This window comes from Acidithiobacillus sp., assembly GCF_023256195.1.
In the GTDB taxonomy this organism is placed as follows: Bacteria; Pseudomonadota; Gammaproteobacteria; order Acidithiobacillales; family Acidithiobacillaceae; genus Acidithiobacillus_A.
In genome coordinates this window covers 1-54764 of the sequence record NZ_JAGDWX010000012.1, presented here as the reverse complement: position 1 = coordinate 54764, position 54764 = coordinate 1, and the positions used below count along the sequence as shown (strand labels likewise).

The following is a 54764-nucleotide window of genomic DNA, read 5'->3' as shown; positions in this document are numbered from 1 at the left end:
GATAGGGCCTCGCGCTGCGCGGCCCCAGCCGGACCCAGCAGCCGCTCCAGTTCCGCCGCCACGACCTCGGGACGAAAGTCGTCCTGTAGATACTCCGGGTAGATTCTCCGCTCCAGAAGGATGTTGGGCATGGCCACGAAGGGTACCCGGACCAGCCGCCGCGCCAGCCAATAGGTGATAGGCTGCATGGCATAGACCACCACCGCCGGTCGGCGCATGAGCGCCGTTTCCAGAGTCGCCGTCCCCGATGCCACCAACACGAGGTCGGCAGCGGCCAGCAGCGTCAGGCTCTGGGCCAGCACCAGACGGATGCCGCTCTCATCGCCCAAGGCCGCCTGCCACAGTGGTAGGAGATCCTCACGCGCCAAGGCAACGGCCACCTCCACCTGCGGCCGCTGCTGGCGCAGGCGTCTCGCCGTCTCCACCATGGCCGGTGCCAGGCGTCGCAATTCCGTGCGCCGGCTGCCGGGAAGCAGGGCCAGCAACGGTACATCGGCGGCGATACCCAGGGCGGCCCGCGCTGCTTCCCGACTGGGAGCCGCCGCACATTGCGCGAGCAGCGGGTGAGGCAAAACCTGCACGGGGATACCTGCCTCGGCGTAGAGCGGGCGCTCGAAGGGAAAGAGCACCAGCATGCGATCGATGCGTTCGCGCATCTTGGCGATGCGGCCCGCCCGCCACGCCCAGATCTGCGGCCCTACCACGTAGAGCACCGCAATACCCAGGGATTTGGCCAGGCGCGCTACGCGCAGATTGAAGGCCGGATGGTCGATGAGCACCACCGCCTGTGGCCGTTCCTCGCGCAGCACCGTCTCGATGCGCGCATACAGCCGACGCAGGGCACCGTAGTGGCGCAACACCTCGACGATCCCCATGATCGCCAGCACCTCACCATCGGCTACGGGACGCACACCCGCCTCGCGCAGCCGCGGTCCGACTACCCCGGACCAGTCCAGCTGGAGCCCCGCCGCCTCGGCACGGCGCAGGATATCGAGCCCCAAGGTTTCCCCCGAGCGCTCCACCGCCACCAGGAAAACCGGGGTCCCCATCCTCAGGCCTGCAGGTGGGCGCGGATCACCGTGGCGATACGTTCCACCTGCTCGGGCTGCAGCTCCGGGAACATGGGCAAGGAGAGCACCGTCGTGCTGAGGCGTTCCGCCACCGGGCAGGAGGCGGGGGCGAGATCGGCAAAGGCCTGCTGGCGGTGACCCGGGATGGGATAGTAGATGGCGCTGGCGATACCGGCGGCCTGTAGAGCCGCGCGCAGGGCATCACGGTCCCGCACCTGGATGGTGTACTGATGATAGACGTGGTTCTGACCGGCGGGCACCTCCGGCAGCCGCAGATCCAGATCGGCTAGAGCCTCACCGTAGTAGCCCGCAGCCCGCTGGCGGCCACGGGTGTAGTCGTCGATGTGGGCAAAGAGCTCTCGCAGGATCAGGGCCTGGATCTCATCGAGGCGGCTGTTGTAACCCAGCACCTCGTGCTGGTAGGTCTGCCAGGATCCGTGATTGCGCAGACCCCGCAGGCGGCGGGCCAGTTCGGCATCGTCCGTGACCACCATCCCGCCATCGCCGGCGCCGCCCAGATTCTTGCTGGGGAAAAAGGAAAAGCAGGCCAGGCGACCGAAGCTCCCCAGCTTGCGCTCGCCCAAGGTGGCGCCCAGGGACTGGGCGCAATCCTCGATGACCTCCAGACCGTGGGCCGCGGCCAGCTCCAGGAGCACCGGCATATCGGCGCCGAGGCCATAGAGGTGGACGGGAATGATGGCCCGCGTGCGCGGCGTGATGGCGGCTGCCACCGCCTCGGGCTGGATGCGATAGTAGCGGTCGTCGACATCGACGAAGACAGGGGTAGCGCCGACGTAGCGCACGGCCTCGGCGGTGGCGATGAAGGTGAAGGTGGGAACGATGACCTCATCCCCCGGACCGATGTCCAGGGCGCGCAACGCCAACATCAGGGCATCGGTGCCCGAGGCACAGCCGACCCCATGCCGGACACCGATGAAGGCGGCGATCTCCGCCTCCAGCGCTCGCCCGTGCTCCCCCAGAATGAAGCTCGCCCCCTCCAGGATCGCGCCAATACCCGCCAGCATGGCTTCCTTCAGCGGCGCATAATGTTGGCGCAGATCCACCATGGGAATGGGCGCCGGATCGGCCGGCGATACCATTTTCTTCACTGCTCCGGACACTATCCTGCCTCCTCACCCTGCAAAAAGGTCTCTACGGCGGCCCGCACGCCCAAAGCCGCGGCAAGGGCGAGTCGGCCCTCGCGGGCACTGCACAGAGCCATCTCACGCCCCAATACCGCCCCCAGAAAGTTCCGTACCTCGAACTCCAGAGCATCCTCCGCTGGCAACTCCAGTACCTGCTCCGCTACCCCGGGGATACCAGGGACGGAGCCACCGCCGCGTTCCACCAGGCGCAGTTGCCGCGCCATGAAGTCGACGGAAGCGTAACGATCCTCCCAGAAAATCCGCATCCTGCGCACCGGCTCCCGTACCACCCGTGAGGCCGCGAGATTGGCCACGGCACCGCTGTCCAGAGTCACCCAGGCATTGGCCATGTCGGCCTTATCCGTCACCGCTGCCACGCCCACGGCGCGGATGTCCTGGAGGGCCTCGCCGCTGAGCCAGAGCGTGAGATCCAGGTCGTGAATCATGAGATCCATGATGACATCGATGTCCAGAGAACGGGGCTTGAAGGGAGCAAGGCGCTCCGCTTCCAGATAACGAGGGGCGCCAAAACCGCGCTCGCGTAGGGTGCGGATGGCCGGATGCGCCCGTTCGATGTGGCCTACCGCCAGCACTTTTCCCACTCGGGCGGCAAGTTCCTCCAGGTACTCAGCTTCGGCCAGGTCCAAGGTGAAGGGTTTCTCTACCAGACAATGCACGCCGGCATTCAAGGCCGCCGTGGCTACCTGGCAATGGGTCGAGGTAGGCGTCGCGATGGAGATGGCGTCCACCTGCGCCAGCAGTGCCTCGAGACTGGGGAAGGCAATACAGCCCAGTTCCGCCGCTACCGCCGCCGCGCGCTCGGGGTCCTGATCGAAAACCCCTTGCAGGTCGGAGCAGGCCGCGTACTTCTGGGCGTGAAAGCGACCGAGGTGACCCACTCCCACCACCGCCGTGCGCAGCGCCTTCATGGCCGCGTGATACCCCGCTGCGTGGCCCGCAGAAAGGCTAGGAGGTGGGCGATTTCCGGGGCATCGAGGCCGCGCCTCTCCAGCTCCTCCATGGCCTCCTCCAGACGCTGCCCGGAGCGGAACAGCACCCGATAGGCGCGTTTGATCTGCAGGATGGTCTCGCGCGGAATGCCGCGTCGCGCCAGCCCGCGGACGTTGATACCGTGCAGGCTGGCGTGATTGCCCGCCGCCATCATGTAAGGCGGCACGTCCAGCGGCGCCATGGTCCCACCCCCGAGGATGGCATGCGCCCCTACTCGGGCAAATTGGTGGACGGCCGACAGTCCGCCGAGAATGGCATAATCCTCGACGCGGACATGCCCCGCCAAGGTCGCCGCATTGGCCATGACCACGTGATTGCCGATCTGACAGTCGTGGGCCACGTGACAGTAGGCCATGAAGAGATTATGGTCGCCGATGCGGGTCACCCCGCCGCCCTTGACCGTGCCACGGTTGATGGTCACGAATTCGCGAAAGGTATTGTGTTCGCCGACGACGAGCTCCGTCCGCTCGCCGCGATAGCCGAGATCCTGAGGAGCGCTGCCGATGGAGGCAAAAGGGTGGATGCGATTGTGGGCACCGATACGGCAAGGTCCCTCGATCACGGCATGCGCACCGATCCAACAGTGCGCGCCGAGTTCCACATCGGCGCCGATCACCGCAAAGGGACCCACCTCACAGTCGGCACCGAGACGGGCAGAGGGGTCGATGGCCGCCTGGGGGTGGACGGCCGCGGTCATGCGTCGCGCTCGCGCAGGGTGGCCATGAGCATCGCCGATGCGACCAGGGTATCGCCCACCCGCGCCATGGTCTGCATCTGCCACATGCCACCACGACGGCGACTGACCTCCGCAAGCAGGATCAGCTGATCCCCCGGAACCACGGGTTTGCGAAAACGCGCCTTGTCGATACCGGCAAAGTATACCGCTTCGTTTTCGCCGTATTTCCCCTCAGAGACGAAGGCGAGGAGAGCCGCGGCCTGCGCCAGAGCCTCGATAATCAGTACTCCGGGCATGACCGGGAAATCCGGGAAGTGGCCCTGGAAGTAGGGCTCGTTGATCGTGACGTTTTTCAGCCCCCGCAGATAGCGATTCGGCTCCAGTTCCTCCACACGATCCACCAGCAGGAAAGGGTAGCGGTGAGGCAGGCGTTTCAGAATCTCACGAACATCCAGTTGCACCATCAGTCGTCACTCTCCTCCCGGTGGGCCGAAGCGCGGGCAGCCGCCGTCTTCTCCCATTGCTTGAAGCGTTGCGCAAACTCCTCCAGGGCGTCGAAGCGCGCCACCAAGCGCCGCCAGCGCCGGACTGGGCGGGCGGGCAGCACCCCCGAATACACCCCCGGCGTGCGCAGATCGTGGGTGATGGCACTCTGGCCCGCGATGATGCAGCCATCGGCGATGCGGATATGGCCCGCGAAGCCTACCTGACCGCCGATGCGGCAGTGGGCACCGATAGTGGTACTGCCCGACACTCCCGTCTGTCCGGCAATGACCGTATGCTCGCCGACGGTGACATTATGACCAATCTGCACCAGATTATCGATCTTGACGCCGTCGCCGATGACGGTATCGGCCATCACCCCACGGTCGATGCAACTGTTGGCACCGATCTCCACGCCACGCCCAATGCGCACCCCGCCGATATGCGGAATCTTGACGTAGGCATCCCCGTCCGGGGCAAAGCCAAAGCCATCGGCGCCGATGACGGCATTGGCGTGAATGGTGCAATCCGGCCCGATCTCACAACCTGCGTAGACCTTCACGCCCGGAAAAAGGTGACAACCTGCGCCCAGTCGTACCCCCGCACCAAGAACCACGCCCGTTTCCAGCCAGCAACCGTCCTCAACGATGGCCCCCGCCGCCACCCGCACTCCCGCTTCGATGCAGGCACCAGGGTGCACGCGGGCGTCGCTGGCAACCCAGGCTCCCGCCTCCACCCCGGGCACCGGCCGGGTCACCGGGTAGAGGTGCTGCAACACGCGCGCGAAGCTTGCATAGGGATTGCTGCTGATCAGCGCATGACCGCCGTAGAGCCCAACCTCCTGCTCCCTCAGAATGAGCGCGCCGGCACGGGTCTCGCGCAGAATCTGGGGTGAGCGGGGAGGCTGATAAAAACTCAGGTCTTGGGGTCCGGCCTCTTCCAGGGGTGCCACCCCCTTTACCAGGAACCGACCGTCGCCTCGCAGTTGCGCCTTGGCCACCTGCGCCAATTCACCCAGACTGAGGGACGGAGCAGCTGGCCTACTCATATCACTTCCGGTCACCCTTGCCCGCGGGTTGCTTCTCCATGGCCGCCACCACCTGCTGGGTCAGATCGATGGCGCCATTGACGTAGAGCACGGACTTGTCGTTGAGAATGAGGGTGTAGTGGCCGGCCTGACCGATCTGGCTGACCACTCGCACCAGGCGGTTCTGAATCTTCTCCAGGATCTCGTTGCGCTGTACGCTGATCTCATCCTGAGCCTTGCGCTGATACTTCTGCAGGTTCATGACCATGGCCTGCAGCTGCGCCTCCTTCTCTTGGCGCTGCGCATTGCTCAGCTTGGGGAAATCTTTTTCCAGGTTGCGCTGAAAAATGTCGATCTCCTGTCGCTTGGCCTCGATCTCCTTTTGTCGCGCCTCGATCTGACGATTGAGGTTGGCCGCACCCGCCTGGGCCTCGGGCAGCTCGCGCAGCGCCTTGTCGAGGTCCACGAAGCCTATCTTGATGCCCTCCGCCACCCCGTTGGGCGCCCAGACGCACAGCAGCAACGCCGGGACGAGCAGCCAGAGCCGGTTTCCACGCATCCTCACCCGCATGATCAGAAGGCGTTTCCTACGGTGAACTGGAGCGGCTGGGTCAGATCACCCGGCTTCTTGTCGAGAGGAATGGCCAGGGACAGACGCAAGGGACCCAGAGGGCTGATCCACAGAAAACCTACACCCGCCGTGGTGCGGAGGTTGCCGAGGCTCGGGAAGTAATTGTTGGTGTATTGGAAGTTACCCGCGGAATTGGCACTCACGCCATAGACCCAACCGCTGGCCACGAAGAGATTCATGCGAAAATTCTTGTTGTCCTGCAGGCCCGGCAGCGGGAAGTACAGGTTGGCATCCAGCAGCAGTTCGCGCGTACCACCTACGGGGTAGCCATCGATCTGCGGACCCAGGGCGTAGGTTTGATAGCCCGGCAGGGTCGTCGGCCCACCCAGATAGAAGTTGTCGAAGAAAGGCACCGGCTTGCCCGAATAGCTGTTGATGAAGCCGTACCGCGCACCCAGTCCTCCCGACAGCCAGGAGGTGAAGGGGTGATAGTAATTGGCTTTGATCTCAGCCTTGTAGAAGCGCAATTTGCCCGGCGGCACCGCTGCCTTCAAGGACAGGCTACCGTACACGCCTTTGGTGGGGAAGATGGGCGAATTGGTGCTGTTGTAGACGAGATCGTTGCCCAGGGTAATGGAATTGGCAGAATTCCCATATAGGTCGATGTAGTTCTGATACAGCGGATAATTGGCGCCGTTCTGCAGGTTGATGTTGGTGTGGTCAAAACCCAGGGTCATGTAGTCGTAGACGTATTCCAGCACCGGAATACCCAGGGTTACGGAAGCACCGTAGTCGATCTCCCGATAAGGCGCAATGGCCAGGGTCGACAGATTAGTGTCGTTCCGATACAGGTTGAAGCCCAGGCTGATACCATCGGGCGTGAAATAGGGGTTGGTAAAGGACAGGTTGTAGGCCGTGCCCAGACCGCCGACATTGGCAGAGAAGGACAGCGCATTGCCGGTGCCCATGAAGTTATTCTGACTGATGGAGCCGTTGAAAAGGAAACCCTCGGCATTGGAGTAACCCACGCCCACACTGAAACTGCCCGTCGGCCGTTCGCTGACATGGACGTCCAGGTCCAGCTCGTCCGGGTGGCCCGGCACCGGCACGGTCTTGGTCTCCACCTTGTCAAAGAAACCGGTCTGCTGCAGGCGCAGCTTGGAGCGATCGATGAGCTCCCGGTTGTAGAGCGCGCCTTCCATCTGGCGGAATTGACGACGGATCACATAATCCCGGCTCTTGTCGTTGCCGCTGATCTCGATGCGCCGGATGTAGACGCGATTGCCGGGATCCACCTGAAAATCGATGGCCACCTCGTGTTTTTTCTCATCCACCTCGGGCACTGGAGTCGTATTGGCGAAGGCATAGCCGTAATCGCCCAGCTTTTCCGCAATGGCCTGGTTGGTGTCATTGATGCGTGCCCGCGAGAAACGCTCACCAGGCTTGATTTCCACCAGCTTCTCCAGCTCCTTGCGCGGGAGCACGAGATTGCCGGTCAGACTCACCTTGCTGATGCGGTAGACCGGGCCTTCATGGATATTGACGGTGATATAGACGTAGCGACGGTTGGGCGTAACCTGAACCTGGGACGACTCGATGGCAAAATTGAGATATCCGCGGTCGAGGTAAAAGTCGTGTAATTTCTCCAGACTTTTTTCCAGTTTCTCTCGCGAGTAGCGATCGTTCTTGGTAAAAAAGGAAAAAGCATCGGGCGCACCGATGGAGAAGAGCCCACGCAGACGACTCTCACTGAAGGCATGATTCCCGACAATGGTCACCTGTTTTATGCTGGCCTGTTCGCCCTGGTGCACATCGATATCGATAGCTACACGGTTACGTGGCAGTTTTTCTACGTGGGTCGTGATCTTGGCGTTGTAGTAGCCCATGCCCTCGTATTGCTGCTGCAAACCCTGCACCACCTGGTCGAGGACTGCGCGGTTGAAAATGTGCCGCTCCTCCAGACCGATACCCTTGAAGGTACTCTGCAGTTCGTCCTTGGAGAACGCCTTGATACCCTTCGTGCGAATGCTTGCGATGATCGGCCGCTCCTTGACCACCACCAGAAGGTCGTCGCCAGCGCGGGCGATGGTGACATTCTGGAAAAAACCGGTGGAGTAGAGTTCCTTGATGGCCTGTTGCGCCTTCTGGTCGTCCACGGTCTCACCGATGTGGATCGGTAAATAGTTGTAGACTGTACCCGGCGCGATATGCTCCAAGCCACGGATCTCGATATTCTTGACGGTAAAGGGCGAGAAGGCCAGGGCGGGTACCGCCCAGACACTGCCGACTACCGCCACAGTTGCGACAAGGGCGCTGGAGGCTTGAGGTACGAGGCTGATTTTTTTCACGGTTTCAACAGTCTCAGAATATCGTTGTAGAAGGCGAAGGACATGAGCATCAGAAGCAGCACTATACCGATCATCTGCGCTTTTTGCACCACCGCCGCCGACAAGGGCCTGCCCATCACCATCTCCACCGTGCAAAAAAGCAGATGCCCGCCATCCAGGACGGGAATGGGCAGCAGATTGAGCACACCCAGGCTGATGCTGATGAGTGCCAGAAAGCCGAGATAGGGTGCCAGACCAGCGGCGAAGCTCGCACCCGCCGCTTCGGCTATACCGATGGGACCGCTGATGTTGCTGGGTGACACCCGACCCGAGATCATCTGCCCGAGCATCTCCACCGTCAGAACCGACATGGTCCAGGTCTGACGCGCGCCGTAGACCACAGCGGCCAGCGGACCCCGCTCCTTGCGCACGATGAGATCCGCCGGCAGCGGCGCCATGACGATACCGATCCGTCCCTGGGGGTGTCCTTCGGCATCGAGCACGTACTCGGTGGTCAAGGAACGCTCCTGCGTCACCCCCCGCTGCTGAAATCGCAGCAGAATCCGCTGATGCGGATGCGCCTCGATGCGCCGGGCCAGGTCTTGCCAACTGAATACCGGCCGACCGTCTACCGCCAGGATACGATCGCCGGGCTGGAGTCCGGCCTTGGCTGCCGGACTATCGGTCTGCACTGCGCCCACCAACGGCGGTAGATAGGGACCCAGCCCCATGGTCTTTTCCACGAAGCCGGGGCCGACACTGTCTGGGGGCAGTTTCCGCAGCGACAGCGTACGCAGCTCCGTCCTGCCCCCGGGGCTGCGCACGCGCAGTTGCAGGCGCTCACCGGACACTGCCGCGGCCAGGAGATCCATACGCAAATCCTCCCAAGTATCGACAGCATGTCCGTCGACGGCCAGAATCCGGTCACCGGCCACCAGACCGGCGCGCTGTGCGAGACCACCTGGGCTCACCGTGCCGACGATGGGCGCAAGACCCGGGATACCGATGAGCGCCACCCCCGTATAGGCCACCACAGCCAGCACGAAGTTGGCCGCGGGCCCAGCCAGAGCAATGAGAAATCGCCTTGCTGGTGGCAACTGATCGTAGGCTCGGGCCCGCTGCTCCGGTGGCAGCTCGGACCCGTCCTGCTCCCCCAGCATCTTCACGTAGCCCCCTAGAGGGAAGGCGGCGATGACGTACTCGGTGTCCTCGGGACTGCGTTGCCAGCGCAGCAGCGGTTTGCCAAAGCCGACACTGAAACGCAGGACCTTGACCCCCATGGCCCGCGCCACCCAGAAGTGGCCGGATTCGTGCACCAGAATCAGCAGACCGATGGCGATGACGAAGGCCAGCAGGGTCAGCAACAGGCCCATGAACGTCGATCGCTCAGGCCGCGGCCAGCCCGAGGCGCGCCGTAGCGACCCGTCGGGCTTCGGCATCGATGTCGAGCACAGCCTCCAGATCCTGAGGCTGCTCCGGCTGGAAATCGGTGAGGGTCTGCTCCACGAGTCGGGCAATGGCGGCAAAGGGCAGGCGACCATCCAGAAAGGAAGCCACTGCCACCTCGTTGGCGGCATTCAGCACGGTCGCCGCCGCCCCGCCCGCCCGCAAGGCCGCAAAGGCAAGGCCCAGACAAGGGAATCGGGCGAGATCCGGCTCCTCGAACTCCAGGGCAGGCCCGCGCGCCAGATCGAGGGAAGACACGCCGCTGTGCATGCGTTCCGGGTACGCCAGGGCGTGGGCAATGGGGGTGCGCATGTCCGGGTTGCCCAATTGCGCCAGCACCGAGCCATCCAGATACTCCACCATGGAATGGATGATGCTCTGCGGGTGGATCAGCACGTCGATGCGCTCCGCTGGCAGGGAGAACAGCCAGTGCGCCTCGATGACCTCCAACCCCTTGTTCATCATGGTCGCCGAATCCACCGAGATCTTCCGCCCCATGACCCAGTTGGGGTGCGCGCAGGCCTGATCCGGGGTGACGTCTTGCAGGCGCTCCAAAGGCCAGGTACGGAAGGGCCCACCAGAGGCCGTCAACAGGATGCGGCGCACCCCTTTGGGATCTCCGAAGCACTGGAAAACCGCATTGTGTTCGCTATCGATGGGCAGCAAGGTGGCTCCGTGGCGATGCACCTCCTCCATGAAGTAGGCGCCGGCCATAACCAGACATTCCTTGTTGGCCAGATAGACCCGGTGCCCAGCGCGCACTGCCGCGAGGGTCGGCATCAGCCCGGCGGCACCGACGATAGCCGCCATCACCTCGGAAACGCCCGGCCACTGGACCGCCTCCAGCAGCGCCTCGCTGCCACTGCCGACGCGGATCTGTCCCTGACCGGCGGCCACCAGGGCCGTTCGCAGCGTCTCTGCCGCCGCGGGATCGACCATGGCCACGAACTCGGGATGGTGCCGAAGTGCTATCTCCAGCATTTCCTGGACCCGGTGGTGCCCTGTGAGGGCGAAGACCTGGAACTCCTCCGGATGCCTGGCAATGACGTCCAAGGTGCTTTTACCGATGGAGCCCGTGGCTCCCAGAATGCAGATTCCGCGTTTCATTTCCACCAACCCAGAGCTATCAGACCCAGAACAAACACCGGAATTCCCGCCAGCATCGCATCGATCCGGTCCAGCACGCCCCCGTGACCCGGCAGGAGTCTGCCACTGTCCTTGCGACCGCTGCGCCTTTTGAGCAGACTTTCCAAAAGGTCGCCAACGACGCCGAAGGCCGCCACCAGCACGCCCAATGTGGCGCCGGCAGCCAGTGTCCAGAGCCCGCTACCGATCAAGACCAGTGTTCCCAGTGTGCCCATCATCAGCCCGGCAAGCAAGCCGCCGAACAGACCTTCCCAGGTCTTCGCCGGACTCAGCCAGGGCGCCAAGGGCGAGCGTCCCCAGGTCTTGCCCACGGCAAGCGCCAGGATGTCCGTAGCGCTGACCAGCAGAACAATCCACAACAGGAAAGACGGGCGCTGGCCCTGCAAGGCGGCCGCCAGTAGGAAGGCCGGAAAGAGGACCGGCAGCGCCAGCGCTGCCATCCAGTGCGGCGTGGCAGGGCCTTGCGCCCTGCGCGTGCGGGCGCGCCACAGGACGATGGGGACGAGCAGCCAGAAGACGCCGGCGGCCACCGCCCAGAGCCACGCACTCTGTCCCTGTGAAAAGGCGAGGGCCGCGAACACCAGACTCCCCGAGACTGCCCAGCCGCGATGCCAAGCGATCTGTGCCAGCTGCAGCCATTCGTCCAAGGCAAAAAAGAAAATGACCGCGAGAAAGAGACGGAAGACGGATGAGGGTGCCCAATAGACGAGGGGAAGGAAGACTAGGAACAGCAGCAGCGCGGTGACTATTCGCTGCCGCAAGCGTCTTCCAGAAGCTGATCGCCGGTGCGCCCGAAACGCCGCTGCCGTTGCGCGAAAGAACGCAGCGCCTGCTCCAGGGCGTCGCGGTCAAAATCTGGCCAGAGCACCTCGGTAAAGTAAAACTCGGTGTAGGCCATCTGCCAGATCAGAAAATTGCTGATACGTTCCTCACCGCCGGTGCGAATGAGGAGATCCGGCTCGGGGCTGTCTGCCAGAGCCAGATGCGGCGCAATGCTCGCCTCGTCCAACTCCGCCAGATCCCGGCCCTGACGCTGCAGTTGCAGGGCGGCGGCGCGCGCCGCCTGCGCCACATCCCAGCGCCCCCCGTAGTTGACGGCAAGGTTGAGGGTCAGACGATCATTGTCAGCGGTCAGGGTCTCCGCTTCTTCGATAAGCGTGACGATATCCCCATCCAGGGCTCGACGGTCGCCGATGATCCGCAGACGCACGCCGTTTTCGTGGAGGCGACGGGCTTCGCGCCGCAACATGAGGCGGAACAGGTTCATCAGCAGACGAACCTCCAGGGGCGGACGACGCCAGTTTTCGGTGCTGAAGGCAAAGAGCGTGAGGTGCCCCACCCCCAGTTCGACACAGGATTGCACCATCTCCCGCACTACCTCGGCGCCCCGCCGATGTCCCGCCACTCGTGGCAGGTGCCGCCGATAGGCCCAGCGCCCATTGCCATCCATGATGATGGCCAGGTGCCGTGGCCGCGTTGCCGCAGATTCCAGCCCCGTCATCAGACCTCCATGAGGTCCGATTCCTTGGCCTCCACCACGCCATCCACCTCGTCGACGAAGCGATCCGTGAGCTTCTGGAACTCTTCCTCGGCGCGCCGCTCCTCGTCCTCGGAGATACTTTTCTGTTTGAGCAGATCCTTGACCTGGGCAATGGCATCCCGGCGAATGTTGCGGATGGCCACGCGGGCGCCCTCGCCCTCCTGGCGCACGATCTTGACCATCTCCTTGCGCCGCTCCTCCGACAGCGCCGGCAGCGGAACGCGAACGTTGTCCGACCCAGCCACCGGATTCAGACCCAGACCGGCATCGCGAATGGCCTTGTCGATCTTGGGAATGAGCGGCTTTTCCCAGGGCGTCACCAGGAGGGAACGGGCATCGGCGACGGAGATGGAAGCCACCTGCGACAGGGGGGTCGGCGACCCGTAATATTCCACTTCGACGTGGTCCAGCAGACCGGCGCTGGCACGCCCGGTACGCAGGCGTGTCAACTCCGACTTCAGCGCCTCGATGCTCTTCTTCATGCGCTGCTCTGCGTCTTTCTTGATCTCTGCAATACTCATGACACCTCTCTTTGCACCAGAGTCCCCTCTTCCTCACCCTGCAGTACCCGCATGAGGGCACCGGGCTTGTTCATGGAAAAGACGACGATGGGCATGTCGTTGTCCCGACACAAGGTAATGGCCGTGGCATCCATCACTTGCAGGCCCTGCTCCAGCACCTGGTTGAAACTCAGTTCCCGGTACCGCATGGCCTCGGGGTGGGTAACGGGATCGTCGGTATAGACGCCATCCACCTTGGTACCCTTGAGCACCAGTTCGGCATTGATCTCCACCGCGCGCAGGCTCGCTGCAGTATCGGTGGTGAAGAAGGGGTTGCCGGTGCCGGCGCCGAAGATGACCACGCGCCCCTTCTCCAGGTGACGGATGGCACGCCGCCGGATGTAGGGTTCGGCCACCTGTTCGATGTGCAGGGCCGACTGCACCCGGGTGGGCAGGCCCAGATGCTCCAAGGCATCCTGCACCGCCAGAGCGTTCATGACCGTGGCCAGCATCCCCATGTAGTCCGCCGTCGCCCGGTCCATGCCCTCGGCGGCCTTGGCCATACCCCGAAAGATATTGCCGCCACCAATGACCAGCGCCACCTGCACCCCGGCATCGGCCACGGCCTTGATCTCGGCCGCCATCCGTTGCACGACCGCGCGATCCACACCGTACTGACCCTCGCCCATGAGGGCCTCACCGCTGAGCTTGAGGAGAATGCGGGAGTAACGGATGGCGGGTTCCATTCAGGCACCCCGGACCTGGGACATGACCTCCGTAGCGAAATCCGGACCTTGGTTCTTTTCGATGCCCTCGCCCACCTCGAAACGGACGAAACCGGCAATCCGCAGCCCCGGTTGTGCCTTGAGCAGATCGCCCACGCTGCGATCCGGATCCTTGACGAAGGCCTGACCCACCAGGGCGATCTCGTTGACGAACTTGCTCATCCGACCGCTGATCATCTTCTCGACGATCTCGGCGGGCTTACCGCTTTCCGCTGCCTGGGCACGGTAGATTTCCTTCTCCCGCTCCAAGCGCTCGGCCGATACCTGTTCGGGATATGCCACTTCGGGGCGAGACGCCGCCACGTGCATGGCCAGATCGCGGCCCAGCTCCTCCGAAGCGCCCGACCCCTCCAGGGCCACCAGCACGCCGATGCGGTTACCGTGCAGATAGCTGCCCACCCGACCCTCCGACACTTCCAGGCGCTGCAGACGGCGCAAGGCGATATTCTCACCCAACTGGCTGACCAGGGTCTTGCGCCGCTCTTCCAGCTCGGCATCGGCCAGCAGCTGCGCCACCTCTACCATGCCCCGCTCCAGCGCGGCGGCGGCGCAATCCTGGGCAAAGGCGACGAAAGCGTCGTTCTTGGCCACGAAGTCCGTTTCGCAGTTGACCTCCAGCACCACCGCGGAGCGCGCGTCGGCACCTTCGGCCAGAGCGATGCGCCCCTCGGCCGCCACCCGTCCCGACTTCTTATCGGCCTTGGCGAGTCCCCGCTTGCGCAGGAGATCCACCGCCGCCTCCATGTCGCCATCGGCCTCCGTCAGGACCGTCTTGCATTCCATCATGCCGGCGCCGGTGCGCTCCCGCAATTCCTTGACCTGCTGCGCAGAAATAGCCATAGCTGCTCCTTTGTGTCTGTGCTTTGCGCGAACCGCCTATCAGTCGGCGTCGATCTCGATGACTTCTTCCTCGACTTCCACGAAATCGTCCAGAAGATCCGCCTCGCTGCCCTGCCGACCGGCGAGGATGGCGTCCGCCGCCAGGCTCGCGTAGAGGCGGATGGCGCGGGTGGCGTCGTCGTTGCCGGGAATGGGGTAGTCGATGGGTGATGGATCGCAGTTGCTGTCCACCACACCCACCACCGGAATCCCCAGCTTCTTGGCTTCAGCCACAGCGATGTTCTCGTGCCCGACGTCGATGACGAAGAGGGCATCGGGTACTCCGGTCATATCCTTGATACCGCCCAGACTGCGCTCCAGCTTCTCGCGCTCGCGCGTCAGAGTCAGGGCTTCCTTCTTGGTGAGCTTTTCCAGGGTGCCATCGACGGTCATCTGCTCCAGCTCCTCAAAGCGGCGCAGCGACTGGCGAATGGTCTTGAAATTGGTGAGGGTACCGCCCAGCCAGCGCTGATTCACATAAAAGGCGCCACAGCGACGGGCCTCTTCCTCGATGGCCTCGCGCGCCTGGCGCTTGGTGCCGACGAAGAGCACACGGCCGTGCTTGCGCGAGACTTGCTCGAGGAAGGCCAGGGCCGTACGCAGCATGGGCAGCGTATGCTCGAGATTGATGATATGGATTCTATTGCGCTCACCGAAGATGTAGGGGGCCATCTTGGGATGCCAGTAGCGGGACTGATGACCGAAGTGCGCACCAGCTTCCAGCAGAGCGCGCATGCTGACATTGGGACTGCTCATGGAAATACTCCTGAAAAGGGTTTCTGTCCGCCACCGATCCCAGACGACGATCCCGAGGGACACCCGCGCGCCTGCGCCGATCGGTGTGTGAATTTGGGCCCGCAAGCCCACGCGGTTTATAGCAAATAATCCCGGCACCCGCAATCGTCGCGGGGCTTGCGGCAGCCGCCCGGGCCCTCAGGATCGGCGGCGATGCAGCCACCAGGCGACGACAGCGCCGACGATGAGCAGCCCCAACAATGCCAGCTGAACGTTGTGGACATTCTTCAGCAGCGGCCGCAACGAGGCGCCAAGCAGAAAACCCACTATCGACAACACCACGGACCAAATCAGCGCGGCCAGGGGATTCATCCACAGATACCGGCGCGGCGGGTAGCGGTGTACCCCCAGGAGAATGGGGGTGATGGTGCGGGTGCCGTAGATGAAGCGAAACACCAAGGTGATGACATTGCCGTAGCGGCGAATGAGTGTTTCCGCCTTGACCACCGTTCGGCGCAAAAAATGCGGAATCCAGCCAAGCACCCGTTCGCCATAGTGGTAACCCACCTGATACAGCACCTGATCGTTGATGGTGCTGCCGGCAAAGGCAGCGACAATCACCCAGGGCAATTCCAGAATCCCGGCTTGGGCCAGGGCGCCGGCAATGACCACCACCGCCTCACCCTCCAGGAGCGTTCCGAGAAAAAGAATTCCGTAGCCATACTGGCGCAGGAACTCTATCACCATATCCAGGGTGATGGGCGCGTAGCCGAGGCTCTCCAGGAGCCCGTTGAACAGATCGATGAGGATCCCCTCCCTGCAAGGCTACTGTTTAGAAGAGCACTTGAAAATCGGGGCCTACCAGACCCTGCTCCTGCTCCAGATCGGCGGCCAGCAGAGGGGCGACGGCGCGCCAGTCCGCCGGGAAGCGCAGCTCCAGCGTCCGCCCACGGATGGTCAGGGTCGGCGTGTGCGCAAGGCCGGCGGCGCCCCGCTGCAGGACGATGGCCAGGCGCAGCAGCACGGCCAGCTGCTGCAAGGGCTCGGCATCCTCCGCCGCCACTCCAAACGCCTGCAACTGCGAGAGACTCAGGAGCTTTTTCCGCTGGCAGCGCACCAGACAGGCGATGAGGTTCTGCTCGCGCCGCGAAAAGCCCGCGATATCGGCGTTGCGCCAGATATACTCGCCGTGCTTGTGGAAGCCCGAGTGCGCAATATCCAGACCGATGTCGTGGGTGGCGGCCGCCCAGCGCAGCCAGGCCAGATGACCATCGTGCAGGCCCCAAACGTGGCGCGCCGCAGCAAACAGCCGCACCGCCCACTCCGTCACCTCGGCATTGCGCTGCACCTGACTGTGAAAACGCTGCTGCAGATTGGCAATACTGAGCTCGCGACTATCCTCGTGATGGATGCGACCGAGGAGATCATAGATCGCGCCTTCCCGCAGCGCGCCTTCGGAAAAGCGCATTTCCTGTATGCGCAGTGAGGCGAACAGAGCCAACAGGATGGCCAGACCGCCCGGGAAGACCGCCGCCCGCTCCGCCTTCAGACCCCGCAGTTTATGCAGGGCCGAGATCTGCCCCAGCTGCAGTACCTGCTCACGCAGCCATTCCAAACCCGTTGGGGTGATGCGGCTGCCCAGCCCGTTCTCGCCAAGAATCCGCAGGACCGCCTTGATGGTGCCGGAGGATCCTATGGCCTGATCCCAGCCGTGGCGAAAATAATCGCCCAGACTCGGCTCGATGGCGAGGCGCACCCGATTCTGCAGCGCTGCCATGGCGGCCTCGGTGATCCGACCATCGGCGAAGAACTTTCGGGTCGAGCCCACGCAGCCGTAACTCAGGCTTTCGGTGATCCAGGGCTGAAACCCGGTACCAGCGATCACCTCGGTACTGCCGCCGCCGATGTCGATGACCAGCCGCCGCTCACCAGCATCCACCGCCAGGCTGTGGGCCACACCCAGGTAGATGAGCCGTGCCTCTTCCCGCCCCGCCACGATCTCCACAGGAAAACCCAGGGTTTTCTGAATGGCGGCAACGAAGTCCTCGGCGCGAGTAGCCAGACGCAGGGTGTTGGTACCGATGACCCGTACCCGCTCCGGCGGCACCCCTTGCAGGCGCTGAGCAAAGCGCGCCAGACACTCCAGGGCACGGCTCGCCACCTTGGGATCGAGGCTGCCATCCTCACCCAGGCCCTCCGCCAGACGCACTCCCTCCCGCAAGCGGTCCAATAGCCGCAGCTCCGTCCCCCACTCCTGCGCCACCACCATGTGAAAAGAATTGGAGCCGAGATCGACGGCGGCGAGCAGCGCAGGCTCGGGACTTGAGGACGGCAGGGTCATGAAGCTCCTTTCTGGAGGTCTTTGGCAACCTGTTCCAAGGGAATATGGCGGACATTGCGCCCCTTGGCAAGGTAGATCACGTACTCGCAGACGTTGCGGGCATGATCACCGACGCGCTCCACGGCCTTGGCGATGAACAGAGCGTCGATGGCGGCGGTGATGGTACGTGGATCCTCCATCATGTAGGTCACCAGGCGCCGCGTCGCCGCGCGGTACTCCTGATTGAGTTCCTCGTCACCACGGGCGATGCGGATGGCCGCATCGGCATCGGCCCGAGCCAGTGCATCCATGGCCTCGCGCAGCATGCGCAGGGCATACTCGCCCATGCCGTGGACGTCCCGCAGAAAATTGCTGTGGATCCCTTGGGAACCGTGCCCCATGGACAGCACCATGTTGGCGATCTTGGCAGCCTTGTCGCCGATGCGCTCCAGGTCGGCGATGGTCTTGATGAGGGTCATCACCAGACGCAGATCGCCGGCCGCCGGCTGCCGTCGCGCCAGAATACCGATGCACTCTTCCTCGATGCGGACCTCATAGCCATTGACCACGGCGTCCCGAGAAATGATCTCATTGGCCAACTCACTATCCTGGTGCTGCAAAGCCAGCATGGCATTGGCGAACTGATCCTCGACGACGCCTGCCATGGTCAGGACCAGTTCGTGTACACCCTGAAGTTCTTCGTCGAAACGCTGCGAGATGTGGGGTTCTTTGTCCATGACCGTACTCCTTAGCCGTAGCGACCGGTGATGTAATCTTCCGTCTGTTTCTGTTGCGGGTTGGTGAAGAGCTGCTGGGTCGGGCCAAACTCCACCATCTCCCCCAGGTACATGAAGGCAGTGAAGTTGGACACGCGGGCCGCCTGCTGCATGTTGTGCGTGACGATAAGGATGGTGAAACGATCGCGCAGCTCGCTGACCAGTTCCTCGATCTTCAGGGTCGCGATGGGATCCAGGGCCGATGTGGGCTCATCCAGAAGGATGACCTCGGGCTTGACGGCCACCGCCCGGGCGATGCAGAGGCGCTGCTGCTGGCCGCCCGAGAGACTCAGACCACTGGCCTTGAGCTTGTCCTTGACCTCATCCCAGAGGGCTGCCTGCCGCAGGGCCTGCTCGACACGCTCGTCCATCTCCACCTTGCGCAGCTTCTCGTAGAGGCGGATGCCGAAGGCAATGTTATCGTAGATGGACATGGGAAAAGGCGTCGGCTTCTGGAAGACCATCCCCACCTTGGCCCGAAGCAGGTTGACGTCGATGCTGGGACTGAGGATGTCCTCGCCGTCCAGCAGCACCTGCCCCGTTGCCCGTTGGCCCGGATAGAGGGAGTACATGCGGTTGAATACCCGCAGCAGGGTCGACTTGCCGCAACCGGAGGGACCGATGAAGGCCGTCACCTGCTTTTCGGGAAGCTCGATGTTGATATCTTTCAGCGCCTTATTGTTACCATAGAAAAAATCCAGGTGGCTTACCTTGATCTTGGGCTTGCCTTGCTCCGCCATGTTGTCCCCCATCCGAGTAAAAATCTTCCCGAGTATAACGGTATTTTATGACACTTTGATGACAGCGGCCTGCGCCTCGGGGTCTCTCTGCAGCTTACGGCGACGACCCAAGGCCTGGGGAAAATGGACGCGGAAGACCGAGCCATGTCCAGGCTCGCTATCGATCTCCAGGCGTCCGTGGTAACGCTCCACCGCATGGCGGACGATGGCAAGGCCCAGGCCCGTACCGCCGACACGCCGGGAGCGACCGCGATCGACGCGATAGAAGCGCTCGGTGATGCGACGCAGATGCTCGGGCGCGATACCATCGCCCTGATCTTCCACCGCAAACAGCAGCTCCGTAGCCAGCTCGAGCCAGAACACGCGGATGGCACGACCTGCGGGAGAGTATTTCACGGCGTTGTCCACGAGATTGTGGACGATGCTCTGGATATCCAGCGGTTCGGCGAGGATGGCGAGCTCCTCGTCCACCTCCAGCTGCAGCTGCAGGGCCTTTTCTTGAATCTGGGGGGCGAGGCTGCTCAGGCTGCGCCGCAAGAGCTCCGCGGGAAAGAGTTCCTGGAGGCGCTGCGGATCGGGCTCCGTCGATTCCATGCGGGCCAGGGACAGGAGATCCTCCACCAGAGACTGCATCCTCTGGCTCTGGGTCTCCATCAGCCGCAACTGCGGACCGACTTCGGCATCCCGGCCCAGCGGACCGTCCAGCAGATTCTCGAGAAAGCCGCGAATGACGGTCAGGGGGCTGCGCAACTCGTGGGAGACGTTGGCGACGAAATCCTGGCGCACCTGCTCCAGCTGGCGCAGGCGGGTGATGTCGCGAAAGAGTACCAAGGCCCCGGCATCGCCCAGGGGATAGCGTAGCCCCTCCACCACCCGCTCCGGATCCCGGGGCATGGGCATCTGGATGGCTGTGCTGCCCTCACCCCCCAGAAACTGACGCATCTGCGGCAGCCGCAGCCAGTAGGCAAAGGGTTTGCCGAGATCGTCGGGCCAGTGCAGACCGAGGAGCTGTACCGCCGCCGGATTCACCCAGAGCAGACGACCATCCTCGTCCATCAGGATGACGGCGTCGGGCATGGCCTGCAGGGCGTCGCGCAGCTGCACGATCTGGGCACTCAACTGGCGCTGGGTGATTTCCTGATGCCGACGCCAGTGATAGCCCTCAGCAAAGGTCTCCTCCCAGATCCCCGCACTCAAGGGCGGCATGCTGGTGCGCTTTTCCCGGAACCAAGCGCGAAAGCGCAGGGCCTGCTGCCGGTGCCAGCCCACCCACAGTGCCGCGACGAAGGCGGACACCCAGAGAAAGGCGGCGATCTGGTGCAGCGGGACCTGGCCCCACCACCACAGCAGGGCGAGACCCAGGGGCAGCAGCAGCGGGAACCAGGCCCGCAGAAAACTCACGCATCCTCCTCCACCATGACCCCGCGGGGGGCCAGAGGGTTGCAGCGGTAACCCTCACCGCGCACCGTCTCGATGATGTTGGCATAGCCCACCTTGGCCAAGGCGCGACGCAGACGGCGAATGTGGACGTCCACCGTACGCTCCTCGATGAAGCTTTGCCGTCCCCAGATGTGATCCAGCAGCGCCTCGCGCGAGTAGACGCGGTCGGGATTGGTGGCGAAGAGACGCAGCATGCGAAACTCCGTTGGGCCCATGGACACCAGCGCTTCGTCGAGCATGACGCGATGCGCCTTGATATCCACCAGCAGGTCGCCGATGCGAACGTGGCTGGGTGTCAGTCCGCCGTAGCTGCGGCGCAGCAGTGCCTGAACCCGGGCGCCCAGCTCCCGCGGGGAAAAGGGCTTGGACAGATAATCATCGGCGCCCGACTCGAGGCCATGGACTCGATCCCCTTCCTCCCCGCGGGCGGTGAGGACGATGATGGGCAGGCTCTGGGTCCGCTCCTGGCGACGCAGACTGCGGCACCAGGCCACGCCGCTCTCGCCGGGGAGCATCCAGTCCAGAACGACGAGATGCGGCATGGGATCCTGCAGGCGTTCCTCGGCCTGCTCCACACTCGCCACACAGGTCACCTCGAAGCCCTGCTTCTGCAGGCTCAGACGCAAGAGCTCCTGGATGCCTTCCTCATCCTCCACCACCAGGATGCGGTAGACGGTTTTGCCTTGCTCGAGATCGGACACTGGTTCTCGCCCCTCCCTCAGAACCCAATTCCAACGCATGCCTCACCCGTCAACGATCCAGCCGCCCCCCAGCAGGCGCTCGCCATCGTAGCACACCGCCGCCTGACCGGGAGTAATGGCCCGCTGCGGCGCCGCGAAGCGCAGCTTTGCCGCGGCTCCCTCCAGCGGCTGCAGCGTCGCCGCAACGGGAGCGGCCGCGTAGCGCAACTTGACCGCAACGGGAGTGTCGGGCCCAGCCCTCTGACTTGTCAACCAGTTGCAGTCCCGCAACGCCGTCTCGTTTCGGTAGAGGGCGGCCTCGGGGCCCACCCGCAGGCGATTGTGCGCGCTATCCAAGGCGACGACGTAGCGCGGCTCTGCAGCTCCGCCACCCAGACCCCGACGTTGACCGACGGTGTAGTGCACCAGACCCTCGTGCCGCCCCAGCACCGCCCCGGTGTCGTCGACGATCTCCCCAGCCTCAACGGCTACCGGGGCGTGTGCCTTGACAAAGGCGCCGGTATCGCCTCCCGGGATGAAACACAGATCCTGGGAGTCCCCTTTTCCGGCAATCTTCAGACCACGCTGCTGCGCCCAAGCACGCACTTCTTCCTTGCGCCACTCGCCCAGCGGGAAGCGCAGCCGGGGCAGAAGCTGCGCCGGCAGGGCAAAAAGGAAGTAGGATTGATCCTTGCGATGGTCCAAGGCGCGCCAGAGCTGCCAGTCCTCTCCCTGCTGCTGCAGACGAACGTAATGTCCCGTCGCCAGGAAGTCCGCACCCAGAGCGGCCGCTTCCTGCCACAGGGCGTCGAATTTCAGGAGTTGATTGCAGCGCGCACAAGGATTGGGCGTGCGCCCGGCCAGATAGTCGGCAACGAAGGGCTCGACGATGGCCTCGCGAAAACGCTGCCGGTAGTCCAGCACCTGGTAAGGGATGCCCAGCTGTGCGCACAGGTCCGCCGCATCCTCGATATCCCGCTCATCGCAGCAGCGACTTTGCGGCCAGAGGCGGAGGGTAACACCCAGCAGATCGTGACCCGCCTCGGCCAAAAGCGCTGCCGCCACCGCCGAGTCCACCCCACCCGACAGGGCGACGACGATCCGCGCCACGCCCGGCTCAATCCCTTTCGGCGAGCCAGGCCATCTGAATGGCCTCCAGGATACCCTCGTTGGAGCGCTGGGGGTCGTCCTCGAACTCCGGCAGTTCCGTCACCCAGCGATGGAGATCCGTGAAGCGGATGCGCGCCACGTCCACATCGGGGTGGGCCTCATCCAGAGCGATGGCGATATCCTGCGTGTCCGTCCAACGCATCAGTGTCGCTCCTTTTCCAGATTGATGGTGTACTTGGGAACCTCGATGACCAGATCGGTGTCGCCTACCTTGGCCTGACAGCTCAATCGGGAAGTGGGCTCCAGGCCCCAGGCCTTGTCCAGGAGATCCTCTTCCTTTTCCTCGGCGGGTTCGAGACTGTCGAAACCCTCCCGCAGGATCACGTGGCAGGTGGTACAGGCACAGGACATCTCGCAGGCGTGCTCGATGTGCACGCCGTTGCGCAGCGCCGCTTCGATGATGCTCTCTCCGGGTTCGGCATCGAATTCGGCGCCTTCGGGACAGAGTTCGTGGTGAGGCAGGACACGGATGTGGGTCATTCAGTTCTTCCATTCGTCGATGGAGTGGCCGGCCATGGCGCTGCGCACGGCCTGATTCATGCGTCGTTCCACCAGCACTTCGGCCGCCTTCTCCAGGGCCTCCGTGGCCGCGGTGATGGCGTCGGCGTCGGTTCCCGCCAGAGCTCGCTCCAGATCGACTCGAGCCGCCTCGATGGCTTGGCGTTCCGACTCCGACAGCAAGGCTGCGTCTGCGGCCATGGCCGTTGCCAGGGCCTCGCGCGCCCGCTCACCTTCCACCCGGGCCTCAGCCAGGCGGCGATGCTCGACGTCGTCGGCGGCATGCTGCAGCGCGTCCTGGAGCATCTGGGTGATGGCCGCATCGTCGAGACCGTAGGAGGGTTTCACTTGTACCTCGGCGCGTACCCCGGTACTGGTTTCCTCGGCGCTGACCGCCAGCAGGCCATCGGCATCCACCTGGAAAGTCACGCGGATACGCGCCTGTCCCGCGACCATGGGAGGAATGCCACGCAGAGTGAAACGCGCCAGCGAGCGATTGTCCTCCACCCGGTCCCGCTCGCCCTGCAACACGTGGATGGACATGGCCGTCTGGCCATCCTTGAAGGTGGTGAACTCCTGGGCACGGGACACGGGGATGGGAGTATTGCGGGGAATGATCTTCTCCACCAGCCCGCCCATGGTTTCCAGTCCCAAAGACAAGGGCAGAACGTCCATGAGCAGAAGATCTTCGCGCTGATTGCCCACCAGGGCATCGGCCTGTATGGCCGCACCCAGTGCGACCACGCGATCGGGGTCGATGTCCGTGAGGGGTTCCCGGCCAAAGAATTCCGCCACCATGCGCTGCAGCAAGGGCACGCGGGTCGCGCCCCCCACCAGTACCACGCCGTCGATGGCAGAGCGCTCCACCCCCGCATCGCGCAAGGCTCGCCGGCAGGGCGTCAGGGTTTTCTGCAGGATGGGCTGGATCCAATTCTCCAGATCGCGGCGCTGCAGCGTCCAGCTGCGGCTCTCGCCGGTGGGCAGCACCAGCTGCGCACTGGCCATATCCGCCTCGCTCAAACGCTCCTTCAGGCCGCGCGCAAGCTGCAGGCTCTGTCGCCGGAAACCCGCATCCCCGGCGTAGTCGGGGAACTCTGCCAGCAAGTGCTCGGCTATGGCGTGGTCCATATCGTCGCCACCCAGGGCGGCATCCCCCGCGGTCGCCAGTACCTCGAAAACCCCCTGCTGCAGACGCAACAGAGAGAAATCGAAGGTTCCGCCGCCCAGATCAAAAACGGCATAGAGACCGCGGGAGTTCTTGTCGAGGCCGTAGGCCACCGCTGCCGCCGTGGGTTCCGCCAGCAGACGCAGCACCGGCAGACCGGCCAAGGCAGCGGCGTCCTTGGTGGCCTGCCGCTGCGCGTCGTCGAAATAGGCCGGCACGGTGATGACCGCACCCTGAGGCTCCTCACCCAGGGCGGCCACGGCCCGCTCCTTGAGAACCTTGAGGATCTCGGCGGAGACCTCCACCGGACTCTTGTCGCCGGCGACGGTACGGATCCGCACCATGCCATCCCCAGGCACGATCTCGAAGGGCAGGTGCCCGGCAAGGCGGCCGACATCGGCGGCTCCTCGCCCCATGAAGCGCTTCACGGAAGCGATGGTGTTGTGCGGATCCTCAACAGCGGCGGCGCGGGCCTCGTAGCCCACTGCCACCCGTCCATCGGCAGCGTAGTGCACTACCGAGGGCAGCAGCACGCGCCCCTCGGCATCGGGAATGGTCTCGGGTATGGCCGAGCGCACTGTCGCCACCAGGGAATGGGTCGTGCCGAGATCGATACCGATGGCCAGACGCCGCTCGTGGGGAGCGCCACTCTGGCCCGGTTCGGCAATCTGCATCAACGCCATGGTTCTCTCCTCGTGCTTTACGCCCGGCTCGTCCTAGGCGAAATCCCAGGACTCTTCACTGCGATCCAGCTCGGCCCGCAACTTGCGCAGATACTGCCACTCCTGCAGGGCGCCGGCCAGAGCCTCATTGCCACCCTCGACTACCGCAAGATTTTGAGCCACCTGCTGCTGCAAACGCTGCTCATCTTCGGCGATCTGCCTGCGCAAGGCATCCAGGGCCGCCTGGTCGCGCGCTTCGCTGATGGCTTCCAGCTGCTCCCGGAGCTCCATCTGCCGCATGAGGAGCTCCGGATCGCGAATGCTACCCTGGGCTTCGCTAAGGGCTGAGCGTCCGTAGCGGCGCGCGAACAGATAGTCGGCGCGGCGCAAGGGATCCCCAAGCACCGCCGCCGCTTCATTGATCCGCGTGCTCCATTCCAGCGAGCGACGCTGCAAGGATGCCGGAGCCTGGGCAAAACGGTCGGGATGGAGCCGCCGCTGCAGCTCCACGGCGCGCGTGCGCAGGTCCGTCCCATCCAGGTCGTAGGATTCACCGAGCCCTAGAACGGCAAAGAGGCTGCAGGAGGGATCAAAGGGCAGCAGGGCACCGCAGGCGGGACAAAGCACGCTACAGGGAGCGTACTCGGCCCCGCACTGAGAACAGTGGAGCACGGCCATCAGGTCGTGAAACTCTCGCCGCAACCACAGGTGTTCTTGACATTGGGGTTGTTGAAGCGAAAGCCCTGATTCAGACCCTCCCGGGTGAAATCCAGCTCCGTCCCGTCCAGATAGATCAGGCTTTTGGGATCCACGAAGAGTCGTACGTCCTCGTGGCTGAACACCCGATCCTCGGGCCTTGGCTCGTCCACGAACTCCATCACGTAGGAAAGGCCCGAGCAACCGCTGGTCTTGACCCCGATGCGGATACCCTGTCCCTTGCCGCGTTTGGCGAGGCTGCGACGCACCTGATCGGCAGCCCGTTCCGTCATGACGATGGCCATGGCCTTACCTCAGTGACTCGCGGCTTCAGCGGCGACGCTGTGATTTTCGGCAGCACCCCCGTGCTTCTGGAGGTAGTCCTGCACCGCGGCCTTGATGGCATCCTCCGCCAGCACCGAGCAGTGGATCTTCACGGGAGGGAGCTCCAGCTCCTCGGCGATCTGACTGTTCTTGATGGTCATGGCCTCGTCCAGGGTCTTGCCCTTCACCCACTCGGTCACCAAGGACGACGAGGCAATGGCAGAACCGCAACCGTAGGTCTTGAAGCGGGCGTCCTCGATGATGCCCTGCTCGTTCACCCGGATCTGCAGACGCATGACGTCACCACAGGCTGGCGCGCCCACCATGCCGGTGCCAACGGACTCATCGCCCTTGTCGAAACTCCCGACATTGCGCGGATTCTCATAATGATCGATGACTTTTTCACTGTAGGCCATGGTAATTCACTCCTTTCTCGATTCCGATCTTGCGACGGGCAAAAAGCTCAGTGCGCCGCCCACTGAATACTGTTGAGGTCGATACCTTCCTGATGCATCTCCCATAGTGGCGAGAGCTCACGCAGCTTGCCCACCTTGGCGGCAATGAGTTCGATGGTGGTATCGATCTCTTCCTCGGTGGTGTAGCGACCGATGCCGAAGCGTATGGAGCTGTGGGCCAGCTCATCGGACTTGCCCAGCGCCCGCAATACGTAGGAGGGCTCGAGACTCGCCGAGGTGCAGGCAGAACCACTGGATACCGCAATCCCCTTTAGAGCCATCAGTAGCGACTCGCCTTCCACGAAGGCAAAGCTCACATTGAGATTGTGTGGTACCCGGTGCTCCATGTCACCGTTGACATAGACCTCCTCCACCCGCTCCTGGATACCATGCCAAAGCCGGTCGCGCAGTTGCCGAATACGGCGGGAGTCGCTTTCCATGGACTGCACCGCCAGTTCCGCTGCCGCCCCCATGCCGACGATCTGATGCGTCGGCAGGGTGCCGGAGCGCATGCCGCGCTCGTGACCGCCACCGTGGATCTGCGCCTCTACCCGCACCCGCGGTTTGCGCCGCACGTAGAGGGCGCCGATACCCTTGGGACCGTAGATCTTGTGCCCTGACAGGCTCATGAGATCGGCGTGGATAGCCTCCACGTCCACGGGCACCTTGCCCAGGGCCTGGACGGCATCGACGTGGAAGAGGATCTTCCGCTCCCGCAGGATGCGACCGATCTCCTCCATGGGCTGAATGACGCCGATCTCGTTGTTCACGAACAGCACGGAGGCGAGAATGGTGTCTGGACGCAGAGCTGCGACGAAAGCGTCGAGATCCACCAGACCATTCTCCTGCACATCCAAATAGGTCACCTCGAAACCCTCGCGCTCCAACTGGCGGCAGGTGTCCAAAGTCGCCTTGTGTTCGGTACGCAGCGTAATGAGGTGCTTGCCCTTGCCGGAATAGAAATGGGCCGCACCCTTCAGGGCCAGGTTGGTCGACTCCGTCGCGCCCGATGTCCAGACGATTTCCTTGGGGTCGGCGTGGATGGCATCGGCCACCTGCTGCCGCGCCCGCTCCACCGCCTCCTCGGCGGTCCAGCCGTAGCTGTGCGAGCGGCTCGCCGGATTGCCGAATTCCTGGGTCAGGTAGGGCAGCATCTGCTCGAGGACCAGCGGGTCCACCGGCGTGGTCGATTGATAGTCGAGATAGATGGGACGTTGCTGCTGGATGCTTTCCAGCGACTGCATCTTCCAATCCGACAGGGACTTGACCTGATTCATCGTCACATTCTCCTCAACCGTGTAGGGGCTCACTGGGTCGGACACGCGCCGTCAGGCGCATCGGAGCGGCCACTTGTTGCTCCTTGCGCCGCTGCTCTTCCACCAATTGAGCCAGGGTGATGCCACCCAGAAAATCCGCTATCCGCTGCCCCAGAGCTTCCCAGAGATCGTGGGTCAGACACTGCTGGCCTTCGCCTTTGCAACACTGCACCGGATCGCCGCCACACTGGGTGGTGTGGATAGATTCGTTGACCGCCTCGACGATCTGGGTCAAGGGAATTTCTGCCCTAGGATCGGCAAGGCGATAACCACCACCGGGGCCACGCACGCTCTCGACCAGCCCCCGCCGGCGCAGCCGACCAAAAAGCTGCTCCAGATAGGCCACCGAGATCTGCTGTCTCTGCGAGATATCGGCGACGGTCACCACCCCACTCTCTTGGTGCAGGGCCAGATCGAGCATCGCAGTGACCGCGTAGCGGCCTTTGGTCGTCAATTTCATTGCTTCACCTCACTCTGGGAGCATCCTACTAATTCCTACTGAATTAGTCAACTATTCCGGGCCGAGGTTCAATCCCTCGTCCCGGCCCCGGTTGCATCCTCGTCCAAGGCGCAGTGCAGCTCCTCCACGGCAATATTGCCGGCGCTGGGCTGCAGACGCTGCAGGGCCTCCCGCAGCTGGGCAATCTCGGCATCCTGCCGGTGCATGTGCTCCAGCATGCACTCCACCGCCCGTGCCACCGGATCGGGCATCTGGCCACTGAGGCCATAGGCGTCGAACTGCGCCGATCCACCCCCTTTGGTGACAACTCGACCGGGCACACCGACGACGGTGGCACCGGCGGGCACGTCCTTGACCACCACGGCATTGGAGCCGATCCGAGCGCCGTCGCCGACGTGGATGGGACCGAGGACCTTGGCGCCGGCTCCGACGATCACCCCCCGCCCGAGGGTGGGATGCCGCTTGCCGGGCTGCCAGGAAGTCCCACCGAGGGTGACGCCGTGGTAGAGGGTACAGTCGTCGCCGATTTCGGCCGTTTCGCCGATGACGACCCCCATGCCGTGGTCGATGAAGAAGGCTTTGCCAATGACCGCGCCGGGGTGAATCTCGATGCCCGTGGCCCAGCGTCCAAAGGCCGAGAGCAGGCGCGCCGGCAGGCGCCAGCCGCGCACCCACAGGGCGTGTGCCAGACGATAGACCAGCAGGGCATGCACGCCCGGATAGGTCAGCAGGATCTCCAGGCGCGTGCGCGCCGCCGGGTCGCGGGCAAAGATGGCATTCATTTCCTCACGCCAGCTACCGCCCATGTGTCTTCATCCCCCTACTGCGCTTTTTGCCCCGTATCATCCCGGCATTAGAGACGATGCTCGTCCTGCTTGTCCACCTGCCCGGCCCAGCGTTCCACCTCGGTGAGGATACCGCGCAGGATATAAACCTCGTTGAGGTCGGGCTGCGCCCGGTCGAAGAGCCGGCGCAGGCGCCGCATCATGTGCGCCTCTCGCGGCGCCTGCAGGAAACCCGCCTGACGCAGCACCCGACGCAGATGCCCATAGAAACCCTCCATGGCGGCACGAGGTGCCGCAGCCTCCGACACGCCTGGGGATGATGGGAAGACCGCCGCCCGCTGCGCCAGCAGCAGCTCATAGGCCAGGATCTGCACCGCCTGGGCGAGGTTGAGAGAGCGATAGACCTCGGCCGTCGGGATCTGGATCAGGCATTGACAGAGGTCCAGCTCGTCATTGCTGAGCCCCGCACGCTCGTTACCAAAAAGGATGGCCACCGGCGCATGGGCGCCCAGCGCCACGATCTGCGCCGCCGCCGGACGCGCCTCGAGCTGCGGCCAGGCAATATGCCGATCGCGAGCGGTGGTCCCGTAGACCCGTTGGCAGTCCGCCACCGCCGTGGACAGATCGTCGTGAATCTCGGCGCGCTCCAGCAGATCCTCGGCGCCCGAGGCCAGCGCCGTCGCCTGGGGGTCGGGGAAACGCTGGGGGCGCACCAGGATCAAACGCTCCAGACCCATGACCTTCATGGCACGGGCAGCGGAGCCGATATTGCCGGGGTGGCTGGTTTCCACCAGAACGATGCGCAGATCGGGCGCCACGGACGTCTTTTCGTGCAGGAGCGCCGCTTCTTCCTTATACTCAGTCATGCATTCACCATCCCCAGCCAGCGGAGTCTTCATGCAACACCCTATTCTCGTTACGGCCGTACGCGCTGCACGCAAGGCGGGCGACATCATCAATCGGGCCATCGACCGGGTCAACGAGATTCAGGTGTCCAGCAAAGGGCACAACGATTTTGTCACCGAGATCGACCAACGCTGCGAAGCCGTCATCGTCGAGACCATTCAGCGCGCTTATCCCGACCACGGCATCCTCGGCGAAGAAGGCGCTCGTGTCAGCGATCGCGACTACGAGTGGATCATCGATCCTTTGGACGGCACCACCAATTTCATTCACGCCGTGCCCACCCTCTGTGTCTCCATCGGAGTGCGCCACTTCGATCGCCTGGAGCACGCCGTCATCTACGACCCCCTGCGCAACGAACTCTTTACGGCCAGTCGTGGCGGCGGAGCCCACCTGAACGATCGCCGCATCCGGGTATCGGCCCAGCGCGATCTGGATCCGAGCCTCATTGCCACCGGCTTCCCCTTTCGGGATTTCAGCTACCTGGACGACTACCTGGCCATTTTCAAGGACCTGATGCAGCATACCGCCGGCCTGCGCAGGGCTGGCTCCGCGGCTCTGGATCTGGCTTATGTCGCCGCCGGGCGCTACGACGGCTTTTTCGAGTTTCGCCTCAAACCCTGGGATATGGCCGCTGGCGCTCTGCTCGTGCAGGAGGCCGGAGGGGTCGCCACGGACTTCCAGGGCGAACAAGGCTTCTTTGCCTCGGGCAACATCGTTGCCGGTAACATCAAGATTCATGCCCAATTGCTCGGCACTATCCAGAAGCATCTCGACCGTTCTCGCGCCCCGACCTGAGGCTTCCATCCCGGCCCATGGCCAGGCTCCGCGATCCCACCCAGTGTCGCGCGAATTGGCGCGCCACCCGACCGCTGCGGGAACCGCGCTGCAGCGACCAGCGCAGGGCCTCGTCGCGCCAGAGCACGCCGTCGGCGGTGCTGCCCAGAAGGCGCAGGTGCTCGGCGACGATCTGCAGATAGCGCTCCTGGTCAAAGGGGTAGAAGCCGAGCCACAGTCCGAACCGCTCCGATAGACTGATCTTCTCTTCGGCGGTCTCCCCCGGGATGATCTCTTCGCCGTGGCGGTGGTATTCCTCGTTGTCGGCAAAGTGGCGCGGCAACAGGTGGCGACGGTTGCTGGTGGCGTAGAGCAGAACGTTGTCGGGACGTGCCTCTATCCCCCCATCCAGTAGCGACTTGAGGGCCTTGTAGGCCGGATCCTCGCTGCCGAAGGAAAGGTCGTCGCAGAAGAGGATGAAACGGTAGCGGGAATCGGGGTCGGCCTGCTCCAGTGCGGCCAGGATCTCCGGCAGGTCGAGGATGCCGGCAGCGTCCAGCTCCACCAGCCGCAGGCCGCTCTGGTGGAAGGCTCCCAGCAAGGCTTTCACCAGGGAGGATTTGCCGGTTCCACGCCCACCCCAGAGCAAGGCGTCGTTGGCCGGCAATCCCGCGACGAACTGCCGGGTATTTTCCAGTAGCGTCGCCTTCGCCTCGTCGATGCCCAGCAGGCTGTCCAAGGCAGGCAGATCGGCACGTCGCACCGCCTCCAGATACCCGCCCCAAGGCCGATGACGCCAACGCGCGGCAATGCTGACGGCAAAATCGGGTCCCGACCGGGTTCCCTGCCCTCCCAGACTGTGCGCAAGCAATTCCAGAAGCTCCGGACCTTCCACTGGGCAAACCCTCCCTGCTGTGCTCAAATACCTGCGTTAACCCTACAGCGAATCGCGGTGCCATGAAACTCCTGGTCGACTTTCTACCCATCATTCTCTTTTTCGTCGCCTACAAGATCCACGGCATCTACACCGCGACGGAGGTGCTCATCGTCGCGTCCGTCCTGCTGATGCTATGGCAGTGGCGGCGCCAGGGTCGGGTGGAGACCATGACCTGGATCTCCACACTGCTGGTTCTGGTATTCGGCGGTCTGACGATTTACCTGCACAACGATCTTTTCATCAAGTGGAAACCCAGCATCCTCTATTTGCTCTTTGCCGCCGCGCTGCTCTTCACGCATTGGCGCGACCAGCCCCTGCTCCAGCGTCTCATGGGCGCGCAGCTGCCAGCGGCCCTGCCGGGGGCGTTCTGGCGCCGCCTCAATGCCTATTGGATTGCCTTCTTTGTCTTCGGCGCTGCGCTGAACCTGGTCGTCGCCTACACCTTGCCCACCAGCCTTTGGGTGGACTTCAAACTCTTTGGCCTGCTGGCCCTGACCGTGATATTCGTGGTCTTCCAGGCCGTGCTCATCTCTCGCGCCTTGCCCGCCGAGAGCAGCGACGGCAGCAATTCCTAGGGACACTCTCGAGGGGATCGCGCGACCGGACCCTGTGCTACCATAGACCCGATATCCCACTGCGCTGGAACGCACACCATGTACTACTGCATCATCGGCATCGATAACCCCAACTCGCTCAGCAAGAGGGCGTCCGCCCGTGCCGATCACCTGGCCCGCCTGCACCAGCTACAGGCCGAGGGTCGGCTGTTGACGGCGGGGCCCTTCCCGGCGGTAGACCGGGACGACCCCGGTGCCGCCGGTTACCTGGGCAGTCTCATCGTCGCCCGCTTCGATTCCCTGGAAGAGGCCCAGCACTGGGCTGCGGCGGAACCCTATCTCGCTGCCGGCGTCTATGCCGATGTCAGCGTCCGTCCTTACAAGGTGGTATTCCCATGAGCAAAACCCTTCTGGAAACGGCCCTGCGCGAGGCTCTGGCGCCGGAGGTCCTGGAGATCCGCGACCGCACGGAGGCGCACGCCGATCACAGCGGCGCCAGCGAGGGCGGGCACTACGAGCTGACCGTCGTCAGCCGCCGTTTCGAGGGCCTGCCCCTGCTGGACCGACATCGCCTCGTCTACGATGCCAGCGCCAAGGTTCCCCAGATCCACGCCTTGGCCATCCGCGCCTGGACTCCGCAAGAGCATGCCGAGCGGGCTGCCCACCGCGGCGCCGGACGCGGCCGTCCGGTGATACTCTGAAGCACGCGTCCGCCACGCGCTGAACATGGCCGGGGAAAGTTTCGTCCGCCATTTTCGGGAATCTTCGCCCTACATTCATCGTTTCCGCGGCCAGATCTTTGTCATCAACTTCGGTGGCGATGCCATTGCCGATGGCAGCGTCGCCGGCATCGCTCAGGATCTCGCCCTGCTCAACAGTCTCGGGGTGAGTCTCGTGCTGGTGCATGGCGCCGGGCCGCAGATCGATGCCGCCCTGGCACGCCAGGGCTTGGAATCGCAACGGGTGGGCGGCCACCGGATCACCACCGCGGCCAACATGGCGGCGCTGCGCGAGGCGGTGGGCGGTGCCCGTCTGGAGGTGGAGGCTATTCTCTCGGAGGGGCGACTGGACTCGCCCATGGCCCACGCCGGCCTGGAGGTGACGGGAGGCAATTTCGTCATTGCCCGCCCCCTGGGTATCCTCGATGGCGTCGACTATCAGTACACCGGTGCCGTGCGCCGCGTCGCTGTGGAGGCCATGCGCCGGCATCTGGATGCCGACGAGGTGATCCTGCTCTCACCGGTAGGCGTGTCACCCACCGGGACCCTGTTCAACATCCGCGCCGAGGATGTCGCCGTCGCCGCAGCCACTGCCCTGCAGGCCGCCAAACTCATCTTCTACACGGACGCCCCTGGCGTGGTGGACGAGAACGGCCAGCTCGTTCGGCAGATCACCCTCTCGGAGATCGATCGCTTCCTCGGCATCCCCCAGGCAGACGCCGCCGTCCTCGAGCATCTGCATAGCGCCCGCCGCGTCTGTACGGAAGGTGTGGACCGGGTCCACCTCATCCCGCGGCGGGTAGATGGCGCCCTGCTGCGGGAACTGTTCACCCGCGATGGCCTGGGCACGATGCTGTCCCGAGATCCCTTCGAGCATCTGCGCGAGGCGAGGATCGAGGACATTCCCGGCATCCTCGCCCTCATCCGTCCCATGGAAGAGGCAGGCATCCTCGTGCGACGCAGTCGCGAGCGCCTGGAGCAGGAAGTGGACCGCTTCATCGTCATGGAGCGGGATGGCAAGATCATCGCCTGCGTGGCCCTCTATCCCTACCCGGAGTTCGGCATGGCGGAAATGGCCTGTCTTGCGGTGGACGATGCCTATCGCCGCCAGGGCCGCGGCGAGGCCTTGCTGGAGTATTGTCTATTGCAGGCGCGCCAGCAGGGTCTGCAGCGCCTCTTCGTCCTCAGCACCCAGAGCAGTCATTGGTTTCTGGAGAGAGCCTTTCAGCGGGCCGACATCGCCGACCTACCCATGCCGCGCCAGGCCCTGTACAACCTGCAACGGCGCAGCGCCGTATTCATCCGCTCCGTGGACGAGGACTGAGGGGACGGGCTACGCGCCAGACGCGGGGGAGTGCTTCAGTCCTCGTCGTCGACCAGAGATGCTGCACCGGCGGATGTCGAGGCCTCGGCCCGCGACCCCGATGCGGTGGTATCCGTTTCGACATCGCCGCCACGATGTTCCGGCGCGCCCTGCTGAAGCGTGCTCGACTCCGCCGCGTTGCGTCCCACCTGTCCCATGGGCAGCGGCCGGCCATCGTAACGATAGGGCACGGAGCAGCGCTTGGCGACAAAGCCGCCCCGCTCCATCTCACTGGGTTCCAGGTCAAATTCCAGCACGATGTCGCGGCTCGGGAGATCGGACACGTCCAAATCGCGAGGTAAATCGGAGATATGCAGAAAGGCCGAGGCGTAGGGCGACTCTTCTTGACGGGTATCCGTGACCCACAGGCGGTCGGATATCTGGCGCAGAAAACGCACAAAACCGAAGCCGCGATCTTCCTCCCAGCGTGTGCAGATACCGCGTATGCGCGAGCCGAATTCGCCCCAGGCCACCCGCGTGTCGCCGCGCACCGGCAGGAGCCCTGGAATCAGAAAACCGGAGTAGAAGGCATCGGCCTCGTGCTGCAGGTCGCGAGAGACGTTGCGAAAGGCCAGCACCTCGACCCGGCAGCCACGGTTTTGCAGGGCCCGCACCACCTGCAGAAAATCGCCATCGCCAGTAACCAGAAGCACCTGGTCCAGGCGCTCGGACTGGAGCATGACATCCACCGCCAGATCCAGGTCGGCATTGGCCTTGGACAGGCGATTGCCCTCCTCGTCCGTAAACCAGCGCACCGGCTTCTCGATGATCTTCCACCCCAGATCGCGCACGGCCTGCTGATAGCCGCGGATGCCGTCGCGATAGTCCGGATCCCGCCGCAGGCGCTCTTCGTCGATGGCCATGTAGGTATTGAGGCGCAGCAGGCGGGCATCGTCGCCGCGCCCGGCAAAGCGTCGCAGCACGTCGTAGCGCATGGCGTAGCCGCCGTTGTAGCGGATGTTTTCGGCGTCCACATAGACGCCGATACCCTGTCGCGATTGACCACCCATGAAAACTCAGGACTCCAGCACGGCGCCCATGGCGGCATTGGTGACCAGCTTGCGGTAGCGCCGCAGCCAGGGCGATCGCAGCGGTTTTTCCACAGGCTGCCAGTGGCTACGCCGCTGCGCCAGCTCGGCCTCGCTCAGACGTACGTCGATCTTGCCGGCATCGAGATCCAGATCGATGATGTCGCCATTCTGGATGAGGGCGATGGGGCCGCCCTCGGCGGCCTCTGGCGAGATGTGGCCGATGCAGGCGCCGCGGGTGGCACCACTGAAGCGGCCATCGGTGATCAGGGCCACCGACTCCCCCAGACCCATGCCCATGATGTTGGCCGTCGGCGTCAGCATCTCGGGCATGCCAGGGCCACCCTTGGGCCCTTCGTAGCGGATCACTACCACGTCGCCGGGCTGCACCTGACCTGCCAGAATCCCCTCGGAGGCCGACTCCATACTCTCGAAGACCCTGGCCGGACCGCTGAATTGACGCATCGCCGGCAGGACGGCGCCCACCTTGACGATACTGCCTTGGGGCGCGAGATTGCCGAACAATACCCGCAAACCGCCCGTCGGCGAGAAGGGTTCTGTGGCGAGGCGAATGATCTTGCTATCCTTGACCCGAGCCGACTCGACGATCTCGCGCAGGGTCTGACCGCTGACGGTGGGCTTATCCAGGTGCAGAACCTTGGGATTGCGGACGTGGACCTCGTGCAGAATGGCCGGAATGCCGCCGGCGCGGCCGATATCCTCGATGTGCACCGTAGACAGAGCCGGCGAGACCTTGGCCAGATAGGCGACCTGCTGCGCCAGCTCGTTGAGGCGGGCCAAGGGAAAATCCACGCCCGCTTCCCGCGCCAGAGCCAGGGTGTGCAGCACGGTGTTGGTCGATCCGCCCATGGCCATATCGAGGATGAAGGCATTGTCGATGGCCTCGAAATCCACCATCTGCCGCATGGTCGGCCCACCCGCCTTGGCCAGGATAACGACCCGCTCTGCGGCCCGTCGCACCAGATCCCGGCGCGCGCTGGCGGTAGCCAGAATGGTGCCGTTACCGGGCAAGGCCACCCCCAGCACCTCCATGAGACAGTTCATGCTGTTGGCCGTAAACATACCGGAACAGGACCCACAGGTGGGACAGGCCTTGTCCTCGATCTCCTTGAGTCGCTCGGCATCGATCTGACCGCGTTTGAACTGACCCACGGCCTCGAAGGCCGTGACCAGATCGATGGGCGTACCGTCCGCCAGATGGCCCGCCTCCATGGGCCCGCCGGAGACGAAGACCGTCGGCACATCGCAGCGGATCGCGCCCATGAGCATGCCGGGCACGATCTTGTCGCAATTGGGGATACAGATCAGAGCGTCCAGGTGGTGAGCCTGAACCACCGTCTCGATGGAATCCGCGATGAGTTCCCGGCTGGGCAAAGAGTACCGCATTCCATCGTGACCCATGATGATGCCGTCGTCCACACCGATGGTGTTGAACTCGAAGGGCACCCCTCCCGCCGCGCGGATGGCCTCCTTCACGATACGCCCGAACTCCTGCAGGTGCACGTGGCCCGGAATGATGTCGATGTAGGAGTTGGCCACGCCGATGAAGGGTTTGTCCATATCCGCATCGGTCACCCCGCAGGCTTTCAGCAAGGAGCGATGGGGAGTTCTTTCAAAACCTTTTTTGATGGTATCGGAACGCATGGGTACCTCATGGCGGAATGCGGGCCCGATGCCCGCTGGAGAGTAGAGAACTTGCGTGCTGGAGGATTGTAACGAGGGCTTCGCGTCACCGCAAAAAACACGGGCCCGGCGAGCGGCTCAGCGGCGCGCCTGACCGCTGCGCCGCGCGGCCGCCGCGACGGCACCCGAGACCCGCTCCCGCAAGCGCGGGTCCAGAGCCTTGGGGATGATGTACTCGGGCCCGAAACACAGACTGTCGGGGTCGAGGTCGTAGGCAGCGAGCACCGTGTCGCTGACGGGCTCGCGGGCGAGATCGGCCAAGGCATCCACGGCCGCCAGCAACATCCCAGTGTCGATGCGGCGCGCCCGACAGTCCAAGGCGCCGCGAAAGAGGTAAGGGAAACCCAGAGCGTTGTTCACCTGATTGGGCAGATCCGAGCGACCGGTAGCGATGATGGCATCGGGACGCAACTGCCGGACCCGTCGCGGGTCCACCTCCGGATCCGGGTTGGCCAGCGCAAACACCACCGGCCGCGGTGCCAGCATCGGCAGACAGGCTTCGGGAATCGCCCCGCGCACGGCCACACCGATGACGACATCGGCATCCTTGAGCATCTCGGCCAAGGTCCAGTCATCGGGCGCCACTGCGAGCGCCTCGTGCCACTTACTCAGATCCTTCCGTCCTCGATGCAGGACGCCATGCACATCGCTCAGGAAACATCGCTGAACGCCCATGGAACGCAGCATGTTGGCAATGGCAACGCCCGCCGCTCCGGCGCCGACGATGGCCACCTTTACGGATTCCATGCTTTTCTCTTGAAGGATCAGGGCATTGCGCAAGGCCGCCGCGACGATGACAGCTGTGCCGTGTTGATCGTCGTGGAACACCGGGATATCCAGGCGTTCCTGCAAGGCCTCTTCCACCCGAAAGCAGTCCGGGGCTGCGATATCCTCGAGATTGATGCCGCCGAAACCCGGTGCGATGGCAGCGACCACCTCGATGAGCTGCTCGGCGTCCCGTGCGTCTACCTCGATATCGAAGGCGTCGATACCGGCAAAATGCTTGAAGAGCACGGCCTTGCCTTCCATGACCGGCTTGCCCGCCAGCGGCCCCACACGCCCGAGACCCAGCACGGCCGTGCCGTTGGTCACCACGGCAACGAGATTGCCCTTGGCGGTGTAGTCATAGGCGAGCTCGGGGTCCCGAGCAATCTCGCGAACCGGCGCCGCCACTCCCGGGGTATAAGCCAGAGACAACTGCCCTTGGGTACTACAGGGCTTGGTGACCTCGATGGCGAGCTTACCGCTTGGGGCCTGTGCGTGGTAGGCAAGGGCTCGGGAGCGCAGCTCCTCGGCCTTCTGCGCGTCGGCCGCCCCCGTCTCGGAAACCGAGGATGGGGGCGTCTTCGCATCCGCCATTGCTTACTTGCCCGCGTTGGCGTAACGCTTGCGGAACTTCTCTACCTGTCCGGCGGCGGATACGGCCCGCTGCTTGCCCGTATAGAAAGGGTGGCACTCGGAGCACAGATCGATGTGCAGGTCGCGACCGGCGGTAGACCGCGTCTTGAAGCTGTTTCCACAGCTGCAGGTCACGGTAATTTCTGCGTATTTAGGATGAATATCGGCTTTCATGGTATAGCGCTCGTGCATTTTCAAGCTGGGCAGTATAGCCAGCGCGAGTCGGTGCGTCCAGAGCGGAGGCAATCGCGCAGGGACTCAGCGATTCATGGAGTCGTAGAATTCGGCGTTGTTCTTGGTCGCCTTGACCTTGTCCAGCAGGAACTCCATGGACTCCAGCGGATCCATGGGCGCCAGCAGCTTGCGCAGGATCCACATCTTGCTGAGGATATCTGCAGGCACCAGCAGCTCTTCGCGGCGGGTCCCGGACTTGTTGATATTGATAGCCGGATAGATCCGCTTTTCGGCCAGACGACGGTCCAAGTGCACTTCCATGTTGCCGGTGCCCTTGAACTCCTCAAAGATCACCTCGTCCATCTTGGAGCCCGTCTCCACCAGCGCCGTCGCGATGATGGTGAGACTGCCGCCCTCCTCGATATTGCGCGCCGCGCCAAAGAAGCGCTTGGGCTTCTGCAGGGCGTTGGCATCCACGCCGCCCGTCAGCACCTTGCCCGAGGATGGCACCACGGTGTTGTAGGCCCGCGCCAGACGGGTGATGGAGTCCAGCAGGATGACCACGTCGTGTTTGTGCTCCACCAGACGCTTGGCCTTCTCGAGGACGATCTCGGCCACCTGCACGTGGCGGGTGGCCGGTTCATCGAAGGTGGAGGACACCACCTCGCCCTTGACCGAACGCTGCATCTCGGTGACTTCCTCCGGCCGCTCGTCGATGAGCAGCACGATGAGGTAGCACTCCGGATGATTGGCAGTGATGGCGTGGGCGACCTGCTGCAGGAGTACCGTCTTGCCGGTCTTGGGCGGGGCGACGATGAGGCCACGCTGGCCCTTGCCGATGGGCGAGACCAGATCGATGATGCGCGGCGCGACCTCGCCGTAGGGAATATTGTCCGATTCCAGACGCAGCCGCTCTTCCGGAAAGAGCGGCGTCAGATCATCGAAGTTGACTTTGTTGCGGGTGGCGTCGGGGCCCTCGAAATTGATGCTCTCCACCTTGAGAAGGGCGAAATAGCGCTCGCCCTCCTTGGGTGGCCGGATCTGTCCGGACACCGTGTCGCCCGTCTGCAGGTGGAATCGGCGCACCTGGGAAGGGGAGACGTAAATGTCGTCCGGCCCAGCCATGTACGAGCCCGAGGCCGCCCGCAGGAAGCCAAAACCGTCCTGCAGGATCTCCAGCACCCCATCGCCGTAGATGGCATCGCCATTGCGGGCGTGGGCCTTCAGGATATTGAAGATGATTTCCTGCTTCTTGAGTCGGGAGGTCCCGTCCAGACCCATGTCCTGACAGATCACGGCGAGCTCGGCGGCGGACTTGCGCTTGAGCTCGCTCAGATTCATGGTCTTGGCCCCCGGTGCGGGGAGAAAGGCTTCCTCTTCTTCCAGGAGGATATCTTCGTTGGGAAAGGACTTGGGCGCGCGTGGCGCCTTGCGGCGGGGACGAGGCGTATTCAAAGTTGACTATCCAGAAAGGCCTGCAACTGCGCCTTGCTCAGAGCACCCACCTTGGTGGCCTCGAGCTTGCCATTCTTGAAGAGCAGCAGCGTGGGGATACCGCGGATGCCATACTGTGGCGGTGTTGCAGGATTCTCATCGATGTTGAACTTGGCCACCGTGATCCGATCGGCGTACTCCTTGGCCACTTCCTCCAGGATGGGCGCGATCATCTTGCAGGGACCGCACCATTCGGCCCAGAAATCCACGAGCACAGGTTTGCTGGACTTCAGGACATCGTTCTCGAAGCTGTCGTCGGAGACATACAGGATAGCGTCACTCATGGGAGAAAACTCCTCGGATACACTGGTGGGCGATGGGAATATCGCCAAAGGAACGGAACAGGGTGTTTGGCATGGAGGCCGGTACCGATGGTTTTGAGGATAGACGGTGCTGGAACGCGTTTCAATAGGATTATGGGCAGAGATTACCTCAGCCACCGAGCCGGTTCAAGGCTCCGCCATTTCCTCGCGGATTTGTGTGGTCGCAGACACGGCCCTTTGAATGCGTGTGGGACGGGCAAAGATGAGAAGCAGCGCCGAAATCCCGATGAATGCCCACCCGGAGGCATAAAAAAGTGCATTGAAGGCGAGAAAGCTTGCCTGCCGGGTCAAGTCCCCCGCCAGAGTCGCCGTGGCCGCGGACGGCGACAGCCCGCGCGCCAGCAGGCTCCGTGTCGTCTCCGCCAATGGACCGGCCGACGCGACACCCGGTTCCACCAGGAAGTGATGGATCTGCTGCTCCACGCGCGCCAGCCAGCCCACGAGAATGGGGATACCATAACCCTGGGCGGCGACCCGGAACATGTTGAATACGCCCAAGCCCTGCTCGGCTTCGCTCTCCGACAGACCGGAAAGGGCCAGACGCGTCAGGGGCAGGAAAAGACCACCCAAAAAGAACCCCAGCGCAAACTGCGGCCACAACAAAGCCGTGTAGGACGCATCGCGGTCGTAGGAGGCGATCAGAAAACAGCTCAAGGCGAGCCCCGCCAGGTCTACGGCGGCCACGAGACCCGCATCCCAGTGCCGTAGCACCCATTGGCTGAGCAGAGAGGCCGGTTTCGCGGTTGCGGCCATGGGTAAGACCAGGACACCCGCGAGGAAGGCCGTGTAGCCCCAGACCAACTGCGCCTGGACTACCAGCAAGGCCATGATCCCCTGAAAAAACACGGTGCCAACGAAAACACCCGCTACCCCGAGCAGAAAATTGCGATGGCGAAAGAGTCGGTAGGCCACTAGCGGCTGCGGATACTGCCATTCCCAGAGCCAGAGCGTCACCCACAGGATCAGGGCAAGGGTGCCCAGGGCCCAGAAGTGCGGACTGTGCCACCAGTCCAGGTAGCTTCCGAGGTCGAGGGTGACCTGCGTCGTGGCCAGCGCCGGAGCCAGCAGCGCGAGCCCCACCCAGTCCACCGAACGTGCCCGCGCAGGCAGGGATGGCAGACCCTGCAAGGCGAGGACGACAACACCCGTCAAAACCAGCGCCAGCGGCCCGTCCAGATAGAAGAGACTGCGCCAGCCCCAGTAGGTACAGAGCCATCCGCCCACGGCCGGCGCCAGGGTAAAAGGCGTCAGGGCCGCCACCCCCCAGAGGGAGATCGCCAGCTTTTCCCGACCCGGACGATAGCGATGCAGCAACACGGCCAGCGACAGGGGGATACTGAGACCGCCGAAAAAGCCCATGGCAAAACGGGCCAGGATGAAGGACCAGAACTCCGTCGTCTCGGCACAGATGAGGGCGCTCGCACCGAAGCCCGCAAAGACCAGAAAAAAGCTGCGCGACTCCCCCTGCCGGGCTGCCAACCACAGGGACAGGGGTGCCGCCAGGGCCATGCCCACAAAGAAATCGGTCTGCGGCCAGATGGCAAAACTCGCATTGACGCCCAAGGCTCCAGCCACCTCGGGAATCAAAGCCAGATAAGCACCGGCATTGAAGAGCACCAAAAAGTGCGCGAGACCGACGGCAAGATTCAACAACAGAAAGCGGCCTGGGGGCAGATCGGCAGAGACGGCATCGATGCGCCGACGGCCTGTGTCCAGCACGCCCATCAGTTGCCCTCGCCTCGCCGGAACGGAGCGACCATCCGGCCACGTCCTGATCTCAGGCGGGTCATTGCGGCAGCGATGACGACGATGGGTTTACCTCCTCCTTGGCCCAGGATGTTTGGAGCTTCCACCCAGGAATATCCATGCTTCGACTCAAGGCGCTCGTGGACCCATGGCCCTCGCGTCGGCGCAGGTCGACGGCATTAGAATCCCCCATGTGCAAGCATAATAGACGGTGTATACAAGGAATTACACCTAGCTGATCCTCTGTGCCGGGAGCTACAATCGCAGTCGCGGTATCCACCACGACGGAGAAGAAACCATGTTGAAAGTGATCAGTGCGAGTCTGCTGTCTCTGAGTTTTCTGCTGGCGGGTGCGGCAGTTGCGGCCGAGCCCAGTGCCGCTGCCCACGGCGGCAGCATGGGGAACATGCCCATGACCCACCAGATGCCGGCCAAGGAGAAGGCCAAGGAGCCTGGCAAGAAGCTGACGGCGCAGCAGGAAAAAATGCGCATGTGCAACCAGCAGGCCAAGGGCAAGAAGGGCGAGGAGCGCAAGGCCTTCATGCGCTCCTGCCTGTCCAAGAAGAAGTAAGATTCGTCTAGGGGATCGGTCCCCGTCTCAGCCTACCTTGGTGGCCGATCTCCGGCGCCCCCGCGGCCGCGCCCTGGATGGTTCGGGGCAACGCGGTGCCGGCATGGGTGCCGGTCCTACGCCGATAAGTGGCGCCAATTCCTGCAGGGCCTGCCAGTAGACCCGACGCTTGAAGGCGATGATCTCGTTCACCGGTCGCCAGTAGTCTACCCACTGCCAATCCTCGAATTCCGGGTGCGCCGTCGCGAGATTGATGTCCTCCTCGCTACCCTGGAAGCGCAGCAGAAACCAGATCTGTTTCTGCCCGCGATAGCGTCGTCGCGCTGAGCGCTGACGTGCACAGGGCACCTCGTAACGCAACCAGCCTCGCGTCCGCCCCAGGATGAGCACCTTGCTGGTGCCCACCTCTTCTTGGAGCTCGCGGAACATGGCCTGTTCCGGCGTCTCGTTGCCGTCGATACCGCCCTGCGGAAACTGCCAGGCATCCTCGCCCAGGCGCTTGGCCCAGAGCACTTGATTGTGGTCATTACATACGATCATCCCCACATTGGGACGATAGCCGTCGGCGTCGATCATCGGAGTATCTCAATGAGATTTTTCCCGAATATAGCAAAAACACGCGTCGCCGTCAGGCGTCACCGGGGGCAGGAAGGCAGTGCAGCAGCTCCAGAGGATAACGCTGGCCGGCGCAGTAGTCGGCAATACAGCGGCTGACCATATCGCTGCGCCACTGATCGCGGCGTGCCTCCAGTTCCTCTCGACTGAGCCATAAAGGACCGACGATACCGTGGTCCAAAGGCCGCGACTCGTCCCGTGGACCGACTTTACCGGCAAAGGAAAAACGCAGATAAGTCAGATTTTTGTGGGGATGTTCCCAATGATAGATGCCCACCAGGTAGATGGGCTGAAAAGCGTAGCCGGTCTCCTCCAGAGTCTCGCGCACCACGGCCTGCAGCAGCGTCTCACCCGGGTCCCAATGCCCAGCGGGCTGATTCAGACAGCGACGACCGTCGACGATCTCCTCCACCAGCAAAAAGCGGCCGGCTTCGTCCTCGGCAATGGCCGCGACGGTGACGTGCGGCGACCACGACGGGTTCATGGCAGGATACGCTCGGCTGGCGCCAACAGCCGCCATGTGCCAGGCTGCAGATCGTCCACCCGAAAGGGACCGAAGGCCTCCCGGTGTAGGGTCTCGACGCGATTCCCCAAGGCCGCCATCATGCGCCGTACCTCGTGATAGCGTCCTTCGCGCAAGGTCAGACGCAGATGCTTAGGGCTTTGGACCTCCACCGTGGCGGGCAGGCAGGGACTGATCTCACCATCCAGCAGCAGCTCGCCCGAGCGCAAAGGCGCTAGCAGCGCGTCGTCCACGGGCTCGGCAAGACCGACGAGGTAGACGCGCGGTACTGCCCGGCGTGGGTGGGTCCAGCGATGCAGCCAGGCGCCATCGTCGGTAACGAGAAGCGTGCCGCTGGTGTCGGCATCGAGACGCCCGACGCTGTTGATGGCCGGCCGGCGGACACTCCAGGACGCGGGGAAGTCGGTGTAGATGCTGCGCGGCTCGCCGTGCGCACAGACCTTGCCGAGCGGCTTGTGGTAGAGCAGGTAGAGACCGTCCGGGTGATCCAGGGGCTCGCCATCGATGCGCACCAGCGCCGGATCCACACGTTCGCCCGCCTTGCGCGCGAGCTCCGGCCCGACCCGCACGCGCTCGGCCCGCAGCCAGTCCCGAAGTTCCGCGCGGCTACCGTATCCCAGGCGCGAAAAAAGTCGGTCCAGACGTTCCAGTGGGGCTGCCATTGCCCTAGTCTAGCGCGCCGCCGGCTCTGTCGAAAAGCCACGGAAGGCCGTATCATGAGGGCCTCAGAGGAGATTCCCATGACTTTTACCCTACCCGCCGAGTGGGCGACGCAGTCCATGGTACAGTTGACCTGGCCGCACCGGGATACGGACTGGGCCGAGCGGCTGCCCGCGGTGCTGCCAGTGTTCACGGAAATCGCCGTGGCCATCAGCCGCCGGGAGGATGTACTCCTGGTCTGTCACGATGCCGAGAGTGAGGGTGAGGCGCGCGCGCGGGTGCTTGACGCTGGCGCCCGACCCGACCGTTGCCATTTTGCACGGGCCCCCAGCAACGATTCCTGGGCCCGCGACCACGGTCCCCTGACCCTGCGTGCCCCGGACGGCCGTCGGCAACTGCTGGATTTCGGCTTCAATGCCTGGGGACTGAAGTTCGCCGCGGATCGGGACAATCTCCTCACCCGCCGTCTGCACAGCGCTGGCGCCTATGGCGACCTGCCACTGCGCACCTTGGGCATGATCCTCGAGGGCGGCAGCATCGACAGCGATGGTGCGGGTACCCTACTGACCACCAGTGCCTGTCTGCTCTCGCCCAATCGCAATCCGCAGTGGTCGCGAGAGGAGATCAGCGCACGGCTCTGCGAATACCTGGGTGTCGAGCGTATCTTCTGGCTGGAGAGCGGCCATCTGGAGGGGGACGATACCGATGCCCACATCGATACCCTCGCCCGCTTCTGCACGCTCGACACCATTGCCTATCAGTCCTGTGACGACCCGGACGACAGTCACTTTGCGCCCTTGCAGCAGATGGCAGCGGAGCTCGCCAGCTTCCCTCGCGCCGATGGCGGTAGCTATCATCTGGTGCCCCTGCCCTGGCCACGGGCGCGCTATGACGAGACGGGGGCGCGCCTGCCCTTGAGCTACGCCAACTTCCTCATCATCAATGGTGCCGTGCTTCTGCCCACCTACGACGATCCCGCCGATGCCCTGGCCGCAGAGCGCCTGTCTGCCGCTTTTCCCGACCGCGAGATCGTCCCCCTGCCCTGCCTGGAACTCGCACGTCAGCACGGCAGTCTGCATTGCGTGACCATGCAGATTCCGGCCTGACGGCTTGACAGGGGCACGGGCCTCGACCATCTTGGCGCCAGCGTAAGGGGGCTCTCATGCTGCACTATCCCGACATCAATCCCGTAGGCTTCCAGCTGGGGCCTTTGACCATCCATTGGTATGGTCTGCTGGAGATCATCAGCTTCGTCATCGCCACCGTCTGGCTGATCCGTCGTGGTCGCCAGGACCACTGGCGCTGGGACAAGGGCGAGGTGGTGGACCTGGAATTCTACGTCGCCGTGGGTGCCATCCTCGGCGGTCGGGTGGGCTATGTGCTCTGGTACAACCTGCCCTACTACCTGGATCACCCACTGAAAGCTCTGGCCATATGGGATGGCGGCATGTCCTTCCACGGCGGCCTGCTGGGGGTGGTGCTGGCCTGTTGGATCTTCTCTCTGGGAAACCAGAAACACGCCTTCCTCCCAACCCTGGATTTCATCGCGCCTGCGGTACCCATCGGCCTGGGGCTCGGACGCTTGGCCAACTTCATCAACGATCAGCTCTTTGGGCGCGTCTCCCATCTGCCGTGGGCCATGGTCTTCCCGGCGGGTGGACCGCAGCCGCGGCAGCCCTCCCAGATCTACGAATTTCTCCTGGAAGGCGTGCTGCTCTTCATCATCCTCGCCGTGTACAGTCGCCGAGCCCGACCGGCCGGTGCCGTTGGGGGCATGTTCGTCCTCTTCTACGGCATCTTCCGCTTTCTGGCAGAGTTTGCCCGCCAGCCCGATATTCAGCTGGGTTTCGTCTGGGGGCCCTTCACCATGGGCCAGTTCCTCTCGGTGCCCATGATCGTCCTGGGTCCGGTGATCATCTGGTGGGCCTATCGCGGCGGCTTTGCCAGCCGTCCACCGGCGGCTGCGCACTCGCCCACTGTGCCCGCCCGCAAAGGGGTATGAGCGCATCCCTCGCTGATCTCAACGGGCCACAGCGGGATGCCGTAGCCCGGGTGCACGGACCGGTCCTGGTGCTGGCCGGGGCCGGCTCGGGCAAGACTCGGGTGATCACTCGCAAGATCGTCCACCTCATCGAGGACCACGGGGTCGAGCCGCGGCATATCGCTGCTGTCACCTTTACCAACAAGGCAGCACGCGAGATGAAGGGGCGGGTGCAGAAATCCCTGGAGGGACGCTCGGTCCGCGGCCTGACCATTTCCACCTTTCATCGTCTGGGTCTCGAGATCCTGCGTCGCGATATCACGCAGCTGGGCTATCGTGAGAACTTCAGTGTCATCGACCCCGGCGACAGCCTCAGCATGGTCCGCAACCTCCTGCGCGAGATGCAGGGGCCCAGCGATCTGGCGGAGAGTATTCAAGCGCGCATCTCCCGGGCCAAGAACGACGGCCACGAGCCCGAAGATATGCCCCTGCAGGACCGCCTGGATGAACTGGCGCAGAGCATCTATCGCCCCTACCAGCGCGCCCTGAAAGCCTGCAATTCCGTGGATCTGGACGATCTCATCCTCCTGCCCACCCAGCTTCTGAGCAGCTCCAGCGAGGCGCAGGAACGTTGGCAGGAAAGGATCCGCTATCTCTTGGTGGACGAATATCAGGACAGTAACGGCGCCCAGTACCGGCTGCTGCGCAGCCTCCTGAGAAAGCGGCAGAATCTGACGGCCGTGGGCGATGACGATCAAAGTATTTACTCTTGGCGCGGCGCCGCCGCCGATAACCTTCAGCGACTGGCGCAGGACTTTCCCGACCTCAAGGTCATCAAACTGGAACAGAATTATCGCTCCACCGGGCGGATTCTCCATGCCGCCAACCATCTCATCGCCCACAATCCTCACCTTTTCGAGAAAAAGCTGTGGAGCAGCCTGGGAGACGGCGAGCGGATCCAGGTTATCGTCGCCAATGATGAGGCTGACGAGGCGGAACAGGTGGTCAATGCCATCCTGCGCGACCGCTTCCAGCGCCAGGGCGAGTATCGCGACTACGCCATACTCTACCGCAGCAATCACCAGTCTCGTCCTTTCGAGACGGCCTTGCGCAATGCCCGCATCCCCTACCAGATATCCGGCGGCTTATCCTTTTTCGAGCGCAGTGAGATCCGGGATTTCCTAGCCTATTGCCGACTGTTGGTCAATCCCGATGACGATGCCGCCTTTTTGCGTGCCGTCAACACGCCCCGAAGGGGCATCGGCAGCGCCACCCTGGAAACCTTGGGGGAACTTGCCAAGGCGCGGCAGATATCGCTCTTTGCCGCCGTCTGGGAAGAGGATCTGACACTTGCCGAACGCCCACTTCTCGCCCTGCGCAGTTTTGCCGACTGGCTGAATCGCACTTCCGAAGCTTGCGCAAAAAGCGAGATCCTGCCGACGCTGCGCGACCTCCTGGAGGAGATCGGCTATCGCCAGTATCTGGAAAACGAGGGCGACGAGCGTGAGGCCCGGCGCAAGTGGGAAAATCTTGAAGAGCTGTTGGCGTGGATGGCGCGCCTGCAGGAGCAGGAGGACGGTCCGGAGAACCTCGCCGAACTCCTCAACCGTCTGAGCGTGATCCACATCTTGGAACGGGATGACGAGGACGAAGACCGCGACGTGCTCCGTCTGTCCACCCTGCATGGTGCCAAGGGACTGGAGTTTTCCCGGGTATTTCTAGTAGGGATCGAAGAGGAACTGCTACCCCACCGTAACAGCGAGAGTCCCGCTCAGATCGAGGAAGAGCGCCGACTCTTCTACGTCGGCGTGACACGCGCGCGGCACAAGCTTGCTCTGAGTTATTGTCGCCGCCGCAAACGCTACGGCGAGATGCTGTCGCCGGAGCCATCGCGATTTTTACAGGAATTACCAAAAGATCTACTGGACTGGCAGGGGGGCAGCCAGAGAGAGGAAGGGGAGGATCTGACCGCAGACGCCGCCTGCGCCCGACTGCGCGCCCTACTGGACGACTGACACGACGGGCTGGACTTGCCGAGGCAGTGAACTGGCCTCACCCGATCTACGGTGGCGAGGCCCGGCTTTCTGAGGGTCAGGCCTGCGTGGCGCCCAAGGCTTTGACCCGAGCCGAAAGTCGACTCTTGGTCCGCGCTGCCGTGTTGGCGTGGACGATGCCCTTGCTGGCCGTCTTGTCGATGATGGACTCGGCCTGGTGCAAGGCCGCGCGCGCTTGCTCTTGGTTACCCTCACGTACCGCCTTCAGCACGGATTTCACGTAGGTGCGCATGCGCGACCGCAGACTGGCGTTGTGTCGCCGACGTTTTTCGTTTTGCAGAACTCGCTTGCGCGCTTGAGAAGAATTTGCCACGAAACCACTCCCGAATCGTTAACCAAAGCCCTTGGGGGCAGGCGAAGGGCGATATTGTCATCTGCGGCCGCTCTACTGTCAAGGATGGCTAAAGGTCCATCCTCTTCCGCAAGCAGCGCTCCTGAGCGCGCCACAACTTCCCGTGAGAAAAGGCCCGAGAATCCAGGCCGACGCCCTGTCTTCTCCCGGCTACAGCTAGTCCCGGATTGCGGATAAACCGCGGACTGCCGTGCAATAATGTTGTCGCTCTCAGGGCGCACAGATGCAGAACACCAAAAAAAGACGCCCCGCTTGGGGGCGTCATTGCCTACATCGGGAAGAACTCCGCCGGTTTCAGGAAGCCAAGCCACATAGGGGTCCGGCAGCGGCCAAGCTCCATGAGATCGACGATCCTCCCGTCATGACCGCATCGCAGGGTTTACCAGCCTGGAGGCGGCGGTGGCGGCCCGGGCGGTGGCGGAGGCGGTGCTCCCGGACCGCCTGGAGGCGGCGGCGGTGGAGGAGGTGCAGAATTGTAGTAATAGCCCCCCGGGCCCGGCTGGACGGCCGCATAGCAGCCAGACAGGCCAAGACCGAGGCCAAGGAGCAGTCCAAACCGCAGACCACGATATAGCCAGCCCGAAGCGGGGCGTGTTGCGTCAGGATGCATGATCCATATCCTCTCGTTCAGTAACCATACAAGGAGCGATCGTACTTCCGCTCCGCTCGATACACCCGGTTGTCGTATTTTCGCTGCGCTTTCCAGTAGCGGCTATCGGCTTTGTATTCCTGTTTTTCCAAATCCCGCTTCCAGCGCGCGTAGATCCGCAGAGCCTTCTGGCTGTAACCGTAGGGATAGGGATAAGGGTAGGGACGCAAATAGTCGACATCGTCAGCACAGTAGGCAGCGGTCACGATCCCCGACTCCGGTAGCCGCGAGAGCACCGTTCCGCCCTGCGCGAGAACCACGCTCGTGCTCAGCAGGGCTCCGACAAAAACTGCCAGAGGCAGCGGCCTGGACTTTCTATCGGACATGCATGGATCTCCTCGTCACCCAAGTACGAAGAACTTAAGCAAGATATATGCCTACTACAAACACTAGACTTTTAGCCACTCCTGGGCTCGCTTGTGTTTCCTCTGGGCGACAGGGTGGGGATTCGTGTCACCGGGGAAAGTCGGGGGCGCTCAGATTCGAACACGTTCCGGAGGTTCCGGAACGGCCACCGACGCGTATATGCAACGCTCAAAAAGCAAAGCGCCCAAGCGCAGGGAATAACAGGTTGAGCGCCTGGGCGTTTGCTGGAGTCATACGGCAAAAGCCGTTAAAGCGGGGACAACAGGGTTGGTCCCGCGAGCAGAAAAGTCTAGATCGCGGTACGACCGCTATCGCGGTGCGTCGGCTGCAACGCACTCCAGCGGCAATGGACCATCGGGTGGCCAGACACATTGGCAGCGGGCACCGGCGCGACACTATGCCGACCAGCCTGCGGTTGCGGATCGACCGGAACCGGCACTATCGCCAGTTGAGGTACGGTCCACTCAACCGGCACAGACGGCAGAGCCAAGGGAAAAGCCGGTTGCGCAAAGGCTGCGGACATGAGGCTCTGCATCCACTGTATCTGCGCCTGCATATCCCGAACCTGCTGCAAGGTGCTTGCCTCCAATGCCCGGGCCTGTGCCGGGCTCAACCGCACGACCTGTGCCACGCTCGCGGCAGGCGCGCCCCAGGTGATGCTCTCGACGCGAAGAACACCCCCCGGGATTCTATAGGTATGGGAAACAACCTGCGCTGCGGGACGATAGGCGGACGCCGCACAAGACGAGGGACTTGCCGCAAATACTGCCGCCCCGACCAAGGCCACAGAGAGGCTCAGGATGAATCGACGATGCTTAAGCGCATTGCCTTGCATGGTAGTAGGTCTCCTCTGTCACTCCCAAAAAGCACAGAAAAGACCAGACGAACAGACCTAAAGTTCCCGCAGCGCACATCAGAGCTCGCGCCCAACGTTTCTGTCGGATCTTCCAGGAGATTGTCGCCATCCAGAACCGCCATCAGGGCACCGTACCACTCAGAGCCTGTATGGATCGCACCAATGCCACCTACACAGCTACCCCCATTGGAGACTCGGGGAACTCCCGCAGATGGTCTGGTCGCGTTTTTTAGAGGGTCACCTCTGTTTGACCGCATGGATGGCGACGGTGTCCAATTGGAACGAGTGGTCGTCCTCGAAATGGAAATGTTCTTTGGCTTCCGTCGCTGCGCCGTCGATGAGATCCCTGATAGCCTGTACCCTCACCTCTGGTGTGCGCATGCGCGCGACCCAACTGTTAAAATCCAAGCGTATCTGCCATCTTTCCTGCAAGGTGACCTGCAAACCGGCACGGGTGAGCATGCTGGTCCATTCCGATAGCCTGTAGTTTCGCACGTGGGAGGGGTCTCGTAATATCTCCACGGCATTGATGAAGGTATCCAATGCGGGGATCTCCGGCGCTGCACTGTCAATGAGGACGATAAGACCGTCCGGCTTCAATACGCGACGGATTTCGGCAAGTGCTTTCGGGACATCCGTCCAATGGTGTGCTGAATATCGCGAAATGATCCAGTCGAACTCGGCGTCCGTGTAAGGAAGCTGCTCCGCCGGACCCGTGCCGATGCCAATATTGTGGTGGCCACGATTCTTGGCTTCTGCTGCCACCTGCTCGAGCATGGATTCCAATGGATCATAGGCCGTAACCGTTCCCGCATAGGGGGCTACTGCAAAGCTCGCGTGGCCGGCTCCACAGCCAAGATCCAGAACGGCTTTCGGTCGACATTTCTGCGCCGCGGTTCTGAGACGATCCAGGTCGGCACCTTGGGCGTGAACCGGGCTGTGCAGATACTCCTGCGCTACACTGCCAAATTGCACGGTATTTAACTCATTACGATCCATAATGTTGCTCCTGTCGTCTCCATGCGCTGAAGACGAGGGTAACGCGGTCACCAAAATGGTACAATATAGATATTTATGCCGGTCTTATTAGCGTCTAGTTTATGGGACAACAGAAACCGTATACATGGGCGATTGATTGCTACCTCTGCGCGCATTTCTCGGACCCCAGCGTGAGAGGCTCACGACGGTGCTGGCGTATCTCATGGCACACGGTCGGCGCCGACACAAACCCCGCACCATCTCGTTTTCGGTCTGGCGAGCTCAGTTCCAGAAATCGCACAGAGTGGGAAATACCTCAACCATGGTCGGCCCTATTTGCCGACCATGGCCCTCCACGGCTCAGCGGGAGATTTGACAATGGTGGCCACAGCTCCACTTCAGCTTCAGACTCGGCACTGTACCGAATCTGTTACTGGCGAGCTGAGGATTGTAAAACGCACAATTTTATATGGTGGGCCCGGCAGGATTTGAACCCGCGACCAAAGGATTATGAGTCTGATAAGTTTCTGTCCCCAGAAATCCACAGAGAGCCTCTAACCCATTGTGAAACATGCTTTTATCCTCTACACTATGTCCACTGAGTTCCGTAGAAATAGCCCAAAAGCCACCGACAAACGGGGACGGAACGGGGACGAAAGGGGGACGGCATGGCAATCACGGTCGCGGAACTGGGCAAGACAATCCGGGAAGCAGCGGAGCAGGGTCGGGACGCCTATCTCACCGAGGGCAGGCGCGGTGCTGGCGTCCTGCGGATTCGCGTTCAGGCGTCCGGCAGGGTCAGCTTTTACTACCGATACACGACCGCCGACGGAAAGCGGAAGGATCACCCCATCGGGATTTACTCGGCTACTGGGCGGGGTGGGCTGACCTTGGAGCAGGCGCGGGACGAATTTGGCAAGCTGGCGCTGCTCTACCGATCCGGGATCAAGGATATTGGGCTGCACCTTGAGGCCGAGCAGCGGCGGCAGGCTGCCGAACTAAAGCGGCAGGCAGAGGAGCGAGAGCGCCAGGAGGCCGGATCGCTGGCCGCATTACTGGATGCTTATGTCGGGTACCTGCGGGACCGTGGGAAGCCGTCTTGGAAGGACGTCGCCAGCATCTTCCGTCTGCACATAGCTGAGCCCTTCCCCGATCTGGCGCAGACCCGCGCCAACGAGATCGGCCCCAAAGACCTGCGGGCGATTTTCGACCGGCTGCAAGACAAGGGATTCACTCGCGCCTTGGGCAAGACGCGGGCTGCTCTGCACAGCGCCTACAATCTGGCCGCCAAGTCGGAGTTCGACTCCACCATCCCGGCAGCGTTTAGGCTGTTTAAGGTGGCAGCGAATCCGGTGGCGAGCCTGCCCACCTATTCGCAGTTGAGCAAGCCGGGCGAGCGCGTCTTAAGCCCGGCAGAGCTGCGGGCGCTACTGGCCGCGCTGCACGCGGATAAGAGTATGGCGGCGCGGGCGCTGCTGGTCGGGCTGTATCTCGGAGGGCAGAGACCCACCCAACTGGCAAGGGTGAGAGCCGGGGACGTGGATGTCGAACGCGGCACAATCACGCTGCGCGATGGCAAAGGACGTCGCCAGCATCCACGGCTGCACGTCCTGCCGCTCGAGCCAGTGGCCGAGATCGTGGCCGGGCTGCTGGAGGTAAACGGCAACGCCCCGAGCATCTTCTCCAGCGACGGAAAGACCGTACCCCATGCCACCACCCTGAGCAAGCTGGTGCGGGATATTGGCGAGGGCAAGTATCAGTTGCGGGACGTACGCCGGACGGCCGAAACCGAGCTTGCCCGACTGGGCGTGGCAAAAGACATCCGAGCGCAAATCCTGTCCCACGAGCTAGGCGGCATCCAAACAAAGCATTATGACCGCCATCAGTATCTCGACGAGAAGCGACAGGCCCTGCGCCTGTGGAGGCGGTATCTCGACGGGCTGCTGGCCGGGAGCGTGGTCGCAATCGCACGGAAAGGGGCAATAGTTGCTTGATTGAAGTCCAGAGAAGCACAACAATGACTTCTGCGGGTCATTGAAGCCTGCCCGCAAAAGGTAGGGCCCCATGCTGGAACATGGAGCCCTGTAATGAACCTGCGCCGCCGGGAAGCACGCGCAAGCCGTTAACGATCGCCCACTGGAGAGGGCCAAGACAGATTAGGCCAATCGCGATGTCCACACAAGGGCATCAAAGGCCATTTAAGCGTGTAAGCTTTCCCCGGCGCATATCGATGAGGATATGCCCGATGACAACCGAATCTCAGAAACCTGCCCGCCTGATCCGGCGGGATGAAGTCCTTCACCGCACCGGATTTGCTAAGTCCTGGCTATACGCCCTGATCCGCAAGGGTGAGTTTCCAGAGCCGATCCGACTTGGTGCGCGCGCCGTTGCCTGGCGTGAGGCGGACATCGACGCATGGATCGAGACCCGCCCCAATCGCTCTGACGCTGCGTAAAGGGGGGATGTCATGCACGCAAAAAAAGAAAGCCGCCCGGCAAGAGGGGCGGCGGGAAACACGCGCCCTTATTCTAGCCCGATCGACGCTACCTTGTCCCGTCTCGAGGGCGTAAAACGCACCGGCCCCGGCAAGTGGATCGCCCGATGCCCTTCTCACGACGACCGGCACCCCAGTCTCAGCATCAAAGAAGCCGACGATGGACTGGTCCTGATCCATTGCTGGACCGGGTGCGCTGCTGCTGATGTTGTCGCCGCCTTGGGCCTGAGCCTGGCCGATCTGTTTCCCGGAGACCGGCGCACGCTGGCCGACCACAGCAACGGCCCTATGCGCCGTCCATTCGACTACAGGGACGCGCTGTTCGGAGTTGCCCACGAAGTAGTCGTCGTCCGGCTGATCGTTGAATCCGTCCGCGCTGGGCACCCTCTGAGCGATGAGGACGCCGAGCGCCTTGCGCTGGCGCAGGAGCGCATATCGGATGCCGCGCGAATCGCTGGAGGTGTGCTATGAGCCACTGGGACGACGCCGCCGAGCTTGCATCATGGCCCACCCCGGAGCCATTGCCGACCGGGTTGCCGCCTGTTCTGCCATTCAACGAAGAGCTGCTACCGCTGGGGCTGAGAGCTTTTGTCATGGACATTGCGGAGCGGATGCAATGCCCGCCGGACTTCCCCGCTGTGGCCTTTATGGTTTGCCTGTCGAGTCTTGCTGGCGGTCGGATCGCTATAAAACCCAAGCGCCAAGATGATTGGACCG

60 protein-coding genes (1 of these 60 running past the window's edge) are annotated in these 54764 nt (G+C 63.2%); 13 read left to right on the top strand and 47 right to left on the bottom strand.

The annotated features are described in order from the left end of the window. The 33 genes from lpxB to Q0C23_RS02000 form a co-directional block, all read right to left on the bottom strand. A protein-coding gene (gene lpxB, locus Q0C23_RS02160; RefSeq protein WP_291510737.1) for a lipid-A-disaccharide synthase crosses the window boundary here: on the bottom strand, positions 1-1049 show its 5' portion. Its footprint begins 85 nt before the window's first position; the window shows 1049 of its 1134 coding nt (coding positions 1-1049); the start codon lies at positions 1047-1049; the stop codon falls past the left edge of the window. 2 nt (positions 1050-1051) lie between these two features. Beyond that, complete coding sequence (locus Q0C23_RS02155; protein WP_291510771.1) at positions 1052-2170, bottom strand: DegT/DnrJ/EryC1/StrS aminotransferase family protein; 1119 nt, start codon at positions 2168-2170, stop codon at positions 1052-1054. 20 nt (positions 2171-2190) lie between these two features. Continuing rightward, positions 2191-3144: a Gfo/Idh/MocA family oxidoreductase gene (locus tag Q0C23_RS02150; protein WP_291510736.1), complete on the bottom strand. Its 954-nt coding sequence runs from the start codon at positions 3142-3144 to the stop codon at positions 2191-2193. Continuing rightward, a complete protein-coding gene (gene lpxA, locus Q0C23_RS02145; protein WP_291510735.1) occupies positions 3141-3923 on the bottom strand; it encodes an acyl-ACP--UDP-N-acetylglucosamine O-acyltransferase in 783 nt (260 codons plus the stop codon). The genes Q0C23_RS02150 and lpxA overlap by 4 nt, the downstream gene beginning before the upstream one ends. After that, the gene (fabZ, locus tag Q0C23_RS02140) at positions 3920-4366 is read right to left on the bottom strand and encodes a 3-hydroxyacyl-ACP dehydratase FabZ (protein ID WP_291510734.1); all 447 of its coding nucleotides are present in this window, start codon (positions 4364-4366) and stop codon (positions 3920-3922) included. Before fabZ ends, lpxA begins: the two co-directional genes overlap by 4 nt. After that, entirely contained in the window at positions 4366-5433 is a 1068-nt protein-coding gene (lpxD, locus tag Q0C23_RS02135; protein WP_291510733.1) for a UDP-3-O-(3-hydroxymyristoyl)glucosamine N-acyltransferase, read from the bottom strand. The genes fabZ and lpxD overlap by 1 nt, the downstream gene beginning before the upstream one ends. 1 nt (position 5434) lies before the next feature. Further along, positions 5435-5971, bottom strand: a complete 537-nt coding sequence (locus Q0C23_RS02130; protein WP_291510732.1) for an OmpH family outer membrane protein — start codon at positions 5969-5971, stop codon at positions 5435-5437. A gap of 14 nt (positions 5972-5985) precedes the next feature. Then, positions 5986-8331, bottom strand: a complete 2346-nt coding sequence (gene bamA / locus Q0C23_RS02125) for an outer membrane protein assembly factor BamA (protein WP_291510731.1) — start codon at positions 8329-8331, stop codon at positions 5986-5988. Further along, the gene (rseP, locus tag Q0C23_RS02120; protein ID WP_291510730.1) at positions 8328-9683 is read right to left on the bottom strand and encodes an RIP metalloprotease RseP; all 1356 of its coding nucleotides are present in this window, start codon (positions 9681-9683) and stop codon (positions 8328-8330) included. Before rseP ends, bamA begins: the two co-directional genes overlap by 4 nt. 13 nt (positions 9684-9696) lie before the next feature. Next, a complete protein-coding gene (gene ispC / locus Q0C23_RS02115) occupies positions 9697-10863 on the bottom strand; it encodes a 1-deoxy-D-xylulose-5-phosphate reductoisomerase (RefSeq protein WP_291510729.1) in 1167 nt (388 codons plus the stop codon). Next, positions 10860-11663 (bottom strand): phosphatidate cytidylyltransferase, encoded by an 804-nt coding sequence (locus tag Q0C23_RS02110; RefSeq protein WP_291510728.1) that lies wholly within the window; start codon positions 11661-11663, stop codon positions 10860-10862. The genes ispC and Q0C23_RS02110 overlap by 4 nt, the downstream gene beginning before the upstream one ends. Further along, positions 11648-12403 (bottom strand): polyprenyl diphosphate synthase, encoded by a 756-nt coding sequence (uppS, locus tag Q0C23_RS02105; protein WP_291510727.1) that lies wholly within the window; start codon positions 12401-12403, stop codon positions 11648-11650. The genes Q0C23_RS02110 and uppS overlap by 16 nt, the downstream gene beginning before the upstream one ends. Beyond that, positions 12403-12963, bottom strand: a complete 561-nt coding sequence (gene frr / locus Q0C23_RS02100; RefSeq protein WP_291510726.1) for a ribosome recycling factor — start codon at positions 12961-12963, stop codon at positions 12403-12405. The genes uppS and frr overlap by 1 nt, the downstream gene beginning before the upstream one ends. After that, the gene (gene pyrH, locus Q0C23_RS02095) at positions 12960-13688 is read right to left on the bottom strand and encodes a UMP kinase (RefSeq protein ID WP_291510725.1); all 729 of its coding nucleotides are present in this window, start codon (positions 13686-13688) and stop codon (positions 12960-12962) included. Before pyrH ends, frr begins: the two co-directional genes overlap by 4 nt. Continuing rightward, a complete protein-coding gene (gene tsf, locus Q0C23_RS02090) occupies positions 13689-14567 on the bottom strand; it encodes a translation elongation factor Ts (protein WP_291510724.1) in 879 nt (292 codons plus the stop codon). It abuts the gene before it with no gap. Between the two features lie 39 nt (positions 14568-14606). Next, positions 14607-15362 (bottom strand): 30S ribosomal protein S2, encoded by a 756-nt coding sequence (gene rpsB / locus Q0C23_RS02085; protein ID WP_291510723.1) that lies wholly within the window; start codon positions 15360-15362, stop codon positions 14607-14609. A 177-nt stretch (positions 15363-15539) separates the two neighbouring features. Next, positions 15540-16088 (bottom strand): DedA family protein, encoded by a 549-nt coding sequence (locus tag Q0C23_RS02080; protein WP_291510722.1) that lies wholly within the window; start codon positions 16086-16088, stop codon positions 15540-15542. An 85-nt stretch (positions 16089-16173) separates the two neighbouring features. Then, positions 16174-17682: a Ppx/GppA phosphatase family protein gene (locus Q0C23_RS02075; protein WP_291510721.1), complete on the bottom strand. Its 1509-nt coding sequence runs from the start codon at positions 17680-17682 to the stop codon at positions 16174-16176. Further along, on the bottom strand, positions 17679-18398 hold the full coding sequence (phoU, locus tag Q0C23_RS02070) for a phosphate signaling complex protein PhoU (RefSeq protein ID WP_291510720.1): 720 nt from the start codon (positions 18396-18398) through the stop codon (positions 17679-17681). Before phoU ends, Q0C23_RS02075 begins: the two co-directional genes overlap by 4 nt. Before the next feature lie 11 nt (positions 18399-18409). Continuing rightward, on the bottom strand, positions 18410-19177 hold the full coding sequence (pstB, locus tag Q0C23_RS02065) for a phosphate ABC transporter ATP-binding protein PstB (protein ID WP_291510719.1): 768 nt from the start codon (positions 19175-19177) through the stop codon (positions 18410-18412). A 45-nt stretch (positions 19178-19222) separates the two neighbouring features. Beyond that, on the bottom strand, positions 19223-20578 hold the full coding sequence (gene phoR, locus Q0C23_RS02060; RefSeq protein ID WP_291510718.1) for a phosphate regulon sensor histidine kinase PhoR: 1356 nt from the start codon (positions 20576-20578) through the stop codon (positions 19223-19225). Then, the gene (gene phoB / locus Q0C23_RS02055) at positions 20575-21357 is read right to left on the bottom strand and encodes a phosphate regulon transcriptional regulator PhoB (protein ID WP_367273170.1); all 783 of its coding nucleotides are present in this window, start codon (positions 21355-21357) and stop codon (positions 20575-20577) included. Before phoB ends, phoR begins: the two co-directional genes overlap by 4 nt. Positions 21358-21360: 3 nt before the next feature. Continuing rightward, positions 21361-22407: a tRNA 2-thiouridine(34) synthase MnmA gene (gene mnmA / locus Q0C23_RS02050; protein WP_291510716.1), complete on the bottom strand. Its 1047-nt coding sequence runs from the start codon at positions 22405-22407 to the stop codon at positions 21361-21363. 7 nt (positions 22408-22414) lie between these two features. After that, the gene (gene iscX / locus Q0C23_RS02045; RefSeq protein ID WP_291510715.1) at positions 22415-22609 is read right to left on the bottom strand and encodes a Fe-S cluster assembly protein IscX; all 195 of its coding nucleotides are present in this window, start codon (positions 22607-22609) and stop codon (positions 22415-22417) included. Beyond that, positions 22609-22947, bottom strand: a complete 339-nt coding sequence (fdx, locus tag Q0C23_RS02040; RefSeq protein WP_291510714.1) for an ISC system 2Fe-2S type ferredoxin — start codon at positions 22945-22947, stop codon at positions 22609-22611. Before fdx ends, iscX begins: the two co-directional genes overlap by 1 nt. Further along, on the bottom strand, positions 22948-24813 hold the full coding sequence (hscA, locus tag Q0C23_RS02035) for a Fe-S protein assembly chaperone HscA (protein ID WP_291510713.1): 1866 nt from the start codon (positions 24811-24813) through the stop codon (positions 22948-22950). Between the two features lie 33 nt (positions 24814-24846). Then, positions 24847-25464, bottom strand: a complete 618-nt coding sequence (hscB, locus tag Q0C23_RS02030) for a Fe-S protein assembly co-chaperone HscB (RefSeq protein ID WP_291510712.1) — start codon at positions 25462-25464, stop codon at positions 24847-24849. Positions 25465-25469: 5 nt separating this feature from the next. Further along, positions 25470-25793 carry an iron-sulfur cluster assembly protein IscA gene (iscA, locus tag Q0C23_RS02025; RefSeq protein ID WP_291510711.1) on the bottom strand — a complete coding sequence of 108 codons (324 nt, stop codon included), beginning with the start codon at positions 25791-25793 and terminating at the stop codon, positions 25470-25472. Between the two features lie 9 nt (positions 25794-25802). Next, positions 25803-26228, bottom strand: coding sequence for a Fe-S cluster assembly scaffold IscU (gene iscU, locus Q0C23_RS02020; RefSeq protein WP_291510710.1), 426 nt, complete (start codon positions 26226-26228; stop codon positions 25803-25805). Between the two features lie 47 nt (positions 26229-26275). Further along, positions 26276-27511, bottom strand: coding sequence for an IscS subfamily cysteine desulfurase (locus Q0C23_RS02015; RefSeq protein ID WP_367273171.1), 1236 nt, complete (start codon positions 27509-27511; stop codon positions 26276-26278). A 46-nt stretch (positions 27512-27557) separates the two neighbouring features. Next, positions 27558-28043, bottom strand: a complete 486-nt coding sequence (locus Q0C23_RS02010; protein WP_291510708.1) for an Rrf2 family transcriptional regulator — start codon at positions 28041-28043, stop codon at positions 27558-27560. Between the two features lie 68 nt (positions 28044-28111). Continuing rightward, positions 28112-28849, bottom strand: a complete 738-nt coding sequence (gene cysE / locus Q0C23_RS02005; RefSeq protein WP_291510707.1) for a serine O-acetyltransferase — start codon at positions 28847-28849, stop codon at positions 28112-28114. 47 nt (positions 28850-28896) lie between these two features. Then, positions 28897-29694, bottom strand: coding sequence for an RNA methyltransferase (locus tag Q0C23_RS02000; protein ID WP_291510706.1), 798 nt, complete (start codon positions 29692-29694; stop codon positions 28897-28899). Between the two features lie 31 nt (positions 29695-29725). Between Q0C23_RS02000 and Q0C23_RS01995 the strand changes: the two genes are divergently transcribed. Beyond that, positions 29726-30529 carry an inositol monophosphatase family protein gene (locus Q0C23_RS01995; protein WP_291510705.1) on the top strand — a complete coding sequence of 268 codons (804 nt, stop codon included), beginning with the start codon at positions 29726-29728 and terminating at the stop codon, positions 30527-30529. Here Q0C23_RS01995 and Q0C23_RS01990 read toward each other — a convergent pair. After that, positions 30489-31403, bottom strand: coding sequence for an ATP-binding protein (locus Q0C23_RS01990; protein ID WP_291510704.1), 915 nt, complete (start codon positions 31401-31403; stop codon positions 30489-30491). The genes Q0C23_RS01995 and Q0C23_RS01990 overlap by 41 nt on opposite strands. Positions 31404-31465: 62 nt before the next feature. On the opposite strand from Q0C23_RS01990, the gene Q0C23_RS01985 reads away from it, so the two are divergent. The 4 genes from Q0C23_RS01985 to argA all read left to right on the top strand — a co-directional run bounded on the left by Q0C23_RS01985 (position 31466) and on the right by argA (position 34042). Continuing rightward, positions 31466-32020, top strand: a complete 555-nt coding sequence (locus tag Q0C23_RS01985) for a septation protein A (protein ID WP_291510703.1) — start codon at positions 31466-31468, stop codon at positions 32018-32020. A 78-nt stretch (positions 32021-32098) separates the two neighbouring features. Then, positions 32099-32398, top strand: coding sequence for a YciI family protein (locus Q0C23_RS01980; RefSeq protein ID WP_291510702.1), 300 nt, complete (start codon positions 32099-32101; stop codon positions 32396-32398). Beyond that, positions 32395-32700 (top strand): BolA family transcriptional regulator, encoded by a 306-nt coding sequence (locus Q0C23_RS01975; RefSeq protein WP_291510701.1) that lies wholly within the window; start codon positions 32395-32397, stop codon positions 32698-32700. Before Q0C23_RS01980 ends, Q0C23_RS01975 begins: the two co-directional genes overlap by 4 nt. A gap of 25 nt (positions 32701-32725) precedes the next feature. After that, entirely contained in the window at positions 32726-34042 is a 1317-nt protein-coding gene (argA, locus tag Q0C23_RS01970) for an amino-acid N-acetyltransferase (protein WP_291510700.1), read from the top strand. Between the two features lie 35 nt (positions 34043-34077). Here argA and Q0C23_RS01965 read toward each other — a convergent pair whose 3' ends face one another. The 7 genes from Q0C23_RS01965 to Q0C23_RS01935 all read right to left on the bottom strand — a co-directional run bounded on the left by Q0C23_RS01965 (position 34078) and on the right by Q0C23_RS01935 (position 41927). Then, positions 34078-35091 carry an NYN domain-containing protein gene (locus Q0C23_RS01965; RefSeq protein ID WP_291510699.1) on the bottom strand — a complete coding sequence of 338 codons (1014 nt, stop codon included), beginning with the start codon at positions 35089-35091 and terminating at the stop codon, positions 34078-34080. A gap of 6 nt (positions 35092-35097) precedes the next feature. Continuing rightward, positions 35098-36774: a dihydroxy-acid dehydratase gene (gene ilvD, locus Q0C23_RS01960; RefSeq protein ID WP_291510698.1), complete on the bottom strand. Its 1677-nt coding sequence runs from the start codon at positions 36772-36774 to the stop codon at positions 35098-35100. Between the two features lie 117 nt (positions 36775-36891). Continuing rightward, positions 36892-38172, bottom strand: a complete 1281-nt coding sequence (locus Q0C23_RS01955; protein ID WP_291510697.1) for a malic enzyme-like NAD(P)-binding protein — start codon at positions 38170-38172, stop codon at positions 36892-36894. Between the two features lie 3 nt (positions 38173-38175). Further along, positions 38176-38385 carry a 50S ribosomal protein L31 gene (rpmE, locus tag Q0C23_RS01950; protein ID WP_291510696.1) on the bottom strand — a complete coding sequence of 70 codons (210 nt, stop codon included), beginning with the start codon at positions 38383-38385 and terminating at the stop codon, positions 38176-38178. An 84-nt stretch (positions 38386-38469) separates the two neighbouring features. Then, on the bottom strand, positions 38470-39726 hold the full coding sequence (rho, locus tag Q0C23_RS01945; RefSeq protein ID WP_291510770.1) for a transcription termination factor Rho: 1257 nt from the start codon (positions 39724-39726) through the stop codon (positions 38470-38472). Between the two features lie 110 nt (positions 39727-39836). Then, positions 39837-40163: a thioredoxin TrxA gene (gene trxA, locus Q0C23_RS01940; protein ID WP_291510695.1), complete on the bottom strand. Its 327-nt coding sequence runs from the start codon at positions 40161-40163 to the stop codon at positions 39837-39839. Between the two features lie 165 nt (positions 40164-40328). Beyond that, positions 40329-41927 carry an MFS transporter gene (locus Q0C23_RS01935; protein ID WP_291510694.1) on the bottom strand — a complete coding sequence of 533 codons (1599 nt, stop codon included), beginning with the start codon at positions 41925-41927 and terminating at the stop codon, positions 40329-40331. 319 nt (positions 41928-42246) lie between these two features. Between Q0C23_RS01935 and Q0C23_RS01930 the strand changes: the two genes are divergently transcribed. Then, on the top strand, positions 42247-42519 hold the full coding sequence (locus Q0C23_RS01930; RefSeq protein WP_291510693.1) for a PsiF family protein: 273 nt from the start codon (positions 42247-42249) through the stop codon (positions 42517-42519). Between the two features lie 27 nt (positions 42520-42546). Here Q0C23_RS01930 and Q0C23_RS01925 read toward each other — a convergent pair whose 3' ends face one another. The 3 genes from Q0C23_RS01925 to Q0C23_RS01915 are packed head-to-tail and all read right to left on the bottom strand — an operon-like array spanning position 42547 to position 44319. Continuing rightward, entirely contained in the window at positions 42547-43095 is a 549-nt protein-coding gene (locus tag Q0C23_RS01925; protein ID WP_291510692.1) for an RNA pyrophosphohydrolase, read from the bottom strand. A gap of 52 nt (positions 43096-43147) precedes the next feature. Then, a complete protein-coding gene (locus tag Q0C23_RS01920) occupies positions 43148-43618 on the bottom strand; it encodes an NUDIX hydrolase (RefSeq protein WP_291510691.1) in 471 nt (156 codons plus the stop codon). Then, positions 43615-44319: a pseudouridine synthase gene (locus Q0C23_RS01915; RefSeq protein WP_291510690.1), complete on the bottom strand. Its 705-nt coding sequence runs from the start codon at positions 44317-44319 to the stop codon at positions 43615-43617. The genes Q0C23_RS01920 and Q0C23_RS01915 overlap by 4 nt, the downstream gene beginning before the upstream one ends. A 78-nt stretch (positions 44320-44397) precedes the next feature. Here Q0C23_RS01915 and Q0C23_RS01910 point away from each other — a divergent pair, with 78 nt between their 5' ends. Genes Q0C23_RS01910 through Q0C23_RS01900 form a run of 3 tightly spaced genes read left to right on the top strand, consistent with a single transcriptional unit; the run spans position 44398 to position 48313 of the window. Continuing rightward, complete coding sequence (locus Q0C23_RS01910) at positions 44398-45423, top strand: agmatine/peptidylarginine deiminase (RefSeq protein WP_291510689.1); 1026 nt, start codon at positions 44398-44400, stop codon at positions 45421-45423. Positions 45424-45479: 56 nt separating this feature from the next. Continuing rightward, complete coding sequence (lgt, locus tag Q0C23_RS01905) at positions 45480-46319, top strand: prolipoprotein diacylglyceryl transferase (RefSeq protein ID WP_291510688.1); 840 nt, start codon at positions 45480-45482, stop codon at positions 46317-46319. Beyond that, the gene (locus tag Q0C23_RS01900) at positions 46316-48313 is read left to right on the top strand and encodes a UvrD-helicase domain-containing protein (RefSeq protein WP_291510687.1); all 1998 of its coding nucleotides are present in this window, start codon (positions 46316-46318) and stop codon (positions 48311-48313) included. The genes lgt and Q0C23_RS01900 overlap by 4 nt, the downstream gene beginning before the upstream one ends. 76 nt (positions 48314-48389) lie before the next feature. On the opposite strand, the gene rpsT is transcribed toward Q0C23_RS01900, so the two are convergent. The 3 genes from rpsT to Q0C23_RS01885 form a co-directional block, all read right to left on the bottom strand. Further along, positions 48390-48665: a 30S ribosomal protein S20 gene (gene rpsT / locus Q0C23_RS01895; RefSeq protein ID WP_291510686.1), complete on the bottom strand. Its 276-nt coding sequence runs from the start codon at positions 48663-48665 to the stop codon at positions 48390-48392. Positions 48666-49331: 666 nt separating this feature from the next. Further along, a complete protein-coding gene (locus Q0C23_RS01890) occupies positions 49332-49679 on the bottom strand; it encodes a hypothetical protein (protein WP_291510685.1) in 348 nt (115 codons plus the stop codon). A 1133-nt stretch (positions 49680-50812) separates the two neighbouring features. Then, on the bottom strand, positions 50813-51574 hold the full coding sequence (locus Q0C23_RS01885; protein WP_291510684.1) for a class I SAM-dependent methyltransferase: 762 nt from the start codon (positions 51572-51574) through the stop codon (positions 50813-50815). Between the two features lie 647 nt (positions 51575-52221). Here Q0C23_RS01885 and Q0C23_RS01880 point away from each other — a divergent pair. The 4 genes from Q0C23_RS01880 to Q0C23_RS01865 form a co-directional block, all read left to right on the top strand. Then, the gene (locus Q0C23_RS01880) at positions 52222-53547 is read left to right on the top strand and encodes an integrase family protein (protein WP_291510683.1); all 1326 of its coding nucleotides are present in this window, start codon (positions 52222-52224) and stop codon (positions 53545-53547) included. Positions 53548-53627: 80 nt separating this feature from the next. Further along, a complete protein-coding gene (locus Q0C23_RS09840; protein WP_367273168.1) occupies positions 53628-54008 on the top strand; it encodes a helix-turn-helix transcriptional regulator in 381 nt (126 codons plus the stop codon). 12 nt (positions 54009-54020) lie between these two features. After that, on the top strand, positions 54021-54518 hold the full coding sequence (locus tag Q0C23_RS01870; RefSeq protein ID WP_291510681.1) for a hypothetical protein: 498 nt from the start codon (positions 54021-54023) through the stop codon (positions 54516-54518). Beyond that, on the top strand, positions 54515-54764 hold a 250-nt coding region (locus Q0C23_RS01865), incomplete at its 3' end, for a hypothetical protein (protein WP_291510680.1). The genes Q0C23_RS01870 and Q0C23_RS01865, both read left to right, overlap by 4 nt.

What these genes read in the sequence shown, in the direction of transcription:
- lpxD (WP_291510733.1), bottom strand. Translation starts at nt 5,433, where the DNA reads ATGAGTAGGCCAGCTGCTCCGTCCCTCAGTCTGGGTGAATTGGCGCAG.
- ilvD (WP_291510698.1), bottom strand. Translation starts at nt 36,774, where the DNA reads ATGCGTTCCGATACCATCAAAAAAGGTTTTGAAAGAACTCCCCATCGC.
- phoU (WP_291510720.1), bottom strand. Translation starts at nt 18,398, where the DNA reads ATGGACAAAGAACCCCACATCTCGCAGCGTTTCGACGAAGAACTTCAG.
- Q0C23_RS01955 (WP_291510697.1), bottom strand. Translation starts at nt 38,172, where the DNA reads ATGGCGGATGCGAAGACGCCCCCATCCTCGGTTTCCGAGACGGGGGCG.
- Q0C23_RS01885 (WP_291510684.1), bottom strand. Translation starts at nt 51,574, where the DNA reads ATGGATCGTAATGAGTTAAATACCGTGCAATTTGGCAGTGTAGCGCAG.
- pyrH (WP_291510725.1), bottom strand. Translation starts at nt 13,688, where the DNA reads ATGGAACCCGCCATCCGTTACTCCCGCATTCTCCTCAAGCTCAGCGGT.
- Q0C23_RS01975 (WP_291510701.1), top strand. Translation starts at nt 32,395, where the DNA reads ATGAGCAAAACCCTTCTGGAAACGGCCCTGCGCGAGGCTCTGGCGCCG.
- Q0C23_RS01980 (WP_291510702.1), top strand. Translation starts at nt 32,099, where the DNA reads ATGTACTACTGCATCATCGGCATCGATAACCCCAACTCGCTCAGCAAG.
- cysE (WP_291510707.1), bottom strand. Translation starts at nt 28,849, where the DNA reads ATGGGCGGTAGCTGGCGTGAGGAAATGAATGCCATCTTTGCCCGCGAC.
- fabZ (WP_291510734.1), bottom strand. Translation starts at nt 4,366, where the DNA reads ATGGTGCAACTGGATGTTCGTGAGATTCTGAAACGCCTGCCTCACCGC.
- uppS (WP_291510727.1), bottom strand. Translation starts at nt 12,403, where the DNA reads ATGACGGGGCTGGAATCTGCGGCAACGCGGCCACGGCACCTGGCCATC.
- iscA (WP_291510711.1), bottom strand. Translation starts at nt 25,793, where the DNA reads ATGGCCATCGTCATGACGGAACGGGCTGCCGATCAGGTGCGTCGCAGC.
- phoB (WP_367273170.1), bottom strand. Translation starts at nt 21,357, where the DNA reads ATGCGTTGGAATTGGGTTCTGAGGGAGGGGCGAGAACCAGTGTCCGAT.
- Q0C23_RS02130 (WP_291510732.1), bottom strand. Translation starts at nt 5,971, where the DNA reads ATGCGTGGAAACCGGCTCTGGCTGCTCGTCCCGGCGTTGCTGCTGTGC.
- Q0C23_RS01870 (WP_291510681.1), top strand. Translation starts at nt 54,021, where the DNA reads ATGCACGCAAAAAAAGAAAGCCGCCCGGCAAGAGGGGCGGCGGGAAAC.
- Q0C23_RS01925 (WP_291510692.1), bottom strand. Translation starts at nt 43,095, where the DNA reads ATGATCGACGCCGACGGCTATCGTCCCAATGTGGGGATGATCGTATGT.
- Q0C23_RS01915 (WP_291510690.1), bottom strand. Translation starts at nt 44,319, where the DNA reads ATGGCAGCCCCACTGGAACGTCTGGACCGACTTTTTTCGCGCCTGGGA.
- Q0C23_RS01910 (WP_291510689.1), top strand. Translation starts at nt 44,398, where the DNA reads ATGACTTTTACCCTACCCGCCGAGTGGGCGACGCAGTCCATGGTACAG.
- Q0C23_RS01935 (WP_291510694.1), bottom strand. Translation starts at nt 41,927, where the DNA reads ATGGGCGTGCTGGACACAGGCCGTCGGCGCATCGATGCCGTCTCTGCC.
- Q0C23_RS01965 (WP_291510699.1), bottom strand. Translation starts at nt 35,091, where the DNA reads ATGGGTGGTCAATCGCGACAGGGTATCGGCGTCTATGTGGACGCCGAA.
- ispC (WP_291510729.1), bottom strand. Translation starts at nt 10,863, where the DNA reads ATGAAACGCGGAATCTGCATTCTGGGAGCCACGGGCTCCATCGGTAAA.
- argA (WP_291510700.1), top strand. Translation starts at nt 32,726, where the DNA reads ATGGCCGGGGAAAGTTTCGTCCGCCATTTTCGGGAATCTTCGCCCTAC.
- Q0C23_RS02080 (WP_291510722.1), bottom strand. Translation starts at nt 16,088, where the DNA reads ATGGTGATAGAGTTCCTGCGCCAGTATGGCTACGGAATTCTTTTTCTC.
- lpxA (WP_291510735.1), bottom strand. Translation starts at nt 3,923, where the DNA reads ATGACCGCGGCCGTCCACCCCCAGGCGGCCATCGACCCCTCTGCCCGT.
- Q0C23_RS02155 (WP_291510771.1), bottom strand. Translation starts at nt 2,170, where the DNA reads ATGGTATCGCCGGCCGATCCGGCGCCCATTCCCATGGTGGATCTGCGC.
- Q0C23_RS02075 (WP_291510721.1), bottom strand. Translation starts at nt 17,682, where the DNA reads ATGACCCTGCCGTCCTCAAGTCCCGAGCCTGCGCTGCTCGCCGCCGTC.
- Q0C23_RS01930 (WP_291510693.1), top strand. Translation starts at nt 42,247, where the DNA reads ATGTTGAAAGTGATCAGTGCGAGTCTGCTGTCTCTGAGTTTTCTGCTG.
- pstB (WP_291510719.1), bottom strand. Translation starts at nt 19,177, where the DNA reads ATGGCGGAGCAAGGCAAGCCCAAGATCAAGGTAAGCCACCTGGATTTT.
- Q0C23_RS02015 (WP_367273171.1), bottom strand. Translation starts at nt 27,511, where the DNA reads ATGCAGTCGCTGGAAAGCATCCAGCAGCAACGTCCCATCTATCTCGAC.
- lgt (WP_291510688.1), top strand. Translation starts at nt 45,480, where the DNA reads ATGCTGCACTATCCCGACATCAATCCCGTAGGCTTCCAGCTGGGGCCT.
- Q0C23_RS01995 (WP_291510705.1), top strand. Translation starts at nt 29,726, where the DNA reads ATGCAACACCCTATTCTCGTTACGGCCGTACGCGCTGCACGCAAGGCG.
- iscX (WP_291510715.1), bottom strand. Translation starts at nt 22,609, where the DNA reads ATGCGTTGGACGGACACGCAGGATATCGCCATCGCTCTGGATGAGGCC.
- Q0C23_RS09840 (WP_367273168.1), top strand. Translation starts at nt 53,628, where the DNA reads ATGGAGCCCTGTAATGAACCTGCGCCGCCGGGAAGCACGCGCAAGCCG.
- Q0C23_RS02150 (WP_291510736.1), bottom strand. Translation starts at nt 3,144, where the DNA reads ATGAAGGCGCTGCGCACGGCGGTGGTGGGAGTGGGTCACCTCGGTCGC.
- Q0C23_RS02000 (WP_291510706.1), bottom strand. Translation starts at nt 29,694, where the DNA reads ATGACTGAGTATAAGGAAGAAGCGGCGCTCCTGCACGAAAAGACGTCC.
- Q0C23_RS01985 (WP_291510703.1), top strand. Translation starts at nt 31,466, where the DNA reads ATGAAACTCCTGGTCGACTTTCTACCCATCATTCTCTTTTTCGTCGCC.
- rho (WP_291510770.1), bottom strand. Translation starts at nt 39,726, where the DNA reads ATGAATCTGAGCGAGCTCAAGCGCAAGTCCGCCGCCGAGCTCGCCGTG.
- hscA (WP_291510713.1), bottom strand. Translation starts at nt 24,813, where the DNA reads ATGGCGTTGATGCAGATTGCCGAACCGGGCCAGAGTGGCGCTCCCCAC.
- Q0C23_RS01900 (WP_291510687.1), top strand. Translation starts at nt 46,316, where the DNA reads ATGAGCGCATCCCTCGCTGATCTCAACGGGCCACAGCGGGATGCCGTA.
- tsf (WP_291510724.1), bottom strand. Translation starts at nt 14,567, where the DNA reads ATGGCTATTTCTGCGCAGCAGGTCAAGGAATTGCGGGAGCGCACCGGC.
- Q0C23_RS01920 (WP_291510691.1), bottom strand. Translation starts at nt 43,618, where the DNA reads ATGAACCCGTCGTGGTCGCCGCACGTCACCGTCGCGGCCATTGCCGAG.
- rpsB (WP_291510723.1), bottom strand. Translation starts at nt 15,362, where the DNA reads ATGAGCAGTCCCAATGTCAGCATGCGCGCTCTGCTGGAAGCTGGTGCG.
- trxA (WP_291510695.1), bottom strand. Translation starts at nt 40,163, where the DNA reads ATGAGTGACGCTATCCTGTATGTCTCCGACGACAGCTTCGAGAACGAT.
- Q0C23_RS01890 (WP_291510685.1), bottom strand. Translation starts at nt 49,679, where the DNA reads ATGTCCGATAGAAAGTCCAGGCCGCTGCCTCTGGCAGTTTTTGTCGGA.
- Q0C23_RS01880 (WP_291510683.1), top strand. Translation starts at nt 52,222, where the DNA reads ATGGCAATCACGGTCGCGGAACTGGGCAAGACAATCCGGGAAGCAGCG.
- fdx (WP_291510714.1), bottom strand. Translation starts at nt 22,947, where the DNA reads ATGACCCACATCCGTGTCCTGCCTCACCACGAACTCTGTCCCGAAGGC.
- rseP (WP_291510730.1), bottom strand. Translation starts at nt 9,683, where the DNA reads ATGGGCCTGTTGCTGACCCTGCTGGCCTTCGTCATCGCCATCGGTCTG.
- Q0C23_RS02010 (WP_291510708.1), bottom strand. Translation starts at nt 28,043, where the DNA reads ATGAAATTGACGACCAAAGGCCGCTACGCGGTCACTGCGATGCTCGAT.
- rpmE (WP_291510696.1), bottom strand. Translation starts at nt 38,385, where the DNA reads ATGAAAGCCGATATTCATCCTAAATACGCAGAAATTACCGTGACCTGC.
- frr (WP_291510726.1), bottom strand. Translation starts at nt 12,963, where the DNA reads ATGAGTATTGCAGAGATCAAGAAAGACGCAGAGCAGCGCATGAAGAAG.
- iscU (WP_291510710.1), bottom strand. Translation starts at nt 26,228, where the DNA reads ATGGCCTACAGTGAAAAAGTCATCGATCATTATGAGAATCCGCGCAAT.